Raw genomic sequence first — 57,362 nt, 5'->3', positions numbered from 1 at the left:
CGGACTGGCAGCCGTGCACGAGCCGTCCGCCGAGGGCGGCGTGGGCCTTGATGGCCTCGATGCGGCGGTGCTCGTTGAACCAGCCGCCGTGGTAGACCTCGTCGAGCATGCCGCCCGTCTCGTCGTCCAGGTCGAAGACCACGGAGGTGGCGGCGGGGAAGAACCAGCACGGGCCGACGTTGGAGATGTGTCCGTCCAACTCGACCTTGTTCAGCGCCATCAGCGTGGCCGCCTCGCGCAGCATCCGCAGGTGGTCGGCGGTGAACTGCGGCAGGCCGAGGTCGGCGAGGTGCTCGTCGCGGAAGAGGTACGCGTACACCTCGTAGGCGGTGGCGAGCACCCGGGCGGCGTCCGAGTTCGACTGGGCGTGGGCCTTGATGAACTCCAGCGCGAGCTGCTCGACCGCGCTCTCGGTCGTCTCCTCCACGTTCAGGAGCTGGGACCTGACCAGCTCCCAGTCGGCGACGAGCCACGTGCTGGACTCGAAGCGGAAGAAGTACTCGGCCGGGTCGATGATGATGCGTCGGCCGTCGACCTGGATACCGGGCAGGCGGCTCCAGCGCTCGTCGAACGCCTCGGGCAGTACGACCGTGATGGCCGCGGTGTCGATGGTGGTCACCGTGTCTCCGTCTCTGATCGGCCGGATCCGGGCACAGGAATGCCCGAACCCGGTGTAGGCGTACGGAACTTCGGGGGCCGCCCGGCCGAAGGGGGAGCCTGGTCACGGTGTCGGACCGGGGCCGGGCGGCTGATGACTAGTGAACACTCCGTCACGCACAGTGGGTACGGTGAGGAGCAGTTGAAGCGGTATACGCGGTTTACAACCCCGGACGGGAGGCGAGCGTGGCAGCGCCGAGAGAACCCAACTCCCGCCTGCGCGAAACCATTTCCGCGACCGGCTGCACTTACGAAGCTCTGGCGAGAGACGTCCGGCGCATCGCAGCCGAGAACGGCGAGATCCTCCAGACGAACAAGTCGGCCGTCTCCCACTGGGTGAACGGCATCCGCTGGCCCACCGGCCGAACCGGCCAGTACCTCGCCGAAGCCCTGTCACGCCGAACGGGCCGAATCGTCACCCAGACTGAGATCGGCCTACGCGCACCTGATGGCGAGGAGCCGGCCGAAGGAGATCCCGTCGTGGCCGTAACTGACCTCGGCCGGGCCGATGTTGAGCGCCGCCGCTTCCTCGCGGTGGCGGCCTTCACCACCGCCGGTGTCGCCATGCCGCTCGCGCACGACCACGAGGCCACCACGCGCATGCTCCGTGCGCGTACCGGTACGTCCGTGGTCGGAGCGGAGGACGTGGACGTCGTACGGCAGATCACCGCTGCCTTCAGCGCGGCCGACGAACGCCTCGGCGGCGGCCACGGCCTGACCACGGTCACCGCGTACCTCGCCGACACCGCCGCGCCTATGCTCCGGGGCCGCTTCCCGAGTGAAGCCCTACGACGAGCAGCATTCGGCGCGGTGGCCGAACTCGCCTACCTGGCAGGGTGGAAGCACCACGACCTCGGCCAGGAAGGCGCAGCCCAGCGCTACTACCAGGTCGGCTACCAGCTCGCCTGGGAAGCCGACCCGCACGGCCACGCCGCCTGGATGATGCGCGCCCTCGCCCACCAGGCCCTCAGCCTCAAACAGCCCCACCACTGCGTCGACCTCGTCGAAGGCGCCCTCATCCGCGGCCTGGACCATGTCGACGGTCAGACCGAGGCGCTCCTCCACATCACCCATGCCCGTGCCTTCGCCGCTGTTGGTGAGCGGCCCGCAGCGGCCCGTGCCCTGCTCGCCGCCGAGGACGCCCTGTTGCGTGACGATGTTCCTCAGCCCAGCTACTCCCGCGTCAGCGGCCCCGCCGCAGGCACCGTGGCCAGCCACACCGCCCGTACCCTGACCGACCTCGCCGACCACATCGGTACCGAGCAGCAGCACCGAGACGCCTTGATCCGCTGGGACCCCAAGAAGTACAGGCGCGTCCACGCCCTCACCTACGCAGACCTCGGCGACAGCCTCGCCGCCCAGGCCCGCGCCGACGAAGCCGTCGCCGCCTGGGCGCGGGCCCTGGCACTCATGGAAGGCATGGCCTCCGACCGCACCCGCAAGGCCATCACCTCGCTCCGCTCCACCCTCTCCATTTACCAGCGCCGCAAAGTGCCGGGAGCCGCCGAACTCGCCCGCCGAGCAAGCGAAGCACTGGCCTAAGCTGCCCACGAACCGGCCGACGAAGGGACACCAGCCGTGGCTCAGCGGACAACCGACGACCAGCCCAAAGCCCTACCGCCCGCCCTCGAATCCATGACCCTGCTGGTCGCCGCCGTCATCGTCCACGACAAGGCCACCAACCGCGTCGTCCTCCTTCAGCGCAGCGAGAACGCCAAGTTCGCCCAGGGAATGTGGGATCTTCCCGTCGGTAAGAGTGAGCTTGGCGAGCCTGTCACCGAGACTGCGGTGCGCGAGCTGTACGAGGAGACCGGCCTGACGGTGAAGCCCGAGTCCCTCAAGGTCGCCCATGTCATCCACGGCGCCTGGGGCGTCGAAGCTCCCAACGGCTTCCTCACCGTCGTATTCGCCGCCCATGAATGGACCGGCGAGCCCGAAAATCGCGAACCTCATAAGCACGCGCAGGTTCGTTGGATGGATGCCGGTGCCGTCCCCGAGGCATTTGTGGACACCACTGCCAGCGCCCTCCACAGCTATCTCAATGGCGGTCCGCAGGTGTCACTTGACGGATGGGAGTAGCAGGGCGCGCGCGTACTGACGAACCAGCGTGCGGGACATTCCCGTCCGGCCGATTGGTTCGTCGAGTGGGCGCTGTCCGTCAAGCGATGGGCAGCGGGTTTTGGTGGGAGCGTTCGGCACCGGCGCGCAGACGAGTCTCTTGCCGAAGGCACATGGCTGGACAGGGCCTCGAAGGGAGCTGGCGCAGAGGGCGCCGGTCGACGGAGAGTGGCCTCTCGTCGGCGTCGTCTTCCCGGACGCGGGTCTCGTTGATCGTCGTCGAGATTGAGGATGCGAAGGGGCGGGTATCTGGCGTTGGCGCGGAACAGGTCGTGCAGCTCGACGGCACTAACTGGCGCAGGGCGCGGTCGCCGGTGGGGCCGGTGTCGTTGTTCTCGGCCGTCAACAGTCCGTTAAGACGTGCTCCGGCCCGGGACATCGCTGGTGCAATGGTCCACAGCCGCCGCCGCGCGCAGCCGAGCACGGGCGGCGGCTGTACGTGTGAGGACGGCACCGAGTTCCCCTCCCCTTGCCGTCTCTCACTGACCCGTCCCCACCACCCCACCCGGGGGTACGCGAGTACACCCCGGTCTCGAACAGGGTTGGGAAGGACGATGGGCTGGAGCTGCGTTGTCGGCGATGCGGCTCCAGCCCGCTCACAGTGGTCGGATGGTCACTGTGGCCCGGGGACTGGGGGCCGAAGGATACGGGGCCGGCGACTCCCCATCGACTCCAGCCGATGGAACGCTCAAAGGCCCTGTCGGTGAGCGTATACCCGTCCCGGTGGCGGCGGCAGTACGCGAACCGGCCGCTACCGTCCGGCAGCCCGTTGCGCCAGTGGTGCAGGGCGTCCGTCGTGGAGTGGCGAGTGCCGGATCGAGGAGGCCGGAACCTGCCGCGCCCCAGCCCCAGGCAGGTGAGTCGACGCGGGCTGTCGCGAGGTGAGGGGGGTGCCCGCATATGTGCGTGCACCCGGCGGCCGAACTCCCGCCATGGCCGCCGCGGCCCCAACAGCGCCGACTCTGTCCGGACCGCCCCGGGCTAAGCACTGGCGGCCTCCCCGCTCCAAGGTGCACGGGGGCCGCCTGGTGACTTCGCCGCACACCCCCGTCCACGACATACTCCCGCTCTGCAGCTCCGGCACACAGAAGCCGGACGGCCCGGCCGACAGCACCACCCAGCCCTCATTTTCAGGGCCGGGTAGCCCTGGCGACCCGGCCACTTCGGTGGCATCAGAACGCGTCGACACCGATCAGGCCGAGACCGTCCGTGCTCTCCCCGCTGACGGGAAAGGACAAGCGGTCCTCTCAGAGGGTCAGACGCAGGCCGGTGACCATCTCGGGGTGGATGCGCACGGCGAGGTCCATGACCTGGTCCGCCCATTGCCTCAGACGGCCACGGAACCCGTCCAGTTCGGCCGGGTCCGTGACGAGGCGGGCATAGCCGGTGACGACGACGCTCCAGCCGAGATGGCTGACGGAGTCGATGACGTCGGCTTCGTACGCGAGCACGGTGTCGGCGCTGGTGCCCCGGACATACGCGGCCAGTGCTGATCCCTGATGGGTCCGCACGATGACGTCGCCACCGGCGACGATGTGGTTGACCGGACGGACAGCCGGCAGCGCGTGCCGGGTGAACACGGCCCGGCCCAGCCCCACACTGCCCAGCAGCCGCAGTGCCTCGGCCTCATCCAGTTCCACCGACCGGTGCGGCCGGACAGCGGCACCCGGGTCCCGCTGACGGGCCCGTAGGAGGTGCCCGACGGATTCGTCGCTCATCGCGGGCCCCCAGTGGTCGGGCCTCGGTCCACTGTCCGTCACACGGACCGAGGCTGCCGGTGATGCCAACCAGTAGACGAGGCCCGCCCCGCGCCCTGCTAGGGCCACTCGGACCCTAAGAGTCCCGTTTACACGCTGACGACCGCCATGGCGTGGATGCTTCAGAACAGACACGTATGACCCGCGGGAAGGCTTTCTCCGCCGCGGTCCTTCCCCCCACCGTGCATCAGCCGCCACCCGAGAACGCCAGGACAGGGGCGGCCGTCGCAGGGTGCAGGCGTCGGCCGCCGACGCAGGGACCTGCCCCCTGCCAGGTGATCCGCACGTGCGGATCGTCCTGGCGGCCATCGGCGAGACGCGGCCGTGGGGCCGTTCTCAACTTACGGATGTGCGACCGTTTAGTGCCTCGTCCAGTGTGTCCGTCAGGACGAAGACCTGGCTGAGGTCGACGATCCGGATCATCTTACGGATGTGGGGTTGGGGACAGACGAGCGTCAGGTGTCCGCCCCGCTCTTCGACCCGTCGCCGCGCACGGCAGAGCAACCCCAGCCCGGAGCAGTCCAGGAACTCAACGGGGCTGAGATCGATCACCACGTCGGTACTCGGTCGGCCTGTGGCCGTGTCCACCGTGGCGGTGACTCGCAGGACCACGGCTATGTCGATCTCGCCGCGCAGCTGGACGACGGTTCGCTCTTCCGTCTCGTAGACGTGGATCTGCTGGGCAGAAGAAGAGTGCTCCCAGGGCATCGCGGCATCTCCATGGTTCGCGAGATGCCCGCCTCGACGGGGAAGCGGGCGGCATCGGATATCCACAGCCACCGGGGGCACGGGTGACGACAGGGCCGACTTTAGGCCGACTCTTCGAACAGAAACGCTTCACCCTGGATTGGGCTCCACCCTTCGGGTGTAATTTTGTAGATATTCTTGATTAGGAGCCCAAAGAGTGCACTCAGATCAGGAAGTCACTCGGGAAGGCGCCGGCCGCGACCCCGGGCGCTCGCCGGCCGCTTCGGCTCCCCACCGGCCGGTTCCGTTCCGCTACGCTCACGGCGTGACGCGTGACCAGCCGCCCGCAGATCACTACAGCGTCGTCGCCGTTGCCTCGTCCGCGGGTGGCATCCAGGCACTGACCGCGCTGCTCGGGGCGCTGGGCCCCGAGCTGCCTGTGCCGGTACTGCTGGTCCAGCACCTCGACCCGCGACACCGGACGGTGCTCGCCGAGGTTCTCGCACGCCGGACCGCCCTTCACGTCAAGCTTGCCGAGGCCGGAGAGCGCGCGCGGCCCGGCACCGTCTACGTCGCCCCTCCAGACCGGCACCTCCTCGTCGACTCCGACGGCGTCCTGAGCCTGTCCAGCGCCGAGCTCGTCCACTTCGTACGCCCTTCCGCCGACCTCCTCTTCGAGTCGGTCGCCGGTGCCTACGGGCCGGAGGCGATCGCCTGCGTGCTCACCGGGACCGGCCGGGACGGAGCCACGGGAGTCGGCGCCGTGAAGTCACGCGGCGGTACGGTGATCGTCCAGGATCCGGAGACCGCGGACTTCCCGGGGATGCCGCAGTCGGCGGTGGACACGGGAGCGGTGGACTTCCTGCTACCCCTTGAGGAGATCGCCGCGGTCGTGCGGGGACTCGTCGGGGCCGAGAGGCAGTCATAGAGGCAGTGATGGGCGAACCGCGGAACGACGACTCCGGCGAAGACGAGGGAGACAACGAGGCGTTGGAGGAACTGCTCGTATTCATCCGGGAAGCCCGCGGTTTCGATTTCACGGGCTACAAGCGTTCGACGCTGGCCCGGCGCATCCACAAACGGATGACGGACGTCGGCATTCGCTCGTACCCGGACTACCAGGATCTCCTGGAGACCGACACCGAGGAATTCGGTGTCCTCTTCAACACCATCCTGATCAATGTCACCTCCTTCTTCCGCGACCCGGAGGCCTGGACCCTCCTCCAGCACGAGGTCGTACCGGAGCTGCTCACGACCCTCGATCCGGAGCAGGAGATCAGGGTGTGGAGCGCGGGCTGCTCCAGCGGTGAGGAGGCGTACTCGATGGCCATGATGTTCTCGGAGGCGCTCGGCATCGAGGAGTGCCTGCGGCGCGTCAAGATCTACGCCACGGACGTCGACGAGGAAGCGCTGCGCGAAGCCCGTTCCGGGCTGTACACGGCGAAGTCGCTGGAACCGCTCTCCTCGGAGATCAGGGAGAAGTACTTCGAGCAGAACAGCGCGCAGTTCAGCTTCCGTCCCGACCTGCGGCGCCGGGTGATCTTCGGGCGGCACGACATCACCCGTGACGCCCCGATCTCCCGGCTGGACCTGCTCGTGTGCCGGAACACGCTGATGTACTTCAATGTCGAGGCCCAGACCCAGATCGTCGACCGTTTCCATTTCGCGCTGCGTCCCAGCGGCTTCCTCTTCCTCGGCAAGGCCGAGATGCTGCTGAACGACAGTGAGCGCTTCGAAGTGGTGAACATGCGTCAGCGTGTCTTCCGGCGCCGGACAGGCAGCAACGGACTGACCTACCATCCGGCTCCCCCGAAGATCAGGACGGGCACGGGTGGCGAGGTGCACTCGGTGGCACGCGCCCGCCAGTTGCGCGACCTGGTGCTCGACGCCGGACCCACCCCGCTGATCGCCCTCGACAGCGACGGAACAGTTGTGACCGTCAACAACCAGGCGAGGATCCAGCTCGGCCTGACCACCGGGGACATCGGCCGTCCCTTCCAGGACCTGGAGGTCTCCTACCGGCCGGTCGAACTCCGTTCCCTGATCGACCAGTCCATGCACGAGCGCCGGACCCTGCGGGTCAACCGTGTCGAGCGCCGGACGGGCGAGGACATCCAGTACTACGACATCCTCATCCAGCCGCTCTCCGGACCCGGCGGCCTGCACATCGCCACCGTGATCTCGTTCACCGACGTGACCGTCGCCACGCATCTGAAGTCCGAGGTCAAAAGAGTCCGGGAGGAGCTGGAGACGGCCTACGAGGAACTCCAGTCCACCAACGAAGAGTTGGAGACCACCAACGAAGAACTCCAGTCCAGCATCGAGGAACTGGAGACCACGAACGAAGAACTCCAGTCCACCAACGAAGAGTTGGAGACCACCAACGAAGAACTCCAGTCCGGCAACGAGGAACTGGAGACGATGAACGAGGAGATGCGCATCCGCACGGACGAACTGGACGAGGCCAGGGCGTTCCTGGAGGCGGTTCTGAAGAGCATCGCGGCGGGCGTGGTGGTCCTGGGCAAGGACCTGAAGGTCAAGAGCTGGAACCGGGGCGCCGTCGACCTGTGGGGGTTGCGCGCGGACGAGGTGCTGGGCGAGCCCTTCTTCGAACTGGACTTCGGGCTGCCCACGAAGGAGTTGCGGCCCGTCGTGGAGCGTTGCATGGAGACTCGCAGTCGCTCCGGCCCGGTCGGCGTCGAGGCCCTGAGCCGTATCGGCCGGCCCATCAGCTGTGACGTGTTCTTCTCCCCGTTCGGCGGGAACCACGGAGGAGTGGTCCTGATGATGGAAGAGAGCCGAAGCGATGACTCCGACTGACCCTGCGGCGTAGCCTGGGCCCATGGACCCGCAGGGGCGCATCGAGGACCTCGGTCTGGCAGCGGTGGCACGGCAACGTGCCGCGCTGGCCCGGGAGCGCGCCGACCGGGCGGACGCGACCGCCGAGCGGCACGAACTCCTGGCCGCGAAACCCGGGCGGGAGTTCCACTCCCAGATCGCGAGTACGCATCGCCGAACTGCCGAGTGCCATCGCGCCTCGGCCCGCCTCCAGGACAGCTTCGCCCTCCGCGCGACGGCGTGGGCCGGCGGGCCGGGTACTCGGCCGCGGTTCATGACGGTGGTCGCGGAAGCATGCGGTACCGACAGCGCGGCGATGGCACTGCTTGACACCGACCAGAACCATCTCGCGGTCGCCGTCTCCGACCAACTGTCCCGCGCGGCCCAGGACCTGGAGTACGTACTCGGCGAGGGGCCGGGCCAGGACGCGGCGACGGAACACCGTCCGGTGCATGTGTCCGGGCCCGAGATCGAGGCACGCTGGCCGGGGTACGGGCCTTCCCTGGTCTCGCTGGGAATCGCCTCGGTGGCCGCCGTACCGCTGCGGATACAGGGCAGCTGTATCGGGTCGCTGACGGTGTTCGACCCGCGGCCCGCCGATGCGAGACCCGCCCGCCTCGCCGAGGTCGCCGAGGCCCTCACCCGCATCGTGCTGCTCGACCCCGACGCCGACCCGGACCTCTACGGCGGAACCGACATCCGAGCCACTGTGCACCAGGCGGTCGGCATGGTGTCCGTACGGGCGGGCTGCTCCGTCGTGGACGCGCTGGCGCTCATCAAGGCCGTGGCCTTCGCCGAGGAGGTGTCATCCGACGCCCTCGCCCGGCAGATCGTTTACGGGGACCGGAAACTCATCTGAGGGAGAGGTGCCATGACGCCCGAACAGCGGCTGGCCGACGCGTTCGTAGCCCTGGCCGGCAGCACGGCGGACCGTTCGTCGGACAAACCCGGGCCGTTGTCCGTGCTGGCGCAGCGTGCCCCGGCCCTGCTCGGCACCCATGCCGCGACCGTGGTGTTCGCCCCCAAGGGCTACGACACCGCGCAAGTGGCAGGCTCCAACCCCCAGGTGTCGCGCCTGGAACACGAAGCAGTCGGGTGGCGGGAGGGCCCCGGCCACGACTGTCGTCAGGCCGACCCGGGCCCCTGGGCCCAGGTGGCTCTCGGCAGCCGTCCCACCAGGCAGCAGTGGCCGCACTACACCCGGCGGGCGCTGAAGCTGGGCTACACCCGCGTCGTGGCCCTTCCCCTGCGCCAGCACGGCGGAACGAGCGGTGCGCTCATCCTGCTGTCCTGCACACGGCATGCCTTCTCCCCGGCGACGCTGGCTCTCGGCCGGTCGCTCGCCGACTTCACCGCCGTCCTTCTGGAAGGCGCCCGCGAGGCCGATCGCAGCCGGATGCTCACCGACCAGCTGGAACAGGCGTTGACCAGCCGCGTGGTCATCGAACAGGCCAAGGGCGTGCTCTCGACTCTCCGAGCGGTGTCCCTGGACGAAGCTTTCGATCTTCTGCGCAAACACGCCCGCTCATGTCAGCGACCGCTGAAGGACGTGGCCCGCGAGGTGGTCGAAGGACACGCGGATCCCAACCTGACCGATCCCGCGTCGTGAGGCATCGCGGCCGAGGTCGCCGACGTGCTCCTGTCCGTCCGCAAGCGCCCCGCAGTTGGCGTCGCTCACGGAATCACAGGGCTCTGGCCCTGTGAGCGGCATGTCTCACCAGTGGCGCATGAGGAAACCGGCTCCTCGGCGTCCCTCACGGGACGTACGAAGCTGCTGCTCAGCGGCCCGCCGTGCGTGAGCGATGCGTGAGCGGATGAGGCAGCAGAGGCCATCACGACGCGGACTGAGACGGAGCGGCACCTGCCCTGACCTGGTCGTTCCGGACACCGAGTCAGCGTCCGGAACCGCCCAGCAAGCTTTGGCCAGGACTTTTAATCCATTGGTTGTGGGTTCGAGTCCCACAGGGTCTACGGGTAAGCCCCAGTTCGGAGTGGATCCGAGCTGGGGCTTTCGTCGTTTCCGGGGGTTGGGTGGTCGTTGGCTCGGCCGGTGCTCGGACGACGGACGCGAGGACGTCACCCTGAACCCGGTTGCACACGAGGGGCGTCCGGTCACGCCTTCGGGACCGCCCACTCCGCCGGAGTCCTCAGCGTCGTCGAGGTGTACAGCACGCGCTCGGGCCGTTGCTTCGCCGGCACCGCGAAGACGGTCTTGCCCCGCACGCACGTGCCGGGCTTCACGGTCGCCGCGTAGGGATACTCCGGCTTCGGGAAGTCGCCGTACGTCACGCCGCTCGGCTTGATCCGCGCTCCGTCCGCGTAGGCGAGGGCCCACGGGTAGCGGGTCACCGCGCCGACTCCGTTCTTCAGGCACGCCTTGATCTCGACGGCCGCCCACGTGTACCCGGTCGTGCCGAACTCCTTGTCGGCGGACTGCCGCGGGTGGAACCGCCCCTGCTCGTACGAGAGCACGGTCATCACCATCGTCGCTCCGTCGGTCGTGAAGCTGAACGGTTTTCCGAGCGCGCGGGGCGCCTCACCTCTCGCGCTCGGCTCCGCTGCGGTGCTCTCCTTCGAGGTCTTCGAGGTCTTCGTGGTCGCCGTGGTGCTGGGCTTCGCCACGTGCTTCTCGGCGTCGCCACTCCCGGAACAGGCCGTGGCTGCGGCCAGCAGCAGAGCGACGGTGAAGGTGATGGTGGTTGTGCGCATGGTCCCCCCTGGACGTGCCTGTCGAGGTGGGCATCATGCTTGGCGAGGGGTGGGAGCGTGGCCGGGTGTGTCCGTGTCGTGACCAGGCGGGCGTGACTGTGACCTCGCAGGGGCCAACGGGCGCATATAGAGGACACCCAAGCCCGTTGACGATGGGGATACGCGTACGGGCCCCGGGACATCGCCGAGTCGCGATCTCCTGATGCCCGGGGCGTCGGCAGGTCGGACCGGTCAGCGGGATGTGTCAGCAGGTCTCGTCGTCCTTGACGGCGTACAGGGTCACGGGCGTGTCCGTGGGGTGCGTGCCGGGCTCGGGGTCCTGGCTGCAGACCGTCCAGTTGCGGTCGAAGACCTGCAAGCGGTTCTGGCCGCCGGCGTCCTGGTCGTCGAGGACGTAGAAGCCGGCGGCTTGCGCCTCGTCCTGGGCGGCCTGGAGGTCCTGGCCGACGAGGTCGGGCAGCGTTGCCGCTTCGGGGGCCGCTTCCGTGGTGCTGTCAGGTGTTTCCGGGCTGGTTTCGGTGGTGGTGGTGTCCTGCTTCGTGCGGTCGTCGGTGTCCTGGGACGAGGTGTCCGGCCTGCTGGGGCCGGTGTTGTCGGTGTTCGCGCAGGCGGTGAGCGTGAGCAGTGCTGCGGAGGCGAGTACGGCTGAGACGGTCCGGATGCGCATGCTGGTTCCCCCAGGGGCGGTGTGCGAGTCGGGGGAGCATCATGGTTCGCGTGCGGGGGCTGTGTGGGCGGAGTCACCCTGCTGTGACACGAACGGGTACCGGGTACGACGAAGGCACGCGCTGCGGTGGGCCTTGGGAGTGTGCGGGTCCCGGCCTGCCGGACGTGCGGCGCCGCTGGTTCCGCCGGGACGGAACCCGGTAGCGGCACCGGAAGCGCATGACGGAGCGGGTGGCCTGCTCGGCGGCCTGCGGGAGCGTCCGCAGCAGGTGGGCGCGGTTGTCGGCACGGCGTACGAGTGTCGGGCGCTGTGCGTTTTCGGGGTGGTGAGGTTCCGACGGAAGCGGATCGGTGGTTTCCGTGGCTGACGGCGGGCCGTGCGGCCGACCGCCGGCCGACAGTGCGGCCCGCGGGACAGGCCCTCCGTCGGGCACGCCCCAATATCTGTGGCCGCGAGCTGAGATATTGACGGAACGTACGGGCAGGTTATTTGCCGCAATAAATAGCTGAGAGTTATTCAACGTCCGTCGGCCGTCGCAGTGTGCTACTGTCGATCTAAGTTGCAGTTGTGGTTCCCGAAATTTTAATTCCGGTTTTTCCGGACGGGGTAATCATCGCGGCGACACGGAGTCTGCGCTGTGTGGACCCGTAGCACTGCCCCTGAAGGAGATATGACATGGCTGCTGGTACCGTGAAGTGGTTCAACGCGGAAAAGGGTTTCGGATTCATCGAGCAGGATGGTGGCGGCCCTGACGTGTTCGCCCACTACTCGAACATCTCCGCCCAGGGCTTCCGCGAGCTGCTCGAAGGCCAGAAGGTCAACTTCGACATCGCGCAGGGCCAGAAGGGCCCGACGGCCGAGAACATCGTTCTTGTCTGACGCTGACGCGTACTGTGCAGCTGGGTCCCGCATCCCTCGGGGTGCGGGCCCCAGCTGCATGCATTTTTCGCAATGGTCTCACCCGCTTTACCTGCACCATCTGTGAGATGACGGCTTCGATGAGCCTGTGGGCGTTGTGAATGCCCCGGACATCGCTCCGTTCGAGTCACCCAATTCATTCTCTGAGCCCGCGCGAATTCACTGCCGGCCAGATTCGCTTTCGCATTCTTTCGGCCCATTCTTGCAATTCTCCGCGCCGCTCTTCGCTGCGGAAATTCCTAGATGTGAGCCGCATCGAGGAAGGTTCCGCATGAACCGCACACGTACGAACGACCGTTTTTCCCGCACCCGTAACGGCGGTGCCGCTGCCGGACGGAGCGGTGGCCGATCGGGTTCGTCGACCGCCGGCCGGTCCGGCGGGCAGGGCCGCTCCGGTGGGCAGGGCCGCTCCGGCGGTGGTGGCGGCGGTTACGGCCGTCGGCCCGCCGCGATCCAGGGTGAGTTCGCTCTCCCCGAGACGATCACCCCCGCGCTTCCCGCGGTGGAGGCCTTCGCCGATCTCGACATGCCCAAGGAGTTGCTGGCCGCGCTCGGCACCCAGGGCGTGACCGTGCCCTTCCCGATCCAGGCCGCGACCCTGCCGAACTCCCTCGCCGGCCGGGACGTACTGGGCCGCGGGCGCACCGGCTCCGGCAAGACGCTCGCCTTCGGCCTGGCGCTGCTGGCCCGTACGGTCGGGCAGCGCGCCGAGGCCAGGCAGCCGCTGGGTCTGGTCCTCGTACCGACGCGTGAGCTTGCGCAGCAGGTCACCGACGCGCTCACCCCGTACGCACGCGCCGTACGGCTGAGGCTCGCCACGGTGGTGGGCGGGATGCCGATCGGCAGGCAGGCCAGCGCGCTGCGCGGCGGTGCCGAGATCGTCGTCGCCACCCCCGGACGCCTCAAGGACCTCATCGACCGCGGCGACTGCCGACTGGACCAGGTCGCCATCACCGTCCTCGACGAGGCCGACCAGATGGCCGACATGGGCTTCATGCCGCAGGTCACCGCGCTGCTCGACCAGGTCCGTCCCGGGGGCCAGCGCATGCTGTTCTCCGCGACCCTCGACCGCAACGTCGACCTGCTCGTGCGCCGTTACCTGAGCGACCCGGTCGTGCACTCCGTCGACCCCTCGGCCGGTGCGGTCACGACGATGGAGCACCACGTGCTGCAGGTCCACGGCGCCGACAAGCACTCGGCCACCGTCGAGATCGCGGCCCGCGACGGCCGCGTGATCATGTTCCTCGACACCAAGCACGCGGTCGACCGCCTCACCGAGCAGCTCCTGAACAGCGGGGTACGGGCCGCCGCGCTGCACGGCGGGAAGTCGCAGCCGCAGCGCACCCGCACGCTGACGCAGTTCAAGAGCGGGCACGTCAACGTGCTGGTGGCGACCAACGTCGCGGCGCGCGGCATCCACGTCGACAACCTCGACCTCGTCGTCAACGTCGACCCGCCGACCGACCACAAGGACTACCTCCACCGCGGCGGCCGTACCGCCCGCGCCGGTGAGTCCGGCAGCGTCGTCACCCTGGTCACCCCGAACCAGCGCCGCGACATGACCCGCCTGATGGCGGCGGCCGGCATCGTCCCGCAGACCACCCAGGTCCGCGCCGGCGAAGAGGCACTGCACCGCATCACCGGCGCCCAGACCCCCTCGGGCATCCCGGTCGTCATCAAGGCGCCGGTGGTCGAGCGTCCCAAGAAGCGCGGCAGCGGCACCACCTCGCGTGGCCGTCGCCGCCCCGCCTCGGCGGCCGGGCGCGCGCCCGCACGCCGGCCCAACGTCGCTGCGGCGGCGTAGCACCTTCCCGCCGGGAATCCGTCCCACCTTCGTCATCCCCGTCATCTCCGCAGGAGGCACTCTTTGCCGCTGGTCCAGATGCAACCCCGCCCGGCGACCGCCGACCCCGCGCCCAGCGCGGCGGACGACGTCATGGACGTGACCGGACCGCAGGTCTGGCACGACATGACCGTGGAGGTGGCGCTGTCCGTCGCTGCCGCCGCCGGGACGGGACATCTGGTCCTGCGCGACGAGGACGGTCAGTACGTGGGCCTGGTCACCCGGGCGCGGCTCGCCGCGGTCCGGGACAGCCGCGGCTACACGGACCGCATCCGGCTGAGCGACATCACCGACGCCGACGGGCCCGCCGGACACGGCGGCACCCCGGGCGTCCTCGGTCTCGCCGGCTGAACCCGCTTCACCGTGGCCGGGGCCTGTGCCGCCGTCCGCTCGTCTCCCCCTCGGCAGTCCCGAGTCCTTCCGTCTCTCCTTCTCCCTGTGAGGCATCATGCGCTGTGTCATCGCACGCTTCCCGTTCGACCTGACCAAGAGCGGTGTGCTGGAGTCGATGAAGGGCATCAAGCCCGAGCCGGTCACCGGCGAGTCCGTGATCGTCGGACGCCGCCGCTACCCCGTCAAGCAGGTCGGTCAGGTCGTCACCCGTCAGGACCCCCGCGATTTCAGCGCCGGCGAAGTGGTACGGGCCATGACCCGGCTCGGCTTCACCTGCGGCACCCTGCCCGTGGCTGAGCCGGAGGTGCGCACCGAGAGCCCGTTCGAGCGGGCCTCGGCGCTGCTCGGCACCCCGGTGTCCGTCTGACCGACCGGACCGGCGCGAGCCGGACACACAGTGAGGGCCCCACCGGCGTGGGCGGATTCGAGGGGTCGTTGCAACACGTGGTCGGTTGATCAGGCCGCGAGCAGTTTATGCAGGCGCTCGGCTGGGGTTTCCCAGTCGAGTGTTTTGCGTGGGCGGCCGTTGAGCTCGGCGGCAACGGCGTCCAGGCGTTCGCGGGTGTGGACCGCAAGGTCGGTGCCTTTGGGGAAGTACTGCCGCAGCAGGCCGTTGGTGTTCTCGTTCGAACCGCGCTGCCAGGGGCTGGCCGGGTCGCAGAAGTAGACCGGGATGTCGGTGGCCAGGGTGAAGGAGGCGTGGGCGGCCATCTCGGAGCCCTGGTCCCAGGTCAGTGACCGCACCAGGTGGGCGGGCAGGGTCTGGGCGGTTTCGACCAGGGCGTCGCGGACATGTTCGGCGGTTCGGCCGTCGGGCAGGTGCAGCAGCATCACGTAGCGGGTGGCGCGCTCGACCAGCGTGCCGATGGCGGAGGCGCCGTCCTTGCCGATGATCAGGTCGCCTTCCCAGTGGCCGGGAACGGCCCGGTCCTCGGCTTCGGCGGGGCGTTCACTGATCATGACCATGGGGGTGGAGAACCGCGGCTGGCGCTGCTGGGGTTTGCGGCGGGTGCGGCCCGAGCGGAGGGCTTTGGCCAGTTCGCGGCGGAGTTCGCCGCGTCCTTGGACGTAGAGGGCCTGGTAGACCGTCTCGTGGACCACGTGCATCTCCGGCCGCCGGGGGAACTGTGCCCGCAGAGCCTGGCAGATCTGCTCCGGGCTCCACCGTATGTCCAGGTGGTTCTGGATGAAGTCCCGCAACTGCGGGTTCTGGCCGATCTTGCCGGTTTTGGGCCGGGGCCGGCGGGAGTCGGCGCGGGCCTGGGCGGCGAAGGGCCGGTACTGGCCGTTGCCGGGGTGCCGGTTGCGGCAGATCTCCCGGCTGATGGTGGACGGGCTGCGACCCAGCTCGGCGGCGATCGTGCGGACCGTGGCCTTCTCCCGCAGCCGGTCGGCGATGTGGATCCGGTCGGCCTCACGCAGATACCGGGACGGACCGGGAGACGGCGCCACCGCTTTGACCGGTGGCGCCGCCTTGTGCCTGCCCGACGGGTTGCGGCCGTTGCGCCACCGCTTGCCCGTCCGGATATTGATCCCGACGCGTCGGCAGGCTTCCAAGCTGCTCAGGCCCTGATCCATGAGCCGGAAGTATTCCTCCCGCTCACGGACCAGCTGCCTACGCCCTTGCGCCACCGTCCGCACCTTGCGGATCTCGAACTCCATCGCACCCCTTGAGCTGGGGTGTTGCGACGACTCCTAGAACCCAAGGTGCACCGGTGGGGCCCTCACTGCGTGCTGTGCTGTGCTGTGTTGTGCTCTGTGCTGTGGCGTGGAGCGGTTGGCTGTGGGTCCCTGGCCCGGTGGCCCGGTGGCCCGGTGGCCCGGTGGCCCGGTGGCCCGGTGGCCCGGTGGCCCGGTGGATCAGTGGTCCGAGTAGCGGAAGTCGCCCACGGTCCAGGCGCTGACGTCCTCGATGGCGATGCGGTACATCCCGCCCGTCTCCGGGATCCCCACCGTGCCCTGAAGGATGCGGGCGACATGGAAGTGCAGATGCGTGGGCGGCCCGTCCCTCTTGGTAGGGGCTTCGAAGACGGCGGAGAAGTCGCCCAGTTGGGCGGAGTCCGTCAGGACCTCCGACACCCGCTCCCGCCACACGGCTTCGGGAGCCAGTCGACCGGTGATGACAGCACCACCGGTGACCACGGTCAGGGACATCTGATTGCTCCGCCCGGATTCCACAAGGGCGGCGATGTCGACGATCAGGTCGTCAGGCTTCGGCATGACACCGGATTCTATGCAACGGCACGTCCCGGCGGCTCGGGCGGTGGTGTCGCCCGTCCGGGCGGGCGCCGTCCGCGGACCGGCCCAGGGGGATTACCTCATCGTCGAGCCCACCAAAATCTATGCTTGCCGGAGTAGACATTGATTGCTCGGATGGTTATGGTTTCTCTCGTAGACGAGATCGAGCGAGACCCGGCAGACACGAACTGCCGGGTAGCAGTACACGTAGTGCGGTGCGGTGGTGGAGTTCCGAAGCCAGGGCTTTGCAGGACGGCGACGGGACTGACGACCGGACCGGGCGGCCCGCAGTGATCAGGGGCCGCCATGAGGAGGGCCGCGGTTGACGCGGTGGCAGTACCAGCAGTTCGCAGTTCCTGTTCGATAGGTTGTTGGTCCAGAGGGAAAGAACGGAGGAGTCGAGCGCCATCAGGATCGCCCGGGCGGAGGTCTGAGCCCGGGTACCGCAGGACATCGATAGGTAGGTGGTCTCCGGTCGTAAATCCGCGATCCCCGCACCCCGTCGGCGTTGCAGGACGGCAGTGCGGAAAAAGTAGGCCGGTGCAGCAGTAGGGCCCGGCAGATGGTGTTTGCAGTTCCTTCGGGGCCTTGGTGCCGTTATGGCGCCAAGGCCCCTCGACGCGTTCCACAAGAGAGGTGAGATGACAGCAGACGAGTCGCTGGGACGTCTTGACGACGACGACTACCCCGCCTACACGATGGGCCGGGCCGCCGAGATGCTCGGTACCACTCCCGGCTTCCTCCGGGCCCTCGGCGAAGCACGACTGATCACACCGTTGCGCTCCGAGGGCGGACACCGCCGCTACTCCCGCTACCAACTGCGCATCGCGGCCCGCGCGCGTGAGCTCGTCGACCGCGGCACCCCGATCGACGCCGCCTGCCGGATCATCATCCTTGAGGACCAGCTCGAAGAGGCCCAGCGCATCAACGCCGAGTACCGTCGCGCCGACAAATCGTCCAATCCGTCGGCCACGACCTGAAGTGAGCGTGCCCGCCGGGCCGGCGGGCCATCACCCACGAGCATGGCCGGAATACTGAGCGGCGTTTTCTGTGGTGAAGGCGGGTACAGACGGGTAGCGTCTGTGTGAGCTGTCGTGGTTCGGATTTCCCCTTGCCCACGCCTTTGGTGTGGGCGCTTTGCTGTGCTGTGCCGCAGGGACCAGGGCGATCACCTCCGTCTGCCTCATGTAGGGGCAGACGTTCATCGACTGGAAGGCATGACTGTGGCAACTGGAACTGTGAAGTGGTTCAACGCGGAGAAGGGCTTCGGCTTCATCGCCCAGGACGGCGGCGGTCCGGACGTCTTCGCGCACTACTCCGCGATCAACTCCTCGGGCTTCCGTGAGCTCCAGGAGGGCCAGGCCGTGACGTTCGACGTCGTCCAGGGCCAGAAGGGCCCCCAGGCGGAGAACATCAACACCGCCTGATCTCTATCGTGAACGTCCTGGGCCGCGCGGCGAACGCCGCGCGGCCCAGTCGTCTTTCCATGCCCGCGTGTGTCTGCGCGCCCTGCGAATGACCGCCCCGGGGACGCCCAGCTTGTCCGCGTCGAACCGTTGAACCGGGCCGTTGAACCGTCGAACCGGGTCGAACCGGGTTGAACCGGGCTCAGCCCGGCCAGTCGCCCGTCAGGCGCCGGATGGCGGTGGCGCCGCCGCGGTCGACGGCGGCCTTGACCCCGGCGAAGATCGCACCCTGTACGACGGCTGCCGCGAGCACCTCGCGCCAGCTGCGGAACTCGTCCGTGGCGTCAGGCGCCTTGTCCTCGTGCGCGAACCGTTTCCAGGCCTGCTTGAACACCGCCCCGGCCAGGGCACCGCCGAGGATGCCCATCGCCATGCCGACCGGCTTGTAGGCGGCCTTCGAGGCCTTCATCGGTTCCTCCGCGAGCGGCGGACCATGAGCAGCGCGACGATCACCCCGACGGCGAGCAGCGGGACACGGTTGGCGCGCGCCGCCCGCAGACCCTGGCCGGCCTTCTCCCGTACCGGCTCCGGGGTCTTGTCCCGGGCCAGTCCGGCGACGTGCACGGCCTTTTCGTGGACCTGCCCGGTAGCCGCGGCGGCCTTGGCGCGCACCGGCTCGGGGGTCCTGTCCTGCACCGCGTGGGCCGCGTGTGCCGCCTTGTCCCGAAGCTGGGCGCCGACGTGGGCGGTCTTCTCGGCGACCTGCTGCTTCACGGCTGTCGTCTTCTCCTGGGCCCGGGCCTTGACGTCGGCCTTCGCCGCGAGTGCCTCGACCGTCTCGCCGAGCTCCTCACGGGTCGCCTCGACCCGCATCCGCAGTTCCTCGGGCGACGGTGCTGCCTCGGTACCCGGTTGCGACTTGTCCTCGTTCATCGCTGTGCACTCTCCTTGATAGTGGCCACATCGGCCTTGACGCTGTCCACCGTCCGCTCGGGCGCCGGCGGGGATGCCTTGCTGAACTGCTTCCTGCCGAGCGCCGCCAGTACCGCGGTGACCACGGCCAGGACGCCGGTGACGATCAGTGCCGCCACCCATACGTCCACGGCGAGCGACAGCACGGCGATCACGGTGGCCACCAGCGCCTGAAGCGTGAGGACACCCAGCACGCCGGCGCCACCGAACAGGCCGCCGCCCCTGCCGTACCGCCTGCCCTTCTCGGTCATCTCCGCCTGGGCCAGCCGCATCTCGTCGCGGACCAGCTGTGACAGCTGCTGCGAGGCACGCTGGACCAGGTCGCCCACCGGTTCGTGCGCTCCGCTGTCGGTTTGGTGGGAGCCCTGCGCTGTCATGGGTGCTCACCCGTCCTTCGTCGGCATTCGTCGGCGTGCGCGGCAGGTCCGGCCGGTGTTCGTTCACGCCCGTACGACCCTGCCCTGCGCGTTCGTCGGATCGGTCGGCTGTGCGGGTACCCCCGCATCGCCGCGTCACCCCGACGGATCACGCGCCGTCGTGCCGGCTCAGGACTCGAAGCGGCGGCGGTCCTCCGCGTCCCACTTCCGGGTGTCCCGCGGCTGTACGTAGGGCTCCTCGTCGGCCGGGTGACCGCCCGCGACGGCACGCTGGCGGGCCAGTTCCGCGTCGCACTCCAGGCCGAGCAGGATCGCCAGATTCGTGATCCACAGCCACACCAGGAAGACGATCACTCCGGCGAAGGTGCCGTACGTCCTGTTGTACGAGGCGAAGTTCGCCAGGTACACCGCGAACCCGGCGGAGGCGGCCATCCAGATCAGCAGCGCCAGGAAACTGCCCGGGGTGATCCAGCGGAAGCCGCGGATCTTCGCGTTCGGGGTCGCCCAGTACAGGATCGCGATCATGATCGTGACCAGGACGACCAGCACCGGCCACTTCGCGACCGACCACACCGTGAGTGCCGTGTCGCCGATGCCCAGTGCGCCGCCGGCCTTCTCGGCGAGGCCACCGGTGAACACGACGATCATCGCGCTGACCACGGAAAGGACCATCAGGACCACCGTCAGTCCGACGCGGACGGGCAGCACCTTCCACACCGGGCGGCCCTCCGGGATGTCGTAGACCGCGTTGGCGCTCCTGATGAACGCGGCGACATAGCCGGAGGCCGACCACACGGCGAGCACCAGACCCACGATCGCCAGGACCGAGCCGATTCCGGCGGTGCCCTGCATCTGCTGGACCATGTCGCGCAGGACGTCCCGCACCGCGCCGGGGGCCAGGTCCTGGATGTTGTCCAGCACGCGCCGGGTCGTCGACCGGCCCATGATCCCGAGCAGGGAGACCAGTACGAGGAGGGCCGGGAAGAGGGCCAGGATGCCGTAGTAGGTCAGCGCGGCGGCCCGGTCGGTCAGCTCGTCCTTCCTGAACTCCTTCGCGGTGCCTTTCAGCACCGCCCACCAGGAGCTTCGGGGCAGGTCGGTGGGGGTGTCCGGGGCCCGCCGCTCCACCTGCTCGGTCGGGCCGGCCTCGGGCGCCCGCGCCCTCCCGGCCGTCCGGTCGGCAGCGCCGGGGGCGTCAGGTCGGGGGTGCCTGTCGCCTTCTCCTCCGCCTTCGCCGTTTCCGGCGTCCTTGTTGTGGTGTCCGTGCCGTCTCGGTATTCGTGGCATGCGGCCCGGGTATCCGGTCGGGCGGCACTCCAACCGTTCCCTTCCCTCGGACCGCGGCAGGCCGCGCCTGGTCGGCCGCCCACCACCCTCTCGCGGCAGCACCGTCTCATGGCAGCAGTGGCAGCAGTGGTAGCCGTCAGCCGTGGCGTACGCCCGTCAGCCGACGCTCAGTTCCGTGAGCCCGCTGTGGCCGCCGACGCCGCCCAACTCGCCCAGCGGCAGCGTGTGCTGGGTCTGGAGGACCTTGGCGCGGAGGTAGCGGACGTTGGCCGGGGTGCTGAACACGCCAGTGGGGACGCGCTCGTGGACGTCCGTGCCCAGGGCCCGGAGCTGGTTCGCCTTGTCCGGGTTGTTGGAGAGGAGGTCCACCGAGGTGATGCCCAGGGCCTGGAGCATCTGGGCCGCGGCCGTGTAGTCACGGGCGTCCTCCGGGAGGCCCAGCGCGGCGTTCGCGGCGTAGGTGTCGAGGCCCTCGTCCTGGAGGGCGTACGCGTCGAGCTTGTTGTAGAGGCCGATGCCCCGGCCCTCCTGGCGGAGGTAGAGCAGGACGCCGCCGCGCTCGGCGATGCGTTCGACGGCCTCGCGCAGCTGGGGGCCGCAGTCGCAGCGGGCCGAGCCGAAGGCGTCGCCCGTGAGGCACTCGGAGTGCAGCCGGACCAGCGGGGTGGTGCCGGGCGCCGGTTCGCCGAGGACCATCGCCACGTGCTCCTGACCGTCGACCAGGCCGTGGAAGGTGACCAGTTCGGTGTCGACGCTGTAGCCGTCGTGGAAGCGCAGCGGCACCCGGACACGGGAGCGCTGGGTGGCGGCGGGGAAGTCGGGGAAGTCGGGCATGCGGGTCTCCCGGGTGGTCCTTGATCCTCTGAATCTCAGAGCAAATCTGCTTCAGTTTTGAAGCAGATCTTCACTCGAATGGTGACCCTACCTCATGCTTCAAAGTTAAAGCAACGGATTCGTGGACCTGCGCAGCCACGGCAGGCCCTCCGGCGCCGACTCGGCCCCGTCCCCCTGGAGCGCCCGCTCGACGCTCGTGCAGATCTCCTCCAGCTGGCCCACCTGCTCCGGGGTCAGATGGTCGAAGAGGGACGCGCGGACCGTGGCGACATGGCCGGGGGCGCTGCGCTCCAGCACCGCCATGCCCTCCTCGGTGAGCGCGGCGAAGGTGCTCCGCTTGTCCCAGCGGCAGGCCTCGCGCCGTACGTGACCGTCCTTCTCCAGTCGTGCCACCGCGTACGTCAGCCGGCTGCGCGTGATCTTCAGCTTCTCGGCGAGATCGGTCATCCGCAGCCGCCGCTCGGGCGTCTCGGAGAGATAGGCCAGGATCGTGTAATAGAGGTGCGGCATCCCGGCGTCCTGCTGGAGCTGCCGGTCGAGCGCGTCCTCCAGGAGCAGTGAGGCCGCGACGTACGCGCGCCACGCGCGCTGCTCCTCGGGGGTGAGCCAGCGGGTCGTCATGCCACCAGTGTAGGTTTGTTTAAAACTTGAACCAAGTCCCCCCGGGTCGAGCCCGCCCCAGCGAGAGCAGCGAGAGCCGCAAGAGCCGGAAGAGAGTGCCCCATGTCCCTCCCCCACGTCCTGTTGTCCGCCGCCGTCTCCCTCGACGGCTACCTGGACGACACCGGCCCCGAGCGGCTGCTGCTCTCCGGCCCCGCCGACTTCGACCGGGTCGACGAGGTGCGGGCGTCCAGTGACGCGATCCTCATCGGCGCCGGCACCATCCGCGCCGACAATCCGCGGCTGCTGGTCAACTCGCCCGAGCGGCGGGCCGCGCGGCTGGCGGCCGGAAAGTCCGAGTACCCGCTCAAGGTGACCGTGAGCGGATCGGGCGGGCTGGACCCGGCCGCCAACTTCTGGCACACGGGCGGCGAGAAGCTCGTGTACACGACGGACAAGGGCGCCGAGCAGGCCCGGCGGGCGGACCTCGGGGCCGGCGTGGACATCGTCTCCCTGGGCCCGGGTGCTCTCGACTGGCGGGCCCTGCTCGAACACCTGCACGACGTGCGGGGGGTGCGGCGCCTCATGGTCGAGGGCGGCGGCACCGTCCACACGCAGCTCCTCCAGCAGGGCCTCGCCGACGAACTCCAGCTCGTCCTCGCGCCCCTCTTCGTCGGCGCCCCCGACGCCCCCCGACTCTTCGGCCCCGGCGCCTACCAGGGCGGCCGGCTCCGGCTCACGGAGACACGGCGCATCGAGGACGTCGTCCTCATGACCTACGAGCCCACCGCCCCCGGCACCGGCCCGCTCGCCTCCGCCGCCGACCGGCACTGGCTGGCGCTGGCGTGCGAACTGGCGGAGCGGTGTCCGCCGTCGGGCACGGCGTTCAGCGTGGGTGCGGTGGTCGTGGCCGCCGACGGTACGGAACTGGCGCGCGGGCACTCGCGGGAGGGCGGCGACCCGGTCGTGCACGCCGAGGAGGCGGCGCTCGCCAAGCTCGGCCCGGCCGACCCCCGGCTCCCGACGGCCACCGTCTACAGCAGCCTCGAACCCTGCGCCCGGCGCGCGTCCCGCCCCGCACCCTGCGCCCGGCTGATCCTCGACGCGGGCGTACGCCGGGTGGTGACCGCCTGGCGCGAGCCGGACACCTTCGTGGTGGCGGCGGACGGGAACGGGCTGCTCGCGCAGGAGGGCGTCGAGGTCGTCGTCGTCCCCGAGTACGAGGAGCGCGCGAAGGCGCCCAACGCCCACCTCCCGGGCTGACGGATCAAACGTGGTGATCGGCGTCCCGCGGATGGCGTATAGTTGCATTCAACGGCGCGGGGTGGAGCAGCTCGGTAGCTCGCTGGGCTCATAACCCAGAGGTCGCAGGTTCAAATCCTGTCCCCGCTACTAAAGGCCCAGGGCCGGAAACCAGGAAACTGGTTTCCGGCCCTGAGTCGTTTCCCGGACCGTTTCCCCGAACCGCTTCTTAGCCCGGTCGGTCCACCTGGCTCGCCCGCCGCACCCGCCCCCGGAAACCTGGACGGGACGGACGGGCCGTGGTGATCCGGCGGGAGACGAGACGAGTGGGACGGTCGGGACACTTCCTGGACCCGGCAGCGGGCGAGCCGGAAGAAGAGGCCGCCTCCCCGGTGCGAACCCTCGTCCGCGTCCTGCCCGCGCTCCTGATCCTCGCCGGGATCGTCTACGACTACGCCACCCCGCGCCATTTCACCGCCATCCCCTTCTTCACGGCCGCCCCGCTCATCGCCGCCCCGCTCTCCTCACTGCGCACAACGGTGGTCACCGGCGCCGTCGCCTTCCTCGCCCAGTACGTCGTCCACCTCCGCTTCGGGTTCAGCGCGGACGCCGACTCGATCACCGAGACGGTCACCGTGGCCACGGTCGCCGTCCTGGCCGTCGTCATCAACCGGGTGGTGCGCCGGGGCGACCGGCGCCTCGCCTCGGCCCGCGAGATCGCCGAGGCCGTGCAGCGCGCCGTACTGCCCGAACCCGAGGCGCGCATCGGCGGGTTCGAGATCGCCGCCCGCTACGAGGCCGCCCACGAGGGTGCCTTCATCGGCGGCGACCTGTATGCCGTGCAGGACACCGCGTACGGCGTACGGGTCGTCCTCGGGGACGTGCGGGGCAAGGGGATGGGGGCGGTGGCGGCCGTCTCCGTCGTCATCGGGGCGTTCCGGGAGGCCGCCGAACAGGAGGCGACCCTGGAGGCGGTCGCCCAGCGGCTGGAACGGGCCCTCGCCCGGGACGGCGCCAGGCGCGACGGGCCGGAGGCCGCCGAGGGTTTCACCACCGCCCTCCTCGCCGAACTCCCGCACGGCGACGGGATCGTACGCATCCTCAACCGCGGCCACCCCCCGCCCCTGCTCCTCGCCGCCGACGGCACCCTGCGCGCCCTGGACCCGTCCGCACCCGCGCTGCCGCTCGGCATGGGCGACCTGGGCAACTGGCCCGACCGCGTGGAGGAGACCCCCCTGCCGGGCGGCGCGACGCTGCTCCTGCACACCGACGGGCTGTCCGAGGCCCGCGACGAGCACGGCACCTTCTTCGACCCGGCCGCCCGGCTCACGGGCCGCGTCTTCCGCGCCCCGGCCACCCTGCTCGCCACCCTCGCGGACGAGGTGCGCCGGCACTCGGGCGGCAGGACCACGGACGACATGGCGCTGCTCGCCGTACGACGGTTCTGACCGCGGTTCTGGCAGTGGTTCTGACTGCGGTTCTCATCGGTTGTCACCGAAGGTGAGTGAGTGATCTCTCTCCGCACAGCACCTGACACACAGTCAATACTCGGGAGTCACTTACCTCATGGTCAACTCGCCCGATTTTCACCGGTGGTGACTAGAAAGTCCTCGGGAAAAGGATTAACGATCAACGGGAACAGCTTGGAATCAGGTGGCCAGGTCTATTAACGTTCGATAACGCAGCGCGGTTGTCCCAGCCGTCACAAGAGACGGCTCCGTGCGCACGTGCCGAATCCCGCAAGGGAACCGGGGAACCACCAACTTGGGGTGAATCGCTCGTCCGCCTCCGTGGCAACACGGCAGGTATACGCGCGTAGGAGACCTTCCTGCTCCGAACCCGTCAGCTAACCCGGTAGGCGAGAAGGAAGGAAAGGAGCACGCCCACGTGGCGTCAAACCCGGCTGCCCCAGAGGCCCCGTTCATGCCGAGTCAGCGCAGCAGCGAGACCGAGGCCGGCAAGATCCCGACCTTCGGCTTCGGCAGCCGTCGCACCGACGAGGGCCCCTGGGAGGAGTGGAATCCCAGCGCGGACACCACTCGTCCGGTTCGCGGTCGGCACCGCGTCGGCAAGCAGCGCGGCGGCGGCGGACTCGCCCGCAGCTCCACCGTTCTCGGCGTCGGCGTCATAGCCGCTGTCGGCGGGGCAGGCATGGCCACCGCGCAGACGGGCAAGCCGCCGGTCTCCATCTCCATCCCCGACCTGCCCTCCGTCGGCTCGCCCTTCACGCACGACGACTCGGACGACGAGCCCAAGGGCTCCGCCACCGCGCTCAGCAGCGTCGGCGTCACCTCCGAGGAGACCGAGCAGGGCACCAGCGACGCGGGCGAGGCCCTGCGCGCCCGCATCATCCTCCAGGCCGAGCAGCAGAAGGACCAGGCCGAGGCCAAGGTCCAGCAGGCCGCCCAGGACGCCGCCGCGAAGAAGGCAGCCGCCGAGGCCGCCAAGGTGAAGCGCGAGGCCGCCGCGAAGGCCGCCGCCGCGAAGAAGAAGCTTGCCGACGAGGCCAAGGCGAAGCTGGAGGCCGCGCGTCTGGCCGAGCTGGCCAAGCAGTACACGCTGCCGACCTCCTCGTACACGATCACCTCGACGTTCGGCCAGGCCGGCTCGCTGTGGTCCTCCGGCTACCACACCGGCCTCGACTTCGCCGCGCCCACCGGCACGCCGATCAAGGCCGTCCACAGCGGCACGATCACCGAGGCGGGCTGGAGCGGCTCGTACGGCTACCGCACGATCCTCACCCTCGACGACGGCACCGAGCTGTGGTTCGCCCACCAGTCGTCGATCAACGTCAGCGTCGGCCAGAAGGTCGCCACGGGTGACGTCATCGGCCGCGTCGGCGCCACCGGCAACGTCACCGGCGCCCACCTCCACCTCGAGGTGCACACCAGCAGCTCGGACAGCGCCGGCATCGACCCGATGGCGTGGCTGCGGAGCATGGGCCTGAACCCGTAGAAGAACTCGTACGAGACCCGCTTTCCCGGTTCCGGCGGTCCTGTCCCGATGTCAGCTGACGTCGGGTGAGGGCCGCCGGTCCGGCGTTCACACGAACTTCGTGAAGCGGCCGGAATCAGCGCCTCCGTGGCAGGCGTTGATGATGAGCATGACTGCACTCCGCAAGCTCGGATCATCGGACCTAGAGGTCTTCCCGCTCGCCCTCGGCGGCAACGTCTTCGGCTGGACCGCCGACGAGACGAGATCCTTCGAGGTGCTCGACGCGTACGCCGCGGCCGGCGGCAACTTCCTCGACACCGCCGACTCCTACTCGTCGTGGGCCGCCGGCAACAAGGGCGGCGAGTCCGAGACCATCATCGGCAACTGGCTCAGGGCGCGCGGCAACCGCGAGGACATCGTCGTCGCCACGAAGGTCAGCCAGCACCCCGACCACCCCGGTCTGTCGGGCACCAACATCAAGGCCGCCGCCGACGCCTCCCTGAGCCGCCTCGGCACCGACCACATCGACCTCTACTTCACGCACTTCGACCAGCCCGAGGTGCCCGTCGAGGAGATCATCGGCGCCCTCGACGAACTGGTGACCGCGGGCAAGGTGCGGTACATCGCCGCCTCCAACATCTCGCCCGAGCGGCTCCAGGACTCCCTCGACTTCTCCGACCGCGAGGGCCTCGCCAAGTACGTGGCCATCCAGCCCCACTACAACCTGGTCTCCCGCGACACCTACGAGGGCCCGCGCCGCGACATCGCCTCCCGTACGGGCCTCGCCGCCGTCCCGTACTACGCGCTGGCCTCCGGCTTCCTCACGGGCAAGTACCGCGCCGGTACGGCGGTCGACAGCCCGCGTGCGCAGGGCGCCGCCCGGCACCTGGAGTCGGAGCGGGGCCAGAAGGTCCTGGCCGCGCTGGACGCCGTCGCGACGGCACGGGGAGCGGAGGTCGCCACGGTCGCCCTGGCCTGGCTCGCCGGCCGGCCGACGGTCGCCGCCCCGATCGCGTCCGCCCGCACGGTGGACCAGCTCCCGCCGTTGCTCGCGGTCGCGGAACTGGAACTGACGGAGGAGGAGACCGCGACCCTCACCGCTGCCTCGGCCTGAGCGACGCCTGACGGCCGCCGGCTAGGAACGGTACGGGTTGTAGGCCGGGTACGGGTCGTGGACGGGGCGGTTGTGGCCGTGGCCGTGCCCCGGGCCGGGGATTGGGCTGTGGCCGTTTCCGTGGCTGTGGCCGTGGACAGGGCTGTAGGCGGGGTACGGCGTCGTCGGTCCGTACCCCTGCGTGCCGTACGGCGGCCAGGTGACCGGTGGTACCGGGGCCGGGGCCGGTGCGATGGCGCGTGCCGCGTGGTCCAGGGCCGGGCGGGCCACCGCCCTGCGCTGCCACAGCTCGCCCAGCAGCTCCCGCTCCCGGACGACGAAGTCGGCGCCCGCGCGGCCCAGGCGCCCCCGGTGGCGCAGGAACGCGAGTGAGGTGGCGTACGCCTCGTACTGCGCCACCTCACGCGCCGCCGGCCTGCCCAGGTGGCGGCGGGCGTGCTCGCGGGCCAGGCGGCGGGCGCGCATCGAGCCGAGGGCGTAGGGCTCGGCCGGGGACAGCCAGCCGGCCATCGCGTACGCCGGCAACTCGGCGCGCACGGTACGCAGCTCGCGCTGCCGGGTCCAGATGACCAGCCAGGTCAGCAGGCCGAACGCGGGCACCATGAACGCGGCGTACACCGCGAAGAAGCCGTAGTCCCCGAAGGTCGACGAGCCGTTCCAGAAGGCGTGCATGCTCATCGCGAGCAACAGCCCGGACAGCGGCAGCAGCACCCGGCGGACGTGCTGGCGCTCGCCCGACAGCGCTGAGATGCCGAACCCGATGCCGGTGAGGACCGTGAACAGGGGGTGCGCGAACGGCGACATGACGATCCGCACGAAGAAGGTCGCCGCGGTGACCGAGGCGATACCGCTGTCCCCGCTGAGCTGGTCGGTGCCGAAGGCGGTGCCGAGATAGAGGATGTTCTCGGTGAAGGCGAAGCCGGTGGCCGTGACCCCGGCGATGACGACCCCGTCGACGATCCCGGTGAAGTCACGCCGCCGGAACAGGTAGATGAGCAGTACGGCGGCGGCCTTGGCGGACTCCTCGACGATCGGCGCTATGACGGTCGCGCCGAGGGTGTCCGCGCCGGACGGGTCGGCGGTGGCCGTCGCTATCCATCTGGTCGCGAAGCTGTTGGCGACGATCGCTATCAGGGCCGCCGCGCAGGCGCCCCAGGCGAAGGCGAAGAGCAGGTTCCGCCAGGGCCCCGGCTCGACCCGGTCCAGCCAGCGGAACGCGGCGACGAGCAACGGCACGGGAAACACGGCGAGTCCGAGCCCGACCAGGAACCCCTCGGTGCCGGTCTGTTCGCGGACCAGGGCGAGGATGACGAGCCCGGAGAGCGCGAGCAGGCTGGTGAGGGCGCCGTAACGCACCCATGACCGCTGCCACCAGTGAGCGTGCCGCAGCGCCCCGCCGACGGGACCGTCGGCGGGACCACTGGGGTGCGTCGGGTAAGGGGGAAAGGTGGCCACGGCATTGACCCTAACGAGGGAGGGCGCGGCCCGCGACGATGCGGGAGGGTATGTGGGGCTCCTGGAGGGTTCCGGGAGTGGTCCGGGAGCCTTCCGGGAGTGGTCGGGCGTGCTCTACGAGTGCTGTACGCGGCGGAACAGCAGGTCGTTCACGACATGACCCTTCTCCAGTCCCTGGCCCTCGAAACGAGTCAGCGGCCGGAACCCGGGACGGGGCGCGAAACCGCCCCCGGGCCGGGTGTTCTCGAACTCCGGGTGCGCGCTCAGCACATCGAGCATCTGCTCGGCGTACGGCTCCCAGTCGGTCGCGCAGTGCACGACTCCGCCGGGGCGCAGCCGGCCGGCGACCAGGTCGAGGAACTCGGGCTGGATCAGCCGCCGCTTGTGGTGCCGCTTCTTGGGCCAGGGGTCGGGGAAGTAGACGCGCAGGCCGTCGAGGGAGCCGGGGGCGAGCATCTCGCGGAGCAGGATGATGGCGTCACCGTTGGCGACGCGGATGTTGGTCAGTCCGTGCTGGTCGGCGAGGTTGAGCAGGTTGCCCTGGCCCGGGGTGTGCACGTCGACGGCGAGGATGTTGGTACGGGGATCGTCGGCAGCCATCCTCGCGGTCGCCTCGCCCATCCCGAACCCGATCTCCAGCACGACGGGCAGGTCGTCCCCGAACAGCTCGCCGAGGTGGAGAGCGCGGCCGTCGATGTCGAGGCCCCACTTGGGCCACAGCCGCCGCAGCGCGTCTTCCTGCCCGGCGGTGACCCGGCTGCGCCGGGGCTGAAAGCTTCTGATCCGCCGCTCGAAGTGCGACCCGGCGGGATCGGCCTGCGGCCCCCCGGGAAACCGGGGCGCACCCTTGGGCCGCATGGCGGCGGGTGCCGGCTCGGGAGACGGGGCGGCGCCGGGGGCGGCGGAGTCGGGGGAGGCGGAGCCAGTGGAGTCAGACACAATGCCGCCGATTTTAGTCCAGCACGCGCAGCGCCCGCCGGGCCACCTCCCGCCCGATCGGCAGCGAGGCGGTCGCCGCCGGCGACGGCGCGTTCAGGACGTGCACCGCTCTCGCGCCCTCGCGGATGAGGAAGTCGTCGACCAGCGTCCCGTCCCGCAGCACCGCCTGCGCCCGCACCCCCGCCGCGGCAGGCACCAGGTCCCCCTCCGACACCACCGGCAGCAGTCTGCGCACCGCCCGCGTGAACGCCTTCTTGGACACCGACCGGCGCAGCTCCCCACCCCCGTACCGCCAGTGCCGCGCCGCTATCCGCCACGACCCCGGCCACGCCATCGTCGCCCCCAGCTCCCGCACCCGCACGGTCCCCCACCCGTATCCCTCCCGGGCCAGCGCCGGCACGGCATTGGGTCCGATGTGGACGCTCCCGTCGATCCCCCGGGTGAGATGCACCCCGAGGAACGGGAACGCCGGATCGGGCACCGGATACACCAGCCCCCGCACCAGCTCGGGCCGCGACAGGGTGAAGTACTCGCCCCGGAACGGCACGATCCGCATCCCGGGATCGTCGCCGGTCAGCCGGGCCACCTCGTCGCAGTACAGTCCGGCGCAGTTGACCAGCACCCGGCCCCGCACGACCTCGTCGCCCCCAGGACCCGTCGTCCGGACGGCCACCCCGAGCTCCGGGCGCCGGTCGACCTGGACGACCTCGGCGCCGTAGCGGATCTCCGCCCCGGAGGACTCGGCCAGCTGCCGGGCGACCGCCACGTAGTCGCAGACGCCGGTCGTCCCCACGTGTATGCCGGCGAGGCCGCGCACCTCCGGTTCGTACTCGCCGATCTGGGAGGGGCCCAGTTCCCGCACCGGAATGCCGTTCTCCCGGCCGCGCTGGACGAGCGCGTGCAGCCGGGGCAGCTCCTCCCGCTCCGTGGCGACGATCAGCTTGCCGGTGACGGCGTGCGCGATGCCGTACTCCGCGCAGAACTTGACCATCTCGGCGGCGCCCCGCACCGCGTACTCGGCCTTGAGCGAGCCCGGCCGGTAGTAGATCCCGCTGTGGATGACGCCGCTGTTGCGGCCCGTCTGGTGCCGGGCGGGGCCCGGCTCCTTCTCCAGCACCGTCACCCGGGTGCCCGGAGCGGCGCGCGTGATGGCATACGCCGTCGACAGACCGACGATCCCCCCACCGATCACCAGCACGTCACAGTCGTAAGCGATCCCACGCGTCAGCTCCACCGCGCTCCACCTCCTGCTTCCGATAGTGCACTGCGCCACTGACAGTCACTTCAAACGCAGGAAGCGGGCACACGTCGCAGCGTCTGCGGACGCCGTGGAATCTACGCCGGAGTCATCAGCAGCGGCCGGGCCCGTTCCCGCAACTCCACCACTCGCGGTTCGTCGCCGTACGGCTCCAGTCGGTGCAGAAGATCCTTCACGTACTCGGTGGTGCGCGCCGAGGAGATGCGCCCCGCGACCTCCACCGCCCGTACGCCCTGTTCGCATGCCGCGTCGAGGTTGCCCGACTCCAGCTCGGCGACCGCCGAGACGACCAGCCGCAGGCCGTGCGAGCGCACGAACTCCTCCGTCGGCTTCGACAGCGCCTGCTCCGTGAAACGGCGGACCTGGCGCGGTGCCTTCAGGTCGCGGTAGCACTCGGCGGCGTCGGCGGCGAAACGGTCGTAGCCGTAGAACCCCAGCCAGGACGGGTCGTTGTCGCCGTCGCGGGCCCGCTCCAGCCAGCCCTCCGAGGAGCGCAGGGCAGCGCCAGCCGCGTGGGCGTCGCTCGCACGCGCGTGGGCCCGTGCCTCGACCAGCCGGAAGAAACTCATCGTGCGGGCCGTCGCGAGGCCCCGGTTGCGTTCCAGGGCGGCCTGGGCGAGGTCGACGCCCTCGTCGCCGAAGCCCCGGTAGGTGGCCTGCAACGACATCGAGGCCAGTACGTACCCTCCCAGCGGCACGTCCGCCGCTGCCCGCGCGAGCCGCAGCGCCTGGATGTAGTACCGCTGCGCGGCCTCCTGCTGGCCCGTGTCGAAGGCCATCCACCCGGCGAGGCGGGTGAGTTCGGCGGACGCCCCGAAGAGCGCGCGTCCGACCTCGTCCGAGTACGACCCCAGCAGCAGGGGAGCCGCCTCGACCCTTAAGCACTCGGGCACCATCGACGAACGCCAGTCGCCGCCCCCGTACTTCGAGTCCCAGCGTCTGGCGTCCTCCGCGGCCTCCCGCAGTTTCAGCACATCGCTGTGGCCGACTTTCAGCGGTGCCCCGGAACCCTCGGAGGGGTTCGCGTCGCGTGCCACCGAGCTGTCGGCCGGGGTTATCAGCCACCGTGATGCAGGCGTTGCGTATGCGCTCACTGCGAACGATCCGGCGAGCGACTGCCAGATGCCGCCGGAGCCGGCGCGGCGGCCCGCGAGGTCGAGGCGGTAGAGGTCGGTGGCCGAGCGGACGGCCTGTCCGACGTCCCTGGGGAAGGCGAGTCCCACTTCGGGCGCGGGATCCGCGTCGGCCAGGCCGATCTCGTGGAGCGGCACCGGACGGCCGAGCTTCTGGCCGATGGCGGCCGCGATGAGGTGCGGCGCGGCGCCCTGCGGCACCATGCCCTTCGACACCCAGCGCGCCACCGACGTCTTGTCGTAGCGAAGAGTCAACCCGCGTTGAGCGCCAAGGTCGTTGACGCGACGCGCGAGTCCTGCGTTGCTGATTCCCGCGAGGGCGAGAACGGCGCCGAGTTTTTCGTTCGGCCCGCGTTGCTCCCTGGACATGCGCCACCCCTCGACACAGACGGCTGCCGCGCTGGCATAACCATGCGGCATTCGTAAACCCAGCGTAGTTCGCCGCATCCCAAGCGTTAAGGGGCATTGTTCCGGATGGCGGGATTGTGGTCCGTACGGAAGTTCTGGGGATGTACGCACCGTTGCGACGTGCCCCCGACGTGTGGCCGTGCGCCTGTCCGTGCGCTCTTCTCCGGCCATGGCGGGAGCGCTTCCATGGATTCTGCGTGGGTCGGCCCGCTGTACTGGATCCAGTGGGCTGGGGGACACCGCCGCCTACATCCCCGCGGGCGGCGGACCGGTCCGGGAGGCGAACTCCGCCTCCCGGACTGTGCGTGGGCGCTGCGCTCCGCAGAGCCTGTACGGAGCGTGCGCGAGCCTGCCTCCGCTTCGCCAACTTGGCCGAAAACAGACCCTGCCTCACCGGGCCGATTACCCCTCCCACCATGGAAGTTGAGGGCGCGTGGGGCGTCTTGGGGGAGCGTAACGGGGGCGCATTCAGGTCGCAGTCGTGGCGCAGTCGCGTCGCGAACTCCCTGCTCGACGGGTTGTGAACTTTCCGCCGGGGTCCGGCGATCCCCTGATCCGAACGCCTCGGAACCTGCCCTGAACCTCGAAGTCCCTTGATCCGCGCGTGTGTTCGGGACTGGGCGGGCATGTTCCCGGGGGTGCACAGGAGTTCGCAGGGGCGCACTTCGGGGAGCACGAGCGGCTCCGCCGTCCCTCCTGGGCGCGTCCTTCATGGCAGCATGGTGCCGAGTTCGTGCGGTGCACTGGTTGTCCACAGCCTGTGGAGGCGTCGATGCGGTGGTTGGTGGGATGGAGCAGCACCGCAGCTGTGGCCGCCAAGTACGCGACAGGGCCCGGCGGTTACGCGGCCGGCGGCACCGGGTCCGGGGCCGGGGCCGGATACGCGGCGGGGGCGACCGGCTACGACGGCGAGACGGTCCACCCGGTCGGCTCCCAACTCCTCTGGGGGGACCCCGATCCGCTCTGGGCGGTCGGCGACTGGCGCCCCGACGAGGTGCGCGTCGTGCGGGCCGACGAACAGACCCGCATCGCGGTCCTGGGCACCTGCGGAGCCACCGACGAGCAGCTGCGGGTCGCGCTGTTCGCCGCCCGCGGAGGGGCGCTTCGCCATCTGACGGCCTGGCCGGGCAGCTACACGGCGATCGTCCAGGTGGGACGCCGGCTCATGGTCAGCGGCGACCTGGCGGGCGCGCGCCCGGTGTTCTACACCCCCTGGGCGGGCGGCACTGCCTACGCGACGGCGGCCCTCCCGCTCGCCGACCTCATCGAGGCCAACCTCGACTTCGGCCACCTCGCCGCCCTCCTCGCGGCCCCGGACGTACCGGCCGCGCTGCACGACTCGACCCCCTACGACGGCGTACGGCGCATTCCGCCCGGGCATGCGCTGATCCTGCGCGCCGGGGCACGGGAGATCGCCGGGTACGAACCGGTCGCCTCCCTCGCGGTCGCGGCGGCCTCCGTGGACCCCGACAGCGCGGTGGACGGCGTACGGGACGCGCTGGTCGAGGCGGTACGCGTCAGACTGGCGGCCCCCCGCCATGTGCCCGACGCCGCCATGGATCCCGGGCCCGTGCCCGGCATGGGTCCCGCTGAACGGCGTGCCGCGCGCGGAATGCCCGTACCGGGGATAGGGGCGGACCTGTCCGGCGGCCCGGCCTCGGGGACGCTCGCGCTCCTGGCGGCGGGCCTGCCGGGCATGCCGGGGACACTGCTGGGGCACGGCACGGGCGCGGGGGAGCGGCTCGTCGCGGTGACGTTCAACGACCTGGTGGTGGGCGGGCGCGAGGCGGAACTGGAGCGGGCGGGGAGCCTGGCGGCGAACCCGCGCCTGCACCACGTGGTGGTGACCGGCGACGAGGACGTCCTCCCGTACGCCGACCTGGAAGGCCCCCTGACCGACGAACCGGGCCCCTCCCTGGTGACGGCGGCCAGGCACCGCGCCCGCCTCGCCTCGGGCAGCGCGGACCACTTCACCGGATACGGCGCCCGGCAGGTGCTGGACGCCCACCCCGCCCGTCTCGCCGACCTCCTGATGGACCGCAAACGCCGCCACCTGGTCCGCCCGGTGGCCGCGCTCGCGAAGGCCGACGGCTCGGTGATGGTCCCCGCGCGCGTGTACGGCGCCGCCCGCAAGCTCTCCCGTACGCCCTACCGGGCCGGTATCGAGCACCTGTCCGACCGCCTGATGCAGCGCCGGTTCGACGAGCCCGGCGGCGCGGTGGGCGCCTCGCTGGCCGCGCTCACCTGGGCCAGACCCGGCCCGGCCGCGCGTTGGCTGACCGGTGAGGCGCTCGCTGAAGTATCGGTTCGCCTGAACTGGGCGACGGACCGCGCGGGGGCCGGCGTGGGCCCCGGCCAACGTCCTGGCGACTTCCGCGCGCGGGCGGCACTGACCCGCCAGGCGGCAGACGTACGCGTACTGGAGCAGGCCGCGGAGATCCGCTTCCAGCGCCTGCACACACCCTTCCTGGACAACCAGGTGGTACGCGCCTGCCGAGCCCTCCCGGAAGCCCTGCGCGTCCAGCCCGGGGCCCGGGCGTCCATCCTCCGTACGGTCCTGGAAGGCGCCGGCGTCGCGGACCTGCCCCCTGGCTGGGGCGCACCGTCCCACGCGTCGGCGACCGCGGCGTCGCGCACGGGCCTGCGCGTGTCGGTGGACTCCCTGATGAACCTGTTCGACACGCCGCTGCTCGCCGAGGCCGGTCTGGTGGAGGCGAGAGTGGTCCGCAAGGCCCTGAGAGGCGCCGCAGAGGGCGAACCCCTCCCCCTGGACGGACTGGCGGACCTGGTCTCCCTGGAGGTGTGGCTACGCCGCCTCCTCTCCCGCCGAGGCACCTGCTGGACCGGAACCCCGGCCCGCCAACGAGCCGTACCGTCGGGAATCACCCCCCAGAGGGGCGCACTGGGAGCGGGCGCGGGCGCGAACCGGGGATGAGGCGTCCGCTTCACGGCCGTTTCCCACCCACCCACCCGCCCACCCGTCCGTTTACTGCCTCGATCCAGCGCAGCCCCAGCCACGCCGCCCAGCCCGGGGGCCGAGACCCGGCCCGCTCCAGCCCGTGCCTTGTTTCCCACCCGTCCGCCCGCCACCCGTTCGCCGTATCCATCCAGCCCGGGCCGGGCCATTCCAGCCCGTCCGGCGTTTGCGGACGAGGCCCCTTCAGGGCCGAAGCGGGGGTCCGGGGCGCAGCCCCAGGGACGGGACGGGTAGGGGCGGCGGGGGCGAGAACAGGCCGGTGCGGTACCGACGCCGTACCGGAGCCGCGGCGACTGACGGAGGCCCACCCCCGTACGACGAGCCGCCGCACGCCCTCCTCATCCGCGCCCTGCGCGACACGGGCCGCAGCGCGGACGCGCTGACCGCGTACGAGAAGGCCCGCCGGACCTTGGCACCCCGCACCCCGCACCCCGGGCACGGGCACCCCGGTCGCAGGCACCCGGTCACCGGCACATGAACTTCGACTCCGCCCAGTCCGCGAGTGCCACCGAGTCGAACGCCGAGTGAGGTTCCACGACCAGGCGGATCGTCTTGCGCCCGGTGAGGTCGACATGAACGGGTACGGCAGCCTGGCCGCCCTGGATCAGCTCGGACCGCCACATGCGCTGCCCGTCGGCGAACACCGAGAAGCGGACCTGGCCGAGGCCCATCGTCATGTCGTCGACGCCGACCAGGGCGTCGTACGAGACGCAGTCGCGGTTGAGATCGATGGTGACCGAGGACTCCCCGTGGACGGTCACCCCGTGCTCGTACTGCTTGTCCCCGATGGACACCCCCCACCGCTGCCAGACCCAGCTGCTCTCGCCGAGCCGCATCTCGGGCTTGGTGCCGTCGCCGGTGATGCCGTACTCCAGCTCGTTCCACTGGTAGTCGGCCGGGGCGGGCGGCGGCGTCGGGGGAGGCGTCGGGGTGGGGCTCGGGGCAGGTGTCGGGGGCGGGCTGGGGGGCGGAGTGGGGGTCGGGCTCGGGGTGGGTGTCGGGGACGGCGTCGGGGTGGGGGTGGGGCTCGGGGTGGGCGTGGGTGCCAGGGCCGGGACCACGGCCGGGGGTGCCGGCTCGGGTTCCTGCTCGGGCGGCGCCGGGCTCGGGGTCGGGGCCGGTGTGGGTGCCGCGGGCTGGACCACCGGCGGCGACGGGGCCGGCTGTGCCACCGGCTTCTTCGGGACCTGGTCGCCGGCCAACGCGAACACCACGGCCGCGATCCCGACGGCGACGACTCCCGCCGCGATCCCCGCCTTCACCGGCGCGCCCAGCCCTTCCGAGACCGCCGCGCCGCCCCCGGCCCCGCCGGACGACGAGCCGCTCGCCGCTGCCGCCGCACCGCCGACGCCCACCGCACCCGCTCCGGCGCCCCCGGCGACCAGCGCGGCCACCTTGGCGTACCCGGCGGCGCCGAACCAGCCGATGACCGCGATCGGTACGACGGCGGGGATGCCGCTCGCGACCTCTTTGATCTGGCCCGCGGCGAGCCGGCACCTGGCGCACTCCTCCAGGTGCTTGCGCAGCCCCCGTTCGGCCCGGCTGCGCAGACCGCCCCGAGCGTAGGCGCCGAGCCGGTCGGCGTAGCGGGAGCACTCCTCGTCGGTGGTGAGGGTCGAACTGACGTGTGCCTGGAGGTAGGCCTGCTTGAGCCCTTCGCGGGCCCGGCTGGCGAGCACGCGCGTGCCGTTGGCGTCGAGCCCGAAGAGGGTGGCGACCTCGCTCGGCGACTCGTCCTCGACCTCGGTGTGCCACAGCACGGCCTGCCACCGCTCGGGCAGCGACCGGAACGCCTGCATGGCCATGGACTGCTCGGCCTCGTGCATCGCGCGCACGTCGGCGCCCAGGTCCAGGGTGTCGGTGTCGGCGGACCCCATGGGCATGGTGGACAACTCCGAGCCCCGCGCGGCCTGGGTCGCGAACACCGCGAAGTCGTCGACCAGTTGCTCACGTCTCGCCGACGTCGTCCAGTTCGCGGCGACCCGGCGGACGCTGGTGAGCAGATAGGCGCGTACGGCGTACTCGGGGCCGGAGCCGCCGCGCACCGCCTGGAGCATGCGGGCGAAGACCTCGGCGGTGAGGTCGTCGGCCGTGTGGCCGTCGCGGCAGCAGGTGCGCGCGTACCGGCGTACGGCGCCGGCGTGACGCCGGTACAGCTCCTCGTACGCCGTGTCGTCGCCCGAGCGCATGCGCCCGATCAGGTCGGTGTCGGAGGGCGGCAGCTCGATGGGCGGCGGCAGCACACTGTCCGCGCGCGGCGGCAGCAGGCTGCCCCCGCGCTGTGCCGGGACGCTGCCCTCCGCCGGGTCGTCGAGGTACTCGGGGTACTCCGCGTCGTCCGCCGAACCGCCCAGGTACTGAACGCCCCCGGGTCCGCCCTGGTTCGGCACCTGTGGCGAGGTGAGCCCGCCGCCGGTCTCCGGGTCACCGTCACCCGGTGACTTGTCCCGTCCCTCAACGCTCATCGCGGAAAGCCCCCGCCGCCTGCACAGCCGCCTGCACATCGAGTCCCGAACACCGGGTCAGAGTGCCATATTGGCTTTTGTTCAGGACAGCTGGAACGGACCAACCACTCGTCCGTGGGGATTTCCCGCACCGAGGTACTAGCGTTCACCCGAACGGGGAATGCTCAATCGGCTCTCCCCGCAAGGGAGTTGACCGCTCCGCCCGAAATCGTCAGGTTCGTGGTATTCGGGTTCGTCCGATCACAGGGGCCGCGATCGCAACCCCTCCAACAGGATGTCCAGCAGCCGTGAAGAGGCCGCCGCCTGCTGCGCGGCGTCCGGCAGCGAGGGCGCCGCCGTCGCGATCACCAGCAGTACGTCCGACACCGACACGTCCGGCCGCAGTGCGCCCGCCTCGCGCGCCCGCTCCACGAGCCGGCCCACCACGTCGAGCAGCGCCACCGCACCCGCGTCGTCCGCCATCGAGACCGCCGCGGCGTCGTCGGACACCAGCCGCAGTTCCCCGTGACCGATGCCCGCACCCGCCGGCTGGGTCCGCTGCTGCGGCACCCGCGCCTCATCGAGACCGAGGCCACCGGAGCCGTCGGACCCGCCCACGCCGTCGTCGTCGGCGACGCCGACCCGCAGTATCTGCGGCGGCAGCAGCCGCCCGGCGCCCGAGGCCACCGACGTCCGCAGGAAGCGCGACAGCGCCGACCACGGCTCGTCCTCCTGCCCGAGCGCCGCACGAGCCTGGTCGGTCAGCCGGGAGGTCTCCTCCTCGGCTATCCGCCGGACCAGGACGTCCTTGCTCGGGAAGCGCCGGTACACCGTGCCGACACCCACCCGCGCGCGCCGTGCCACGTCCTCCATCGGCGCGCCGTACCCCAGCTCGCCGAAGACCTCACGTGCCGCGCGCAGTACGTGTTCCAGGTTGCGCTGTGCGTCCACGCGCAGCGGCGCCGTACGCGATCCCTCACCGCGTCCGTTGCCCGCCGCCGCGCCGACCGGTCCGCCTGGTGCGATGGCGGACGCGGATGACCAACGAGAATCCTGAATGTGCATAATGTTCCCCCGGTAATGACGTCTCCCCCCGGAGACTCCCCGCCATTGGCAGCCGGAGCGTGCGGAACAAGCACTGAACACGGGTCCACCCGTCGCGGAGCCGACCCGAAAGAGCGCATCCCCCTACACCCCGTCGACCTACGAACATAGTTGAGCGAGGGTCAATTCAGAAGGGGCACGTTCCGCACGGGGTGCCGCCCGATCGGAGTACGCGTCGCTTACGTCCCGGTTGCGCCCCCTCCTGCCACCCGGATCACACCCGATGACCTGCGGTTGTGCCCTGCACGCCGACGATTCGGGCAAGGTTGCGGCCCACTGCTCGAAGGTCACACAAATTGCCGGGCCTGTGGACAAACGCGAGCGCTGGGTGCGTCATGGGATGGTGAAGGAACGTGCGCGCATTCTCGTTGTCGGCGGCGGCTACGTCGGTATGTACACGGCCCTGAGCCTCCAGCGGAAGCTCCAGCAGGAGCTGAAACGGGGCCAGGTCGACATCACCGTCGTCACTCCCGACCCGTACATGACCTATCAACCGTTCCTCCCGGAGGCAGCCGCGGGCTCCATCTCGCCCCGGCATGTCGTCGTACCGCTGCGCAGGGTCCTCGACCGCTGCCGGATCGTCGTCGGGGAGGTGACGGCGATCGACCACGCCAAGCGCACCGCGACGCTCACCACCCTCGCCACCGCGGAAGAGGGCACGGGCGCCGAGCAACTGACGTACGACGAACTCGTCCTCGCCCCCGGCTCCGTCTCGCGCACCCTGCCGATCCCCGGCCTCGCCGAACACGCCATCGGCTTCAAGACGGTCGAGGAGGCCATCGGCCTGCGCAACCACGTCATCGAACAGATGGACATCGCCTCCTCCACCCGCGACCCCGCGATCCGCGACGCGGCCCTGACCTTCGTCTTCGTGGGCGGCGGCTACGCCGGTGTCGAGGCGCTCGGCGAGCTGGAGGACATGGCCCGCTACGCCGCGCGGTACTACCACAACGTCAAGGCCGAGGACATGAAGTGGATCCTCGTCGAGGCCTCGGGCCGCATCCTGCCCGAGGTCGGCGAGGAGATGGGCAAGTACACGGTCACGCAGCTGCGCCGCCGCAACATTGACGTACGCCTGGAGACCCGCCTCGACTCCTGCGCGGACCGGATCGCCGTCCTCAGCGACGGCGCCCGCTTCCCCACCCGTACGGTCGTGTGGACCGCCGGCGTCAAACCCCACCCCCTCCTCGCGGCCACCGACCTCCCGCTGAACGAGCGCGGGCGCCTCAGGTGCACCGCCGAGCTGCGGATCGACGGCACCACGCACGCGTGGGCCGCGGGAGACGCCGCCGCCGTTCCCGACGTCACGGCGACGGAACCCGGCAAGGAGACCGCCCCCAACGCCCAGCACGCCGTCCGCCAGGCCAAGGTCCTCGGCGAGAACATCGCGCGCTCCCTGCGGGGCGAACCGCTCGAAACGTACTCCCACAAATACGTCGGTTCAGTAGCCTCCCTGGGACTCCACAAGGGCGTCGCACACGTCTACGGACGCAAGCTGAAGGGCTACCCCGCCTGGTTCATGCACCGCGTCTACCACCTGAGCAGGGTGCCCACCTTCAACCGCAAGGCGCGGGTGCTCGCCGAGTGGGTTCTGTCGGGACTCTTCAAGCGGGAGATCGTCTCCCTCGGTTCACTCGAACATCCCCGCGCGGAGTTCGAACTCGCGGCCGGTGGGAAGCCTTCTCAGAACCTGAATCAGGACCCGAAGGGGTCGTCCTGACCTAATTCAGGAACTCCACCGACTCGACCGGCGTCTGAAGGATGTCGGCCCGGCCGGCCACCCTGCCAGACTGGCTCCACGCCCTTGCCGTCCAACCCCTCTCCACCGCTCACCACCCGTCTCAAGCCTTCTCCACCCATCTCTCTCCACGAGGCTTTCCGTAAGTGCTGCATCTCCCGGGGAACGCCCCCCGCACCTCCGGCCGACCCGCTGCCGGCCTGTGCCGACAAACACGAGGCAAGGATTCGTGAACTTCACGCGCTGGAGCGCCCGACTTCCCGGAACGCAGCGCCGCGCCGCAGCGCGGACCAATCACACGATCACTCCGGACCGGCTGCCGGACCGACTCGGAGAGGGGACCGGCTCCGGCCCTGGTTCCGTACCCGCCGCCCGCGCCGAGCAGCTCGCCGACGGAGCGCCCTGCCTCCCCGCGGTCGACGACCTGCCCACCCGCGAGGTCCTCGACCGGATCCCGGCCCTGGTCGCCATCGTCCACGGCCCGGACCACCGCATCGCGTACACCAACGACGCCTACACGGCGGCCTTCGGCGTACGCGCGGAGGGCGCCCCCGCGCGGGACGCGGCCCCCGAGCTCGACGAACTGGGCGTGCTGCCCCTCCTGGATCAGGTCCGGCGCAGCTCCAAGCCCCGCACGCTCAAGTCCCGCAAGGCGCACAGCGGACGCTCGTACACGATCACGTGCACCCCGGTCGAGGCGACGGCCACTCCCGAAGGGAGTGGCGGGGTCCTCATCTTCGCCGCCGACGTCACCGACCACGCCGAGGCCGCCGAACGCCTGCGCGCCAGCGAACGCAGCCAGCGCGAAACCGCGGTGACCCTCCAGCGCTCCCTTCTCCCCCAGGAACTGGAGGAACCGGACGACCTCCGCGTCGCCGCCACCTACCACCCCGGCGGCACGGAAGCGGCGGTGGGCGGCGACTGGTACGACGTCATCACCCTCGGCGGAGGCCGCACGGCCCTCGTCATCGGCGACGTCATGGGCCGAGGAGTGCGCGCGGCAGCGGTCATGGGCCAGCTTCGTACGGCGGTCCGCGCGTACGCCCGTCTGGACCTCCCGCCGCACGAGGTCCTCCAGCTCCTCGACGGCCTCGCCATGGAGATCGACGCCAACCAGATCGCCACCTGCGTGTACGCCGTCCACGACCCGAACGAGGGCAAGCTGGTGTACGCCTCCGCGGGCCACCTCCCGATCCTTGTCCGCGACGAGAGCGGGGTCGTCCAGCGCGCCGACGAGCCCACGGGCCCGCCCCTCGGCACGGGCGGCTGGATGCACGCCTCGGGTTCGATCCCGCTCACCCCGGGCTCCACGGCGGTCCTCTACACCGACGGCCTGGTGGAACGCCGCAACGAGGACCTCGACGAGGGCATCGCAGCCCTGGAGCGCGCCCTGTCCGGCGCCACGGGCAGCCCCCAGGTCGTCTGCGACCGCCTGGTCCGCTCGGCGGGCGTCACCGCGGACCACGACGACGACGTGGCGGTCCTGGTCCTCCAGCACCCGGCCCGCACCGGCCCCGACAGCGACCTGTTCCGCAACGCGGCGCTGGAGCTCCTGGGCGGCATCGAGGCGGCCCCACGCGCGCGTGCGTTCGCCTCCGGCGTCCTGACGAGCTGGCGCTTCCCCACCGAACTGCACGACGTGGGTGTCCTCGCGGCCAGCGAACTGGTCGCGAACTCCCTCCAGCACGGCACACCCCCGATGCGCCTGCGCCTGCGCCGCACCGACCGCCGCCTCATCGTCGAGGTGACGGACGGCGACGACCACCTCCCCCTGCGCCGCACGGCGGAACCCGGCGATGAATCGGGCCGGGGCATCGCCATCGTCGCGACGATCGCCACGAGCTGGGGCTCACGCCGCACACCGGGCGGCGGCAAGGCGGTGTGGTGCGAGTTCGTGCTGCCGAACCCAGCCCGTACTACCTAGCCGGCACCACGGACCCGGAGTCCACCGGAGCCCCGCCCTGCGCGACCACCCGACTCCGCCGCGCCAGAGACGGCTGATTCTGTACGGGGGTCAGCTGCCGCCCCAGCCGTACGGCGAGGACGCTGATCCCCAGCGAGAACAGCAGGAACATCACGATGTACGGCCCGTGCAGCGAAGCCCCGAGCGGCCCGCCCACCGCCGGACCGACAGCCAGCGCGAGCTGCTTCACCAGGGCGAACGCCGAGTTGTACTGCCCCGCCATCCCGTCCGGCGCCAGATCGGCCACCAGCGGCGCGACGGTCGGCGACAGCATCGCCTCCCCGAGCCCGAACAACGCGTACGTCGACACGAACGCGGCGGTCGCCATGGCCTGGCTGCCGTGCCCGAGCCCCGCATACCCGGCCACGCCCCACGCGACGGCCCACAGGATCCCGACGGCCGCGATCACCCGGGACCGCTTCTGCCGCTCGACGAACCGGAGCACCGCGAACTGCGCGACCACGATCACCGCGGTGTTCGCAGCCAGCGCCGACCCGAGCGCGGACGTCGAGATCCCGGCCGCCTCGACCCCGTACGCGCTCAGCCCCGACTCGAACTGCCCGTAGCAGGCGAAGAAGAGAACGAAACCCAGCACACACAGCTGCACCATCGCCCGGTTCCCGAGCAACTGCTTCCAACTGCCCTTGGTCTGCTTCGGCGCACCGTCGATCCGTGCCGAACGAGGCATCCGTACGGTCGCCATGATCACGGCGAGCAGCAGGAACATCGCCGCCTCGATGGCGAACAGCAGGGTGAACGAGCCGACCCGGGTCGTGTCCACGAGATGCCCACCGATGAGCCCACCCACGCCGAGCCCGAGGTTCTGCAGGAAGAACTGGGTGGCGAAGGCCCTCGACCGGGTCTCCGCCGACGAGAAGTCCACGATCATCGTCGCGAGCGCCGGCTGCATCACGGCCTGCCCGGCCCCCAGCGCCACAGCGGCGAGGAGTACGGCGGTCGCGTTGGCGGCGAGCCCGAGGCCCATCGCGCCGACCGCGGCGGTGACCAGAGCGACGAGCAGCACCGGCAGCGGGCCACGCCGGACGATGGCCCGCCCGGCGAACGGCAGCACGATCAGCGCAGCCACAGCGAAGACGGCGAGTACGAGACCCGCCGTCATGGCTCCCAGTCCCCGCACCTGCGCCACATAGACGTACAGATAGGGGACGGTGAAGCCGAGCCCGAACGCGCTGAGTGCGTTGCCCACATGGATCCGGCGCATCGCTGCGCCCATCGCCCTGGTCACTTTCACCTGCCTTGATCGCGAAGTCGTACGCCTACCGAAAGAGTTAGGAGTGAAGACTTCGAAGCTAAAGTTAAGACTTGAACAGTACACCTCGAAGGACTTCGACGCCAAGCGCTCGCATGGGATACTGCGCACATGGGTGACACCCCCGGCGTCGGCGAACCGACGCTCGATGAGCAGATCGCCGCCTACCAGCGCGAGTTCAGGGATCTCGACCCCCAGGTCGAGAAGATCGTCGCGGCCCTCGGCCGGCTGAACCGGCGCATGAACGTCGCGTACGGACGTCAGACCGCCACGCTCGGCATCAGCAACGCCGAGTGGGAGGTGCTCAAGGCGATGGTGCTCTCCGGTGCCCCCTATCGCATGGGCCCGAGCGACCTGGCGAAGCGGCTGGGCCTGACGCCGGCCGCGATGACCCACCGGATCGACCGGATGGTGACGGAGGGACTCGTCACCAGGGCGCGCGACGAGTCCAACCGGGTCCGCGTGATCGTGGAACTGACCTACGAGGGCCGCGAGAAGTGGCTGGAGGCGATGCGCCTGGCGACCGTCTTCGAGGAGGACCTTCTCCAGGACCTCTCCCAGGACGAACGCGCCAGGCTCGGCGACGTCCTCACCCGCCTCCTGCGCCGCGTGGAGCACGCCCAGCCGGACGCCGGCGGGCGACTCAGCGACCTCGACTAAAGATCTTGACAGGGCAGACAGGGGGTGCTTGACATCGCCCAGCCCGATCCGTAAAGTTCTCCGGGTTGCCACGGGGCCGTAACGGTTCTGCGGCAGCACCTCCGCCGCAGTAGCGGCAACCCAAACCATCAGCACGATCTCCCAGCCGGGGTTGTTTTCGGTGTGCCCGAATTCAATTCGAATGGGGCTCGATGAAGCGAAGCGGCCCGATTGGGAATCGCCGAGTGGATCCGCTAAGGTTTGGGACGTCGGAACGGCCCAACAGCCGGGAGGACAAGCCCCACTGACTGGGAATCAGGCCCGAAACGGTCTGGTAGAGTCAGAGTCGCCGGAAAGGGAAACGCGAAAGCGGGAACCTGGAAAGCACCGAGGAAATCGGATACGGAAACGGTCTGGTAGAGTCGGAAACGCAAGACAGCGAAACAGCAGGACAGTACAACAGCAAGAATAGTAGGACCGAAGGGAAACTGCCCGGAGGAAAGCCTGAGAGTGTTCTTGGGTGAGTACGAAGGAAGCGTCCGTTCCTTGAGAACTCAACAGCGTGCCAAAAATCAACGCCAAGTTTGTTGATACCCCGGCTCACAGGCTTTTGTCTGTGGGTTGAGGTTCCTTTGAAGTAGTAAACACAGCGAGGACGCTGTGAACGGTCGGGCTTATTCCGCCTGACTGTTCCGCTCTCGTGGTGTGACCCGATTACGGGTTGACATTCACGGAGAGTTTGATCCTGGCTCAGGACGAACGCTGGCGGCGTGCTTAACACATGCAAGTCGAACGATGAACCCGCTTCGGTGGGGGATTAGTGGCGAACGGGTGAGTAACACGTGGGCAATCTGCCCTTCACTCTGGGACAAGCCCTGGAAACGGGGTCTAATACCGGATAATACTCCTGCAGGCATCTGTGGGGGTTAAAAGCTCCGGCGGTGAAGGATGAGCCCGCGGCCTATCAGCTTGTTGGTGAGGTAGTGGCTCACCAAGGCGACGACGGGTAGCCGGCCTGAGAGGGCGACCGGCCACACTGGGACTGAGACACGGCCCAGACTCCTACGGGAGGCAGCAGTGGGGAATATTGCACAATGGGCGAAAGCCTGATGCAGCGACGCCGCGTGAGGGATGACGGCCTTCGGGTTGTAAACCTCTTTCAGCAGGGAAGAAGCGCAAGTGACGGTACCTGCAGAAGAAGCGCCGGCTAACTACGTGCCAGCAGCCGCGGTAATACGTAGGGCGCAAGCGTTGTCCGGAATTATTGGGCGTAAAGAGCTCGTAGGCGGTCTGTCGCGTCGGATGTGAAAGCCCGGGGCTTAACCCCGGGTCTGCATTCGATACGGGCAGACTAGAGTGTGGTAGGGGAGATCGGAATTCCTGGTGTAGCGGTGAAATGCGCAGATATCAGGAGGAACACCGGTGGCGAAGGCGGATCTCTGGGCCATTACTGACGCTGAGGAGCGAAAGCGTGGGGAGCGAACAGGATTAGATACCCTGGTAGTCCACGCCGTAAACGGTGGGAACTAGGTGTTGGCGACATTCCACGTCGTCGGTGCCGCAGCTAACGCATTAAGTTCCCCGCCTGGGGAGTACGGCCGCAAGGCTAAAACTCAAAGGAATTGACGGGGGCCCGCACAAGCAGCGGAGCATGTGGCTTAATTCGACGCAACGCGAAGAACCTTACCAAGGCTTGACATACACCGGAAAGCATCAGAGATGGTGCCCCCCTTGTGGTCGGTGTACAGGTGGTGCATGGCTGTCGTCAGCTCGTGTCGTGAGATGTTGGGTTAAGTCCCGCAACGAGCGCAACCCTTGTTCTGTGTTGCCAGCATGCCCTTCGGGGTGATGGGGACTCACAGGAGACTGCCGGGGTCAACTCGGAGGAAGGTGGGGACGACGTCAAGTCATCATGCCCCTTATGTCTTGGGCTGCACACGTGCTACAATGGCCGGTACAATGAGCTGCGATGCCGTGAGGCGGAGCGAATCTCAAAAAGCCGGTCTCAGTTCGGATTGGGGTCTGCAACTCGACCCCATGAAGTCGGAGTTGCTAGTAATCGCAGATCAGCATTGCTGCGGTGAATACGTTCCCGGGCCTTGTACACACCGCCCGTCACGTCACGAAAGTCGGTAACACCCGAAGCCGGTGGCCCAACCCCTCACGGGGAGGGAGCTGTCGAAGGTGGGACTGGCGATTGGGACGAAGTCGTAACAAGGTAGCCGTACCGGAAGGTGCGGCTGGATCACCTCCTTTCTAAGGAGCATTTCTTACCGGGGCCTTTCGGGGTTCCGGTCAGAGGCCAGTACATCGGCGGATGTCCGATGCTGGTTGCTCATGGGTGGAACGTTGATTATTCGGCCGGTTTCACGGGTCGGAGGCTTGCAAGTACTGCTCTCGCAAGAGGGCGTGGAAAGCATGATCTCCGGGCGGGGACGGGTCGGGCGCGCTGTTGGGTGTCTGAGGGTACGGCCGGCTTGTCTGGTCGCCTTCAGTGCCGGCCCCAGTGAACTCGCCCGTTTGTGGGTGGGGTGGTGGGTGGTTGGTCGTTGTTTGAGAACTGCACAGTGGACGCGAGCATCTGTGGCCAAGTTTTTAAGGGCGCACGGTGGATGCCTTGGCACCAGGAACCGATGAAGGACGTGGGAGGCCACGATAGTCCCCGGGGAGTCGTCAACCAGGCTTTGATCCGGGGGTTTCCGAATGGGGAAACCCGGCAGTCGTCATGGGCTGTCACCCACATCTGAACACATAGGGTGTGTGGAGGGAACGCGGGGAAGTGAAACATCTCAGTACCCGCAGGAAGAGAAAACAACCGTGATTCCGGGAGTAGTGGCGAGCGAAACCGGATGAGGCCAAACCGTATGCGTGTGAGACCCGGCAGGGGTTGCGTATACGGGGTTGTGGGATCTCTCTTTCATGGTCTGCCGGCCGTGAGACGAGTCAGAAACCGTTGGTGTAGGCGAAGGACATGCGAAAGGTCCGGCGTAGAGGGTAAGACCCCCGTAGTCGAAACATCAACGGCTCGTTTGAGAGACACCCAAGTAGCACGGGGCCCGAGAAATCCCGTGTGAATCTGGCGGGACCACCCGTTAAGCCTAAATATTCCCTGGTGACCGATAGCGGATAGTACCGTGAGGGAATGGTGAAAAGTACCGCGGGAGCGGAGTGAAATAGTACCTGAAACCGTGTGCCTACAAGCCGTGGGAGCGTCGCTGTATGTGCTTGCACATACAGTCGTGACTGCGTGCCTTTTGAAGAATGAGCCTGCGAGTTTGCGGTGTGTTGCGAGGTTAACCCGTGTGGGGAAGCCGTAGCGAAAGCGAGTCCGAATAGGGCGTTTTAGTAGCGCGCTCAAGACCCGAAGCGGAGTGATCTAGCCATGGGCAGGTTGAAGCGGAGGTAAGACTTCGTGGAGGACCGAACCCACCAGGGTTGAAAACCTGGGGGATGACCTGTGGTTAGGGGTGAAAGGCCAATCAAACTCCGTGATAGCTGGTTCTCCCCGAAATGCATTTAGGTGCAGCGTCGTGTGTTTCTTGCCGGAGGTAGAGCACTGGATAGGCGATGGGCCCTACCGGGTTACTGACCTTAGCCAAACTCCGAATGCCGGTAAGTGAGAGCACGGCAGTGAGACTGTGGGGGATAAGCTCCATGGTCGAGAGGGAAACAGCCCAGAGCATCGACTAAGGCCCCTAAGCGTACGCTAAGTGGGAAAGGATGTGGAGTCGCACAGACAACCAGGAGGTTGGCTTAGAAGCAGCCACCCTTGAAAGAGTGCGTAATAGCTCACTGGTCTAGTGATTCCGCGCCGACAATGTAGCGGGGCTCAAGCGTACCGCCGAAGTCGTGTCATTCCAGCTTTAGGGCCAACGCCTGCTGGGATGGGTAGGGGAGCGTCGTGTGCCGGGTGAAGCTGCAGCGGAAGCTAGTGGTGGACGGTTCACGAGTGAGAATGCAGGCATGAGTAGCGATACACACGTGGGAAACGTGTGCGCCGATTGACTAAGGGTTCCTGGGTCAAGCTGATCTGCCCAGGGTAAGTCGGGACCTAAGGCGAGGCCGACAGGCGTAGTCGATGGATAACCGGTTGATATTCCGGTACCCGCTGTGAAGCGTCAAACAGTGAACCAGGCGATGCTAAGTCCGTGAAGCCGCCCCGGAGCCTTCGGGCAAGGGGGAGTGGTGGAGCCGACGGACCAGACCTGTAGTAGGTGAGTGATGGGGTGACGCAGGAAGGTAGTCCATCCCGGGCGGTGGTTGTCCCGGGGTAAGGGTGTAGGACGTCAGGTAGGTAAATCCGCCTGGCACATAGTCTGAGACCTGATGCCGAGCCGATTGTGGTGAAGTGGATGATCCTATGCTGTCGAGAAAAGCCTCTAGCGAGTTTCATGGCGGCCCGTACCCTAAACCGACTCAGGTGGTCAGGTAGAGAATACCGAGGCGTTCGGGTGAACTATGGTTAAGGAACTCGGCAAAATGCCCCCGTAACTTCGGGAGAAGGGGGGCCATCACTGGTGAGGAGACGTGCTCTCCGAGCTGGGGGTGGCCGCAGAGACCAGCGAGAAGCGACTGTTTACTAAAAACACAGGTCCGTGCGAAGCCGTAAGGCGATGTATACGGACTGACGCCTGCCCGGTGCTGGAACGTTAAGGGGACCGGTTAGTCACATTTCGGTGTGGCGAAGCTGAGAACTTAAGCGCCAGTAAACGGCGGTGGTAACTATAACCATCCTAAGGTAGCGAAATTCCTTGTCGGGTAAGTTCCGACCTGCACGAATGGCGTAACGACTTCTCGACTGTCTCAACCATAGGCCCGGTGAAATTGCACTACGAGTAAAGATGCTCGTTTCGCGCAGCAGGACGGAAAGACCCCGGGACCTTTACTATAGTTTGATATTGGTGTTCGGTTCGGCTTGTGTAGGATAGCTGGGAGACTGTGAAGCCTGGACGCCAGTTCGGGTGGAGTCGTCGTTGAAATACCAGTCTGGTCGTGCTGGATGTCTAACCTGGGTCCGTGATCCGGATCAGGGACAGTGTCTGATGGGTAGTTTAACTGGGGCGGTTGCCTCCTAAAGAGTAACGGAGGCGCCCAAAGGTTCCCTCAGCCTGGTTGGCAATCAGGTGTTGAGTGTAAGTGCACAAGGGAGCTTGACTGTGAGACCGACGGGTCGAGCAGGGACGAAAGTCGGGACTAGTGATCCGGCGGTGGCTTGTGGAAGCGCCGTCGCTCAACGGATAAAAGGTACCCCGGGGATAACAGGCTGATCTTCCCCAAGAGTCCATATCGACGGGATGGTTTGGCACCTCGATGTCGGCTCGTCGCATCCTGGGGCTGGAGTCGGTCCCAAGGGTTGGGCTGTTCGCCCATTAAAGCGGTACGCGAGCTGGGTTTAGAACGTCGTGAGACAGTTCGGTCCCTATCCGCTGCGCGCGCAGGAACATTGAGAAGGGCTGTCCCTAGTACGAGAGGACCGGGACGGACGAACCTCTGGTGTGCCAGTTGTCCTGCCAAGGGCATGGCTGGTTGGCTACGTTCGGGAGGGATAACCGCTGAAAGCATCTAAGCGGGAAGCCTGCTTCGAGATGAGTGTTCCCACCCACTAGATGGGGTAAGGCTCCCAGTAGACGACTGGGTTGATAGGCCAGATCTGGAAGCCCGGTAACGGGTGGAGGTGACTGGTACTAATAGGCCGAGGGCTTGTCCTCAGTTGCTCGCGTCCACTGTGTTGGTTCTGAAACCACGAACAACCCCGCCCGGGGCCACTGGGTGGTGCGGTTGATATGTGTTTCACCGTGTTTCGGTGGTCATAGCGTGAGGGAAACGCCCGGTTACATTCCGAACCCGGAAGCTAAGCCTCACAGCGCCGATGGTACTGCAGGGGGGACCCTGTGGGAGAGTAGGACACCGCCGAACAAATATTACGAAAACCCCCGCACTTTCGAGTGCGGGGGTTTTTTGTTTTCCGGATTTCCGCGGGGGCACTACCGTGATCGCTATGAGCAGCTTTGTGGTCAGGTCCGTGCGGGCGGACGAGTGGCGTGCCGCCAAGGAGCTTCGGCTGGCTGCCCTGCGGGATCCCGTCGCGCACCTCGCCTTCCTGGAGACGTACGAGGAGGCTGTGGGCCGGCCTGATTCCTTCTGGCAGGAGCGGACGCAGCGGGCGGCCGAGGGGACGACCGGTGCTCAGCAGATCATCGCCGAGGGGCCCGACGGGGAGTGGGTCGGCGGGCTTGTGGTGCTTGTCGAGGAGCCTGGGTCGACTGATTGGACGGGGGCCGTCGTCGAGCAGCGGCAGGGGCACATTGTCGGGGTGTTCATGCTGCCGGAGCACCGGGGGTGCGGGCTGACCGACGTGCTCTTCGACGCCGCTCTCGAGTGGGCCTGGGAGGCCGCGGGCGCAGAGCGGGTGCGGTTGATCGTCCATCAGGACAACGCGCGTGCGCAGCGGTTCTATCGGCGCGTGGGGTTCGTGCCCAGTGGGGTCACCGTGCCGTTGGCTAGGGGCTCCGCCGACTCTCACTCCCACTCCCAGTCCGAGTCCCATTCCGAGTCCGAGGTGGAGTGGGAGTTGGAGTTTGTGATGGAGCGGGAGTCACACCCGTAGGTCGTGGTGGGGCCATCGTGCTCGGAGTTGTTCCTTTGACCGGAGCAGGGCCAGGGTGGGCATGCCCCGGTCCGCGCCGGTGGTGAGCAGTTCCGGGAGCTGGGGGAGCGGGGCGACCGCCGCGACGTCGTCCAGGACGAGCGTCATTGGTGGGTCGAGGCGACCGGAGGATGACCGTTCGGCCATGCTCCGGCCGCGCTCGACCACGCTTGCGGTAAGTGCCGTCAGGAGGGGCATCGCGCCCGGGTTCGTTCTGGGGTCCTCGATCGGTTCACCGACCACATAGAGCGTGCCCCCTTCGGCGATGAAGGAATCCAGCACGAGGGCATCACTTCGGTTCGCCGTACACGCCTCGCGGACGTTCACCGTCGAGAGCGCGGTGAGGGCTCGGCTCGTCAACTCCTGCGCGATGTCCCGGCGTTCGGGGTGCGCGGTGAGCGCGGCTTCGAGTTCGCCGGCGGCGCCGGGGGCGGCCTTGGGGTTGGTGCGGAGGATGCGTACGGCTTCCTGGACGTTAGTGCCCTGGGACCAGCGGTGTACGTGGCGGACCGTGCGGCCGTCCGTCGCGGCTGCGTGGAGGTAGCTGCGGAGGAGGGTCTCGGCGGTTTCCGCGGTTGTCCGGTCGATCTTCGCGGTGGGGCGGACCGGGGCGAGGAGCGCGGCTGCTCTTGCGGCTGCGGTGGGTCTGTCCTCGCAGCCCGTGGTGGGGGGCCAGTGGAGGCGGGACGGGGTGTCGCAGAGGTGGGTGGGGTCGTAGAGGAGGACGGGGCCGAGTTTGGCCCGGGCGTCCTTCGTCTCCTGCCAGAGGGCGGGGTTGGAGGTGAGGACGAGCGCGGGGCCCTCGGCGTCCTGGACGGCCTGGGCCGCGGGGTGGGTGCGGGTGTCCTGGGTGCCGAAGAAGATTGTTTCCCAACCGCCCACCCGTTTGCTGTCTGTTGGGATAGGGGGCGTCGAGGGGGTCTCTGCCGGTGGAGTCCTTTCGGTGGCCTTCTCCATCGCGACCACTGGCGGTTCCGTACGTTGCACCGGGACCTCGGTTTCGACCGGAACCCGGGCTTCGGCCTCGGCCTCGTGGCGGGGGTGCCCGCGCGTCGCCCTTCTCGCCGCCCGTACCGCCTTCCAGCGGGCCAGGGTGCCCACCACGAACACCGTCAGGACGAACAGGATCATCAGCTGGCCGATGAACAGGCCCCAGAACAGCCCCCAGCCCGAGAGCCGGCCCGCAGGTGTCCGGGGCCAGGCGCCCGGCATGTCGCTCGGCTCCGTGATCAGGTGGCGCAGCGCCTCCGGGGTACGGGTGAACGTGACCCCCTGTGGCCAGGCGCCGTGGGAGAGCAGGCTCGCGAGGCCTGTTGCCGACCAGACCAGTACCGTCACGCCGAGCAGAAACCCGATCAGGCCGATCAACAGGCCGTCGGAGACGCCGCGTTGGCCCTGTCGCTGGTTGCCTCCGTGCCGTTCGTCCGGTCTCATCGCGTCACGCCACCGTGGACTCGGAGGAGTCGTCGAGATCGCTGAGATGCTGTTCGACGAAGGCCGCCGCGCGTTCCTCGGCCTCCAGTTCCGCGGCTCTCAGGGCGTCGTCGGTCAGCTGGAGGTCGCGGTCGCGGGACGACTCCGTCATCGCCCGGTCGGTGAAGACGAGGGCCCGTTCCGTCTCCGTGACGAGGTGTTTGACGACCTGGACGTTGCCGTTGACGTCCCAGACGGCGATGCCCGGTGTCAGGGTCGGGATGATTTCCACCGCCCAGCGGGGTAGGCCGATGACGCGCCCCGTTGCCCTTGCCTCGTCGGCCTTCTGGGCGTAGATCGTCCGTGTCGACGCCATTTTGAGGATCGCCGAGGCCTCCTTCGCCGCCGCTCCGTCCACCACGTCGCTCAGGTGGTGGACGACCGCCACGAAGGACAGGCCGAGACGGCGGCCGAACTTCAGCAGGCGCTGGAAGAGCTGGGCCACGAACGGGCTGCTGATGATGTGCCAGGCCTCCTCGACCAGGAAGATGCGCTTCTTCCGGTCGGGGCGGATCCAGGTGTGCTCCAGCCACACGCCGATGATCGCCATGAGGATCGGCATGGCGATGGAGTTGCGGTCGATGTGGGACAGGTCGAAGACGATCAGGGGGGCGTCGAGGTCGATGCCGATCGTCGTCGGGCCGTCGAACATGCCTCGCAGGTCGCCGTCGACGAGACGGTCGATGACCAGGGCCACGTCGAGGCCCCAGGCCCGTACGTCGTCCAGGGCGACGTTCATCGCTTCCGCCGACTCCGGCTCGGGGTGGCGGAGTTGCTCGACGATGTCCGTCAGGACCGGCTGGCGTTCGACGATCGTCTCGTTGACGTAGGCGTGCGCGACCTTGAGGGCGAAGCCGGAGCGTTCGTCCAGGCCGTGGCCCATCGCCACTTCGATGATCGTGCGGAGCAGGGCGAGTTGGCCTGTGGTGGTGATGGCGGGGTCGAGGGGGTTGAGGCGGATCCCCATGTCCAGTGCGGCCATCGGGTCCAGGCGGATGGGGGTTATCCCCAACTCCTCCGCGATGAGGTTCCATTCGCCGACGCCGTCCTCGCCCTGTGCGTCGAGGACGACCACCTGGCGGTCCCGGAAGCGGAGCTGGCGTAGGACGTAGGTCTTCTCCAGGGCCGACTTGCCGTTGCCCGATTCGCCCAGCACCAGCCAGTGGGGGGCGGGGAGTTGCTGGCCGTACAGCTGGAAGGGGTCGTAGATGTAGCCCTTCCCTGAGTAGACCTCGCGGCCGATGATGACGCCGGAGTCGCCTAGGCCGGGGGCGGCCGTGGGGAGGTAGACGGCCTGGGCCTGGCCCGTGGAGGTGCGGACGGGCAGGCGGGTCGTCTCGATCTTGCCGAAGAGGAAGGACGTGAAGGTGTCGGTGAGGGCGGTCAGCGGATCCCGCATCAGCGCATCAGCCCTACCTTCGGATTCCGGTGGCGAACGGGAGTGTGTTGACGAACGCTCGGTGGTGCTCTCGGTCGCACCACTCCAGCTTCAGGTACGACTTGCCCGCCGACGCCCTTATCGTGCGCTTGTCGCGCGCCAGGGCCTCCGGTGAGCGGGAGGAGACGGTGATGTAGCCGACCAGGTTCACGCCGGCCGCGCCGCTCGCGAGGTCCTCGCCGCGCTGGTCGATGCGGTTGTGGGAGGCCACATCGCGGGGGTCGACCGTGCGGTTCATCTTGGCGGCCCGGCTCGCCTCGGCGTCGTCGTTCGTCTTCTCCGTCAGCATGCGCTCGATGGCCACCTCGGTGGGTTCGAGGTCCATGGTGACGGCGACCGTGCGGATGACGTCGGGAGTGTGGACGAGGAGCGGGGCGAGGAAGTTGACGCCCACCGGGGTCATCGGCCATTCCTTCACCCACGCCGTGGAGTGGCACCAGGGGGCGCGGGTCGACGACTCGCGGGTCTTCGCCTGGAGGTACGTCGGCTCCATGGCGTCCAGTTCGGCCGGCCAGGCGTTGCGCTTCGTCATCGCCTGGAGGTGGTCGATCGGGTGGTCCGGGTCGTACATGGAGTGGATGAGGGAGGCGAGTCTGCCCTGGCCGAGGGGCTGGCGGACGCGGATGTCCGCCTCCTGGAGCCGGGAGCAGATGTCCGTCAGTTCGCGGGCCATGACCACCGCGAGGCCCGCGTCCCGGTCGATCTTCCTGCCGTTGTGCGGGCGTGCCGCGCGGGCCATCGTGTGGGCCTCGGCGGCGAGTTCGCGGTTGAAGTGCATACAGGCGACGAGGTACGCGCGGTGCTGCTCGCTGCTCGTCGACACCATGGACTGCAACTGGTCGTACGAGTGCTGAAGCCACTGCGGTGACTTCTCGTCGCCGCGGACGGCCACGTCCTTGGCGTGGGCGTCCGGGTCGGCGGGGAGGGTGCGGGCGAGCATCTGGAGGCGGGTGACGAAGCCGTCGCCGTTCGCCACGTGCTTGAGGAGGGTGCCGAAGCGGTCGACGAGGGCTTCCTGGTCCTCGCTGTCGCGCAGGCCGACGCCGGGGCCCTCGATCTCGATCGCCGCCGTCACCGTACGGCGGTCCGCGTGCAGGAGTACGGCGATCTCGTCCGGGCCGAACGGGGCCGCGAGCCAGTTGATGCGGCCGATGCCGGGGGGCGGGCCGATCTCGACCTCGCGGCCGTCGATCTGGGTGCCGGCCTCCATGACGGAGCTGCGGTACGCCGTTCCCTGGCGGAGCGTCCGCTTGTAACTGCGGTTGATCTCGAACCACTTGTAGAACGTGCGGCGCTTGTACGGGACGTACACCACTGCCAGTGCCAGCATCGGGAAGCCGGTCAGCAGCACGATGCGCAGGGCCAGGACGGGGACGACCAGGCCGCACACCATGCCGAGGAAGGCGCCCACGATGATGAGCGCGATCTCGCCGGACTCGCGGTTGCGGCCGACGATCGCGTTCGGTCGGGCGCGGCCGATGAGATACGTACGGCGGGGCGAGACCGTGTGGGACACGTGGGCCACATGGGAATCCGTCGTCAACGCCCGTCACCTCCAGGGCGGTTGGATCGGTTGCTGTTGCCGGCGTGCGGGCTGCTGCGCGGCGGGGGTGCGGCGGAGGGGACAGATCCGCCGCCGCCCGAGGGCCGCGAGCTGTGCGCCGCGACGCCGCCGGACACGGGGTTGGCCGGGCGCGGTGCGGAGGACGACTGGCCGCCGCCTCCACCGCCCCCGTTGTTGTCCGCCCGGCTGCTGTGGGTCTTGATGCCCTGGGCGACGAGGGTCGCCGGGGAGCTGATGACAGCGGCGGCCTTGCTCTCGGCGCCCTGCATGATGCGGTTGTTGCGGGAGTTGGCGATCTCGTCGCCGAAGCCCGGGACGAAGCGGTAGATCATCGCGCTCGCGAAGATGGCGAGGAGGATGATGGAGAGACCGGAGACGACCGCCGAGAAGGCGTCCGGGCCGTCGTTGGTGGACAGGGCGCCTGCCAGGCCCAGCACGATGGCGATCACCGGTTTGACCAGGATGACCGCGATCATGATGCCGGCCCAGCGGCGGACGTGCCCCCACAGGTTCTTGTCGACCAGCCCCGCGTACACGACCGTGCCGAGGAGCGCGCCGACGTAGAGCAGGGCGGCCCGGATGACGAGTTCCAGCCAGAGGACGCCGGCCGCGAGGATCGACACCATGGACACCACGATCAGCATGATCGGGCCGCCGCCGATGTCCTGGCCCTTGGCGAGCGCACCGGAGAAGGTGCCGAAGAACGTGTCGGTCTGGTCGCCGGTCGCGCTCGCGAGGACCTCGGTGACGCCGTCGGTCGCCGAGACGACGGTGTAGAGGACGAGGGGCGTGAAGGCGGAGGCCAGGACGGTCAGCCAGAGGAAGCCGATCGCCTCGGAGATGGCCGTGGTGAGGGGGACGCCCCGCACGGCCCGCTTGGAGACGGCGAGCAGCCACAGCACCAGGGTCAGGACGGTGGACGCGGCGAACACGACCGCGTACTGCTGGAGGAACTTGGCGTTGGTGAAGTCGACGTTCGCGGTCTCCTTCACGGCCTCGCTGAGCTTGTCGACCGTCCAGGAGGCGGCGTCGGCGCAGCCCTTGGCGAGGGAGGACAGCGGGTCGAGGGTGGAGGTGGGGCTGGTGACGGAGCCCGAGCCGGCGCCGCTCTGTTCGCCTTCGCAGAGCTTCTTGGCCTCGTCGAAGAGCAGGGAGCAGTCGGTGTTCCCCGCCGTCGCGGAGGCCGACGGCGAGGGGGACGGTGTCGGTGCCGCGTACGCCTGGGTGGCCAGGAGTACGGCCGCCGTCTGTACGGCTGTCAGCGCGCCGGCGATCTTGAGCACGAGGTAGGACCTACCTGGCGTGTTACCGGGCATAGGTGA

The 57,362-nt window shown here is 69.0% G+C and carries 47 protein-coding genes, 1 tRNA gene, 3 rRNA genes and 1 riboswitch (2 of these 52 cut by a window edge); of the genes, 26 read left to right on the top strand and 25 right to left on the bottom strand.

Translation table 11 applies throughout. The features are described from left to right. Positions 1 to 619, bottom strand: partial view of a hypothetical protein gene (locus OG595_RS19475; protein ID WP_329273698.1) — the 5' portion only. The gene continues 131 nt to the left of window position 1, outside the view; the window shows 619 of its 750 coding nt (coding positions 1–619); its start codon is at positions 617 to 619; its stop codon lies off the left edge, out of view. A 224-nt stretch (positions 620 to 843) separates the two neighbouring features. Between OG595_RS19475 and OG595_RS19470 the strand changes: the two genes are divergently transcribed. Both OG595_RS19470 and OG595_RS19465 read left to right on the top strand, forming a co-directional pair. Beyond that, the gene (locus OG595_RS19470; protein ID WP_329273697.1) at positions 844 to 2,199 is read left to right on the top strand and encodes a tetratricopeptide repeat protein; all 1,356 of its coding nucleotides are present in this window, start codon (positions 844 to 846) and stop codon (positions 2,197 to 2,199) included. A gap of 36 nt (positions 2,200 to 2,235) precedes the next feature. After that, on the top strand, positions 2,236 to 2,736 hold the full coding sequence (locus tag OG595_RS19465; RefSeq protein WP_319289558.1) for an NUDIX domain-containing protein: 501 nt from the start codon (positions 2,236 to 2,238) through the stop codon (positions 2,734 to 2,736). A gap of 1,286 nt (positions 2,737 to 4,022) precedes the next feature. Here OG595_RS19465 and OG595_RS19460 read toward each other — a convergent pair. Next, the gene (locus OG595_RS19460) at positions 4,023 to 4,493 is read right to left on the bottom strand and encodes a pyridoxamine 5'-phosphate oxidase family protein (RefSeq protein ID WP_319289559.1); all 471 of its coding nucleotides are present in this window, start codon (positions 4,491 to 4,493) and stop codon (positions 4,023 to 4,025) included. A 375-nt stretch (positions 4,494 to 4,868) separates the two neighbouring features. After that, positions 4,869 to 5,240: an STAS domain-containing protein gene (locus tag OG595_RS19455; RefSeq protein WP_319289560.1), complete on the bottom strand. Its 372-nt coding sequence runs from the start codon at positions 5,238 to 5,240 to the stop codon at positions 4,869 to 4,871. A 304-nt stretch (positions 5,241 to 5,544) separates the two neighbouring features. Here OG595_RS19455 and OG595_RS19450 point away from each other — a divergent pair, with 304 nt between their 5' ends. From OG595_RS19450 to OG595_RS19435, 4 genes are read left to right on the top strand one after another with little or no spacing between them, the layout of a single operon-like run. Next, positions 5,545 to 6,147, top strand: coding sequence for a chemotaxis protein CheB (locus tag OG595_RS19450; protein WP_329273694.1), 603 nt, complete (start codon positions 5,545 to 5,547; stop codon positions 6,145 to 6,147). Positions 6,148 to 6,155: 8 nt separating this feature from the next. Continuing rightward, on the top strand, positions 6,156 to 8,039 hold the full coding sequence (locus tag OG595_RS19445) for a CheR family methyltransferase (protein WP_329273693.1): 1,884 nt from the start codon (positions 6,156 to 6,158) through the stop codon (positions 8,037 to 8,039). Positions 8,040 to 8,061: 22 nt separating this feature from the next. Continuing rightward, positions 8,062 to 8,916: a GAF and ANTAR domain-containing protein gene (locus OG595_RS19440; RefSeq protein ID WP_329273692.1), complete on the top strand. Its 855-nt coding sequence runs from the start codon at positions 8,062 to 8,064 to the stop codon at positions 8,914 to 8,916. A gap of 12 nt (positions 8,917 to 8,928) precedes the next feature. Beyond that, the gene (locus tag OG595_RS19435; RefSeq protein WP_329273691.1) at positions 8,929 to 9,666 is read left to right on the top strand and encodes a GAF and ANTAR domain-containing protein; all 738 of its coding nucleotides are present in this window, start codon (positions 8,929 to 8,931) and stop codon (positions 9,664 to 9,666) included. A gap of 503 nt (positions 9,667 to 10,169) precedes the next feature. Here the strand turns inward: OG595_RS19435 and OG595_RS19430 are convergent. Beyond that, the gene (locus tag OG595_RS19430) at positions 10,170 to 10,766 is read right to left on the bottom strand and encodes a hypothetical protein (RefSeq protein WP_329273689.1); all 597 of its coding nucleotides are present in this window, start codon (positions 10,764 to 10,766) and stop codon (positions 10,170 to 10,172) included. Positions 10,767 to 11,010: 244 nt separating this feature from the next. Further along, complete coding sequence (locus tag OG595_RS19425; RefSeq protein WP_329273688.1) at positions 11,011 to 11,433, bottom strand: PASTA domain-containing protein; 423 nt, start codon at positions 11,431 to 11,433, stop codon at positions 11,011 to 11,013. 675 nt (positions 11,434 to 12,108) lie between these two features. Here OG595_RS19425 and OG595_RS19420 point away from each other — a divergent pair. The 4 genes from OG595_RS19420 to OG595_RS19405 all read left to right on the top strand — a co-directional run bounded on the left by OG595_RS19420 (position 12,109) and on the right by OG595_RS19405 (position 14,954). Next, entirely contained in the window at positions 12,109 to 12,312 is a 204-nt protein-coding gene (locus OG595_RS19420) for a cold-shock protein (RefSeq protein WP_164320284.1), read from the top strand. Positions 12,313 to 12,622: 310 nt separating this feature from the next. Next, complete coding sequence (locus OG595_RS19415) at positions 12,623 to 14,155, top strand: DEAD/DEAH box helicase (RefSeq protein ID WP_329273686.1); 1,533 nt, start codon at positions 12,623 to 12,625, stop codon at positions 14,153 to 14,155. A gap of 63 nt (positions 14,156 to 14,218) precedes the next feature. Next, positions 14,219 to 14,545: a CBS domain-containing protein gene (locus OG595_RS19410; RefSeq protein ID WP_443073080.1), complete on the top strand. Its 327-nt coding sequence runs from the start codon at positions 14,219 to 14,221 to the stop codon at positions 14,543 to 14,545. Positions 14,546 to 14,642: 97 nt separating this feature from the next. Then, positions 14,643 to 14,954, top strand: a complete 312-nt coding sequence (locus tag OG595_RS19405) for an SCO5918 family protein (protein ID WP_329273684.1) — start codon at positions 14,643 to 14,645, stop codon at positions 14,952 to 14,954. 89 nt (positions 14,955 to 15,043) lie between these two features. On the opposite strand, the gene OG595_RS19400 is transcribed toward OG595_RS19405, so the two are convergent. Further along, a complete protein-coding gene (locus OG595_RS19400; protein ID WP_329273683.1) occupies positions 15,044 to 16,249 on the bottom strand; it encodes an IS30 family transposase in 1,206 nt (401 codons plus the stop codon). A 198-nt stretch (positions 16,250 to 16,447) separates the two neighbouring features. Then, positions 16,448 to 16,807 (bottom strand): hypothetical protein, encoded by a 360-nt coding sequence (locus OG595_RS19395; RefSeq protein WP_329273682.1) that lies wholly within the window; start codon positions 16,805 to 16,807, stop codon positions 16,448 to 16,450. 659 nt (positions 16,808 to 17,466) lie between these two features. On the opposite strand from OG595_RS19395, the gene OG595_RS19390 reads away from it, so the two are divergent. Next, a complete protein-coding gene (locus OG595_RS19390; protein ID WP_329273680.1) occupies positions 17,467 to 17,805 on the top strand; it encodes a helix-turn-helix domain-containing protein in 339 nt (112 codons plus the stop codon). A gap of 243 nt (positions 17,806 to 18,048) precedes the next feature. After that, complete coding sequence (locus OG595_RS19385; RefSeq protein ID WP_053746396.1) at positions 18,049 to 18,252, top strand: cold-shock protein; 204 nt, start codon at positions 18,049 to 18,051, stop codon at positions 18,250 to 18,252. A gap of 181 nt (positions 18,253 to 18,433) precedes the next feature. Here the strand turns inward: OG595_RS19385 and OG595_RS19380 are convergent, their stop codons facing one another. The 6 genes from OG595_RS19380 to OG595_RS19355 all read right to left on the bottom strand — a co-directional run bounded on the left by OG595_RS19380 (position 18,434) and on the right by OG595_RS19355 (position 22,322). After that, complete coding sequence (locus OG595_RS19380; RefSeq protein ID WP_329273678.1) at positions 18,434 to 18,700, bottom strand: DUF4235 domain-containing protein; 267 nt, start codon at positions 18,698 to 18,700, stop codon at positions 18,434 to 18,436. Then, entirely contained in the window at positions 18,697 to 19,164 is a 468-nt protein-coding gene (locus OG595_RS19375) for a DUF3618 domain-containing protein (RefSeq protein ID WP_329273676.1), read from the bottom strand. Before OG595_RS19375 ends, OG595_RS19380 begins: the two co-directional genes overlap by 4 nt. Next, the gene (locus OG595_RS19370) at positions 19,161 to 19,580 is read right to left on the bottom strand and encodes a phage holin family protein (RefSeq protein ID WP_329273674.1); all 420 of its coding nucleotides are present in this window, start codon (positions 19,578 to 19,580) and stop codon (positions 19,161 to 19,163) included. Before OG595_RS19370 ends, OG595_RS19375 begins: the two co-directional genes overlap by 4 nt. 168 nt (positions 19,581 to 19,748) lie before the next feature. Beyond that, positions 19,749 to 20,867, bottom strand: a complete 1,119-nt coding sequence (locus tag OG595_RS19365; protein ID WP_329273673.1) for a YihY/virulence factor BrkB family protein — start codon at positions 20,865 to 20,867, stop codon at positions 19,749 to 19,751. 156 nt (positions 20,868 to 21,023) lie between these two features. Beyond that, a complete protein-coding gene (locus OG595_RS19360) occupies positions 21,024 to 21,701 on the bottom strand; it encodes a GTP cyclohydrolase II (RefSeq protein WP_329273672.1) in 678 nt (225 codons plus the stop codon). Positions 21,702 to 21,806: 105 nt separating this feature from the next. Next, entirely contained in the window at positions 21,807 to 22,322 is a 516-nt protein-coding gene (locus tag OG595_RS19355) for a MarR family winged helix-turn-helix transcriptional regulator (protein ID WP_329273671.1), read from the bottom strand. Between the two features lie 102 nt (positions 22,323 to 22,424). Here OG595_RS19355 and OG595_RS19350 point away from each other — a divergent pair, with 102 nt between their 5' ends. The 5 genes from OG595_RS19350 (at position 22,425) to OG595_RS19330 (ending at position 27,591) form a co-directional block, all read left to right on the top strand. After that, a complete protein-coding gene (locus OG595_RS19350; protein WP_329273669.1) occupies positions 22,425 to 23,564 on the top strand; it encodes a dihydrofolate reductase family protein in 1,140 nt (379 codons plus the stop codon). Between the two features lie 55 nt (positions 23,565 to 23,619). Next, positions 23,620 to 23,693: transfer RNA gene (locus OG595_RS19345), tRNA-Met, on the top strand. A gap of 197 nt (positions 23,694 to 23,890) precedes the next feature. Beyond that, entirely contained in the window at positions 23,891 to 24,991 is a 1,101-nt protein-coding gene (locus OG595_RS19340) for a PP2C family protein-serine/threonine phosphatase (RefSeq protein ID WP_329283028.1), read from the top strand. Between the two features lie 270 nt (positions 24,992 to 25,261). Continuing rightward, positions 25,262 to 25,419: riboswitch (cyclic di-AMP (ydaO/yuaA leader) on the top strand. 11 nt (positions 25,420 to 25,430) lie between these two features. Continuing rightward, positions 25,431 to 26,498 (top strand): M23 family metallopeptidase, encoded by a 1,068-nt coding sequence (locus OG595_RS19335; protein WP_329273668.1) that lies wholly within the window; start codon positions 25,431 to 25,433, stop codon positions 26,496 to 26,498. Between the two features lie 148 nt (positions 26,499 to 26,646). Continuing rightward, positions 26,647 to 27,591 carry an aldo/keto reductase gene (locus OG595_RS19330; protein WP_329273667.1) on the top strand — a complete coding sequence of 315 codons (945 nt, stop codon included), beginning with the start codon at positions 26,647 to 26,649 and terminating at the stop codon, positions 27,589 to 27,591. Between the two features lie 21 nt (positions 27,592 to 27,612). On the opposite strand, the gene OG595_RS19325 is transcribed toward OG595_RS19330, so the two are convergent. The 4 genes from OG595_RS19325 to OG595_RS19310 all read right to left on the bottom strand — a co-directional run bounded on the left by OG595_RS19325 (position 27,613) and on the right by OG595_RS19310 (position 32,745). Then, the gene (locus OG595_RS19325; protein ID WP_329273666.1) at positions 27,613 to 29,046 is read right to left on the bottom strand and encodes a PrsW family intramembrane metalloprotease; all 1,434 of its coding nucleotides are present in this window, start codon (positions 29,044 to 29,046) and stop codon (positions 27,613 to 27,615) included. Between the two features lie 114 nt (positions 29,047 to 29,160). Continuing rightward, positions 29,161 to 29,904, bottom strand: coding sequence for a tRNA (guanosine(46)-N7)-methyltransferase TrmB (trmB, locus tag OG595_RS19320; protein ID WP_329283025.1), 744 nt, complete (start codon positions 29,902 to 29,904; stop codon positions 29,161 to 29,163). A 94-nt stretch (positions 29,905 to 29,998) separates the two neighbouring features. Continuing rightward, complete coding sequence (gene lhgO / locus OG595_RS19315; RefSeq protein ID WP_329283023.1) at positions 29,999 to 31,213, bottom strand: L-2-hydroxyglutarate oxidase; 1,215 nt, start codon at positions 31,211 to 31,213, stop codon at positions 29,999 to 30,001. A 107-nt stretch (positions 31,214 to 31,320) separates the two neighbouring features. Further along, positions 31,321 to 32,745, bottom strand: coding sequence for an MFS transporter (locus OG595_RS19310; RefSeq protein WP_329273664.1), 1,425 nt, complete (start codon positions 32,743 to 32,745; stop codon positions 31,321 to 31,323). Positions 32,746 to 33,556: 811 nt separating this feature from the next. On the opposite strand from OG595_RS19310, the gene OG595_RS19305 reads away from it, so the two are divergent. Then, on the top strand, positions 33,557 to 35,719 hold the full coding sequence (locus OG595_RS19305) for an asparagine synthase-related protein (RefSeq protein WP_329273662.1): 2,163 nt from the start codon (positions 33,557 to 33,559) through the stop codon (positions 35,717 to 35,719). 301 nt (positions 35,720 to 36,020) lie between these two features. Next, positions 36,021 to 36,239 carry a BTAD domain-containing putative transcriptional regulator gene (locus OG595_RS19300; protein WP_443073078.1) on the top strand — a complete coding sequence of 73 codons (219 nt, stop codon included), beginning with the start codon at positions 36,021 to 36,023 and terminating at the stop codon, positions 36,237 to 36,239. On the opposite strand, the gene OG595_RS19295 is transcribed toward OG595_RS19300, so the two are convergent. Together OG595_RS19295 and OG595_RS19290 are read right to left on the bottom strand one after the other, a co-directional pair. Further along, the gene (locus OG595_RS19295; protein WP_329273660.1) at positions 36,226 to 38,226 is read right to left on the bottom strand and encodes a sigma-70 family RNA polymerase sigma factor; all 2,001 of its coding nucleotides are present in this window, start codon (positions 38,224 to 38,226) and stop codon (positions 36,226 to 36,228) included. The two genes, OG595_RS19300 and OG595_RS19295, sit on opposite strands and share 14 nt — an antisense overlap. A gap of 240 nt (positions 38,227 to 38,466) precedes the next feature. Further along, entirely contained in the window at positions 38,467 to 39,270 is an 804-nt protein-coding gene (locus OG595_RS19290) for a TetR/AcrR family transcriptional regulator (protein WP_329273658.1), read from the bottom strand. 379 nt (positions 39,271 to 39,649) lie between these two features. On the opposite strand from OG595_RS19290, the gene OG595_RS19285 reads away from it, so the two are divergent. Further along, entirely contained in the window at positions 39,650 to 41,029 is a 1,380-nt protein-coding gene (locus tag OG595_RS19285) for an NAD(P)/FAD-dependent oxidoreductase (protein WP_329273656.1), read from the top strand. Positions 41,030 to 41,276: 247 nt separating this feature from the next. Continuing rightward, entirely contained in the window at positions 41,277 to 42,971 is a 1,695-nt protein-coding gene (locus OG595_RS19280; protein WP_329273655.1) for an ATP-binding SpoIIE family protein phosphatase, read from the top strand. On the opposite strand, the gene OG595_RS19275 is transcribed toward OG595_RS19280, so the two are convergent. Continuing rightward, positions 42,964 to 44,244 carry an MFS transporter gene (locus tag OG595_RS19275; RefSeq protein WP_329273653.1) on the bottom strand — a complete coding sequence of 427 codons (1,281 nt, stop codon included), beginning with the start codon at positions 44,242 to 44,244 and terminating at the stop codon, positions 42,964 to 42,966. The two genes, OG595_RS19280 and OG595_RS19275, sit on opposite strands and share 8 nt — an antisense overlap. A gap of 147 nt (positions 44,245 to 44,391) precedes the next feature. Here OG595_RS19275 and OG595_RS19270 point away from each other — a divergent pair, with 147 nt between their 5' ends. The 5 genes from OG595_RS19270 (at position 44,392) to OG595_RS19250 (ending at position 51,526) form a co-directional block, all read left to right on the top strand. Continuing rightward, positions 44,392 to 44,940: a MarR family winged helix-turn-helix transcriptional regulator gene (locus tag OG595_RS19270; protein ID WP_329273651.1), complete on the top strand. Its 549-nt coding sequence runs from the start codon at positions 44,392 to 44,394 to the stop codon at positions 44,938 to 44,940. Positions 44,941 to 45,646: 706 nt separating this feature from the next. Further along, positions 45,647 to 47,175, top strand: a 16S ribosomal RNA gene (locus tag OG595_RS19265). A 329-nt stretch (positions 47,176 to 47,504) separates the two neighbouring features. Further along, a 23S ribosomal RNA gene (locus OG595_RS19260) occupies positions 47,505 to 50,627 on the top strand. A 91-nt stretch (positions 50,628 to 50,718) separates the two neighbouring features. Then, a 5S ribosomal RNA gene (rrf, locus tag OG595_RS19255) occupies positions 50,719 to 50,835 on the top strand. The 16S, 23S and 5S rRNA genes sit together here, the layout of an rRNA operon. A gap of 82 nt (positions 50,836 to 50,917) precedes the next feature. Further along, complete coding sequence (locus OG595_RS19250; protein WP_329273650.1) at positions 50,918 to 51,526, top strand: GNAT family N-acetyltransferase; 609 nt, start codon at positions 50,918 to 50,920, stop codon at positions 51,524 to 51,526. On the opposite strand, the gene OG595_RS19245 is transcribed toward OG595_RS19250, so the two are convergent. The 5 genes in view from OG595_RS19245 to OG595_RS19225 are tightly spaced (at most 14 nt apart) and all read right to left on the bottom strand, a layout consistent with a single transcriptional unit that may run on beyond the window. Next, positions 51,515 to 52,999: a type IV secretory system conjugative DNA transfer family protein gene (locus OG595_RS19245; RefSeq protein ID WP_329273649.1), complete on the bottom strand. Its 1,485-nt coding sequence runs from the start codon at positions 52,997 to 52,999 to the stop codon at positions 51,515 to 51,517. The genes OG595_RS19250 and OG595_RS19245 overlap by 12 nt on opposite strands. Positions 53,000 to 53,003: 4 nt before the next feature. Continuing rightward, positions 53,004 to 54,437 carry an ATP-binding protein gene (locus tag OG595_RS19240; RefSeq protein ID WP_329273648.1) on the bottom strand — a complete coding sequence of 478 codons (1,434 nt, stop codon included), beginning with the start codon at positions 54,435 to 54,437 and terminating at the stop codon, positions 53,004 to 53,006. A gap of 13 nt (positions 54,438 to 54,450) precedes the next feature. Continuing rightward, positions 54,451 to 56,001 (bottom strand): SCO6880 family protein, encoded by a 1,551-nt coding sequence (locus tag OG595_RS19235; protein WP_443073350.1) that lies wholly within the window; start codon positions 55,999 to 56,001, stop codon positions 54,451 to 54,453. A 14-nt stretch (positions 56,002 to 56,015) separates the two neighbouring features. After that, entirely contained in the window at positions 56,016 to 57,356 is a 1,341-nt protein-coding gene (locus OG595_RS19230; protein WP_329273645.1) for a hypothetical protein, read from the bottom strand. Then, on the bottom strand, positions 57,346 to 57,362 hold the 3' end of the coding sequence (locus OG595_RS19225; protein ID WP_329273644.1) for a hypothetical protein. It continues 859 nt past the right edge of the window; only the last 17 of its 876 coding nucleotides appear in the window; the start codon falls outside the window, past its right edge; it ends in the stop codon at positions 57,346 to 57,348. The genes OG595_RS19230 and OG595_RS19225 overlap by 11 nt, the downstream gene beginning before the upstream one ends.

Source organism: Streptomyces sp. NBC_01451 (genome assembly GCF_036227485.1).
Lineage (GTDB): Bacteria > Actinomycetota > Actinomycetes > Streptomycetales > Streptomycetaceae > Streptomyces.
The sequence above is the reverse complement of the archived record's forward strand: the minus strand, read 5'-3'. Positions and strand labels throughout refer to the sequence as shown.

Excerpts from the sequence above, each read along its gene's own strand:
- OG595_RS19400 (WP_329273683.1), bottom strand. The coding sequence starts at position 16,249 with ATGGAGTTCGAGATCCGCAAGGTGCGGACGGTGGCGCAAGGGCGTAGG.
- OG595_RS19240 (WP_329273648.1), bottom strand. The coding sequence starts at position 54,437 with ATGCGGGATCCGCTGACCGCCCTCACCGACACCTTCACGTCCTTCCTC.
- OG595_RS19430 (WP_329273689.1), bottom strand. The coding sequence starts at position 10,766 with ATGCGCACAACCACCATCACCTTCACCGTCGCTCTGCTGCTGGCCGCA.
- OG595_RS19440 (WP_329273692.1), top strand. The coding sequence starts at position 8,062 with ATGGACCCGCAGGGGCGCATCGAGGACCTCGGTCTGGCAGCGGTGGCA.
- OG595_RS19370 (WP_329273674.1), bottom strand. The coding sequence starts at position 19,580 with ATGACAGCGCAGGGCTCCCACCAAACCGACAGCGGAGCGCACGAACCG.
- OG595_RS19275 (WP_329273653.1), bottom strand. The coding sequence starts at position 44,244 with ATGGGCGCAGCGATGCGCCGGATCCATGTGGGCAACGCACTCAGCGCG.
- trmB (WP_329283025.1), bottom strand. The coding sequence starts at position 29,904 with ATGCGGCCCAAGGGTGCGCCCCGGTTTCCCGGGGGGCCGCAGGCCGAT.
- OG595_RS19420 (WP_164320284.1), top strand. The coding sequence starts at position 12,109 with ATGGCTGCTGGTACCGTGAAGTGGTTCAACGCGGAAAAGGGTTTCGGA.
- OG595_RS19250 (WP_329273650.1), top strand. The coding sequence starts at position 50,918 with ATGAGCAGCTTTGTGGTCAGGTCCGTGCGGGCGGACGAGTGGCGTGCC.
- OG595_RS19460 (WP_319289559.1), bottom strand. The coding sequence starts at position 4,493 with ATGAGCGACGAATCCGTCGGGCACCTCCTACGGGCCCGTCAGCGGGAC.
- OG595_RS19285 (WP_329273656.1), top strand. The coding sequence starts at position 39,650 with ATGGTGAAGGAACGTGCGCGCATTCTCGTTGTCGGCGGCGGCTACGTC.
- OG595_RS19295 (WP_329273660.1), bottom strand. The coding sequence starts at position 38,226 with ATGAGCGTTGAGGGACGGGACAAGTCACCGGGTGACGGTGACCCGGAG.
- OG595_RS19390 (WP_329273680.1), top strand. The coding sequence starts at position 17,467 with ATGACAGCAGACGAGTCGCTGGGACGTCTTGACGACGACGACTACCCC.
- OG595_RS19435 (WP_329273691.1), top strand. The coding sequence starts at position 8,929 with ATGACGCCCGAACAGCGGCTGGCCGACGCGTTCGTAGCCCTGGCCGGC.
- OG595_RS19415 (WP_329273686.1), top strand. The coding sequence starts at position 12,623 with ATGAACCGCACACGTACGAACGACCGTTTTTCCCGCACCCGTAACGGC.
- OG595_RS19330 (WP_329273667.1), top strand. The coding sequence starts at position 26,647 with ATGACTGCACTCCGCAAGCTCGGATCATCGGACCTAGAGGTCTTCCCG.
- OG595_RS19355 (WP_329273671.1), bottom strand. The coding sequence starts at position 22,322 with ATGACGACCCGCTGGCTCACCCCCGAGGAGCAGCGCGCGTGGCGCGCG.
- OG595_RS19290 (WP_329273658.1), bottom strand. The coding sequence starts at position 39,270 with ATGCACATTCAGGATTCTCGTTGGTCATCCGCGTCCGCCATCGCACCA.
- OG595_RS19455 (WP_319289560.1), bottom strand. The coding sequence starts at position 5,240 with ATGCCCTGGGAGCACTCTTCTTCTGCCCAGCAGATCCACGTCTACGAG.
- OG595_RS19445 (WP_329273693.1), top strand. The coding sequence starts at position 6,156 with ATGGGCGAACCGCGGAACGACGACTCCGGCGAAGACGAGGGAGACAAC.
- OG595_RS19365 (WP_329273673.1), bottom strand. The coding sequence starts at position 20,867 with ATGCCACGAATACCGAGACGGCACGGACACCACAACAAGGACGCCGGA.
- OG595_RS19375 (WP_329273676.1), bottom strand. The coding sequence starts at position 19,164 with ATGAACGAGGACAAGTCGCAACCGGGTACCGAGGCAGCACCGTCGCCC.
- OG595_RS19270 (WP_329273651.1), top strand. The coding sequence starts at position 44,392 with ATGGGTGACACCCCCGGCGTCGGCGAACCGACGCTCGATGAGCAGATC.
- OG595_RS19230 (WP_329273645.1), bottom strand. The coding sequence starts at position 57,356 with ATGCCCGGTAACACGCCAGGTAGGTCCTACCTCGTGCTCAAGATCGCC.
- OG595_RS19305 (WP_329273662.1), top strand. The coding sequence starts at position 33,557 with ATGCGGTGGTTGGTGGGATGGAGCAGCACCGCAGCTGTGGCCGCCAAG.
- OG595_RS19425 (WP_329273688.1), bottom strand. The coding sequence starts at position 11,433 with ATGCGCATCCGGACCGTCTCAGCCGTACTCGCCTCCGCAGCACTGCTC.
- OG595_RS19360 (WP_329273672.1), bottom strand. The coding sequence starts at position 21,701 with ATGCCCGACTTCCCCGACTTCCCCGCCGCCACCCAGCGCTCCCGTGTC.
- OG595_RS19380 (WP_329273678.1), bottom strand. The coding sequence starts at position 18,700 with ATGAAGGCCTCGAAGGCCGCCTACAAGCCGGTCGGCATGGCGATGGGC.
- OG595_RS19310 (WP_329273664.1), bottom strand. The coding sequence starts at position 32,745 with ATGTCCAGGGAGCAACGCGGGCCGAACGAAAAACTCGGCGCCGTTCTC.
- OG595_RS19245 (WP_329273649.1), bottom strand. The coding sequence starts at position 52,999 with ATGAGACCGGACGAACGGCACGGAGGCAACCAGCGACAGGGCCAACGC.
- OG595_RS19350 (WP_329273669.1), top strand. The coding sequence starts at position 22,425 with ATGTCCCTCCCCCACGTCCTGTTGTCCGCCGCCGTCTCCCTCGACGGC.
- OG595_RS19405 (WP_329273684.1), top strand. The coding sequence starts at position 14,643 with ATGCGCTGTGTCATCGCACGCTTCCCGTTCGACCTGACCAAGAGCGGT.
- OG595_RS19395 (WP_329273682.1), bottom strand. The coding sequence starts at position 16,807 with ATGCCGAAGCCTGACGACCTGATCGTCGACATCGCCGCCCTTGTGGAA.